This window comes from Algoriphagus sp. Y33 (genome assembly GCF_014838715.1).
GTDB lineage: Bacteria > Bacteroidota > Bacteroidia > Cytophagales > Cyclobacteriaceae > Algoriphagus.
In genome coordinates this window covers 519,042-576,007 of record NZ_CP061947.1, presented here as the reverse complement: position 1 = coordinate 576,007, position 56,966 = coordinate 519,042, and the positions used below count along the sequence as shown (strand labels likewise).

The following is a 56,966-nucleotide window of genomic DNA, read 5'->3' as shown; positions in this document are numbered from 1 at the left end:
GGGGATTGATGTTCCCTCTTTTCCTCGGAAGCTCACAAAATATGTGTTTCCGCTAAATGAAGTGTAGGGCGGTTTACAGATGTTGCGATTTTATTTATTTTGAATCTGTGATTCGCTAAGCTTATTTGATGGCTGCTCCGGAAAGTCGCCATCGGAGAGCCTAGCTAGTGATTTCTCAATAGCCCTCCATCCATTTCAAAGCATTCGACTTACTTTTAAGATCGATTCACATCACACACGTTTTGGTGCTTGACCAAGAAGAAAATTTCTTAGCACTTCACTGTCAGTACACCACAAAAGCTGATGCGAGGTAGAATGTTCAATTAACCACTTCACCCACCATTTAACCAAATGCCTGTTTGTGGCTGGCATTTTACTTAATTATATCAAATCCTATTGTTATTCCGTGCCATAATTGTCCTTGATATAACCACCCTTTATGACCTTCGCCTGTTGCAAAGTCCCATCCGAATGAGTAACCAAAGTTTATAGTATTGTAACCGAGCATTATAAACCCACCTGTCGAAATAATTGCTGCTTTCCGCTTAAAATCTATAATGGGGTTTCTTGTATTGTCTTTAGTTAAATCAGCTGCTCCAGCTCCCAAAAGCCAGCCTGGCGTTAATGAAAACTGTCTTATGTTTTTACCGAATAAGTCTTTTTTAGAACTATACGAATTTATGTTGAATTTCCATCCACCTGCCAAAGCAATATTAAACCCCGTTTCAGCTTGAGAAGGGAATGAATCCAAAAGGGCAGGGGCTGTGAGTTTAGGTCTAATTTTTAGAGGAATGGATATCCCCTGTAATACTGGTTTTGTATCAAAATAAGTCAGCTTTTTTATAGTAGCTTGTATTTCAAGTTCGGGATAATAGTATTTACCTACAAAGTCTTTTTTAGTTCCTGTTGGTGCTCCTGTCAATTTTATTGAACTGACTTTAGTAAGATTATTAGTGTTTACTGAATTTAAAACTATGTAATCTCCCTTTGTTTCTATTTTGCTGGTAAAAGGTGTTTTTACTTTGTTAATGTGAAGGCTATCAGTAAGGATTCCGTCCTTCTCCGTAGTTTGGATAGTTGATATTACGTTGTTTTTGAAAATGTATTTCTGTTCAATACACGAAGCAAAAAGCAGAGAAAATACTAATACAAGAAGAGTTTTGCTTTTCATAATCTATGCTATTAAATGTTCTTCGGTTAATGGTAAGTGATCATCATCAAATGACACAAATGTATTCGAAGCAGTGTCATATGTAATTCGTTTTTGCGACAAAACAGCCGCAATAGCAGAAAAGTCAGTAGGTGATAAATCAATAAAACGATTTTGAGCTTCACCGTCTACACGGAAAATGATTCTTCCATTTCCACCTGGTCTAAAGTTTAGCCAGTAGTAAATTATTTTTTTCATCTTTCTTTTTTTTATTTATCAAAAATTAAATCCCCATCAGTTTTGGTTGTTTTTACAGATTTGTTTCTATCCTTTTGTTCTAAACATTTCAGAACTGCATCGTCTTGATATTTAAAACCTGTGTTGTAAGCGTATTCTGGCCGCATTAATTCTATCAATTCTTTTGAAATGTTATTGTCGCTGGCGTGATGCGGAATTTTGAGAAAAAATAGATTTTCAAGTTCTGTTTCCCAGTCAGGAATTGACTTAAATGATTCTATACCTGCATCACCTGTAAACAAGTATCTTTTATCTTCTTTGTCAATCGCTAATATGATACTAGCCTTATTGGTTGCAGTCAACCTTGTTTGTCCGTCTGTTTTTAGAATGTCGCAGGGCTTCGTCCCTGCTAATTCTAACATTCGATTTTTTCCTTTTTCTATAGGGAAAGTCTCCAAGTCTAAAGACTCTTCAATAATGAATTGTTCGAATGACTTTGTGCTTGGAAAAAGTGAAGAGTAATATTCTTTTGTTGGCCCTAATACAACTATTTCTTGCCAGTCAACCAAAGGTCTTTGTTTGTAAAAAACTTCATTGAGTTTTGAAGGAGGAATCAAGTCAATTAGTTTCTTTAACTGTGGTAATGATTCAATAATTAAATTCGTCTTTTCCTCAATGATTGACTTTTGAGGCTGTTCGTAGCTTTCAAAAAGCTTATTTAATTCCCCCGAACTTTTAAATGCTTCAATGTTGTTGAATGTGTTATGTTTAAATTGTCCGCTCAGTAGAATTGCTTTCTCAATAAAACCTTTGAGTAATTCAGGGGTTCTATGCACCCAAACCTCTTTAATGTCTGAAATGTAGTCTTCGATTAATGGAATTAAGCCACCAATATGGTCGCTATCGTAATGTGTGCAAACAACAATGTCGGGGGCTTTCTTATTATGTATCTTTAAAATGGCTTCCAATTGAGGTTTCACTTTAGCCTTGTAATAATTAGGTTCTCCACCGTCAATTACCATAACCAACTCCTTGTTAGATTTCTTTAACTCAACGATGATAGCATCACCGTCTTTAACATCGAGCATTGTTATTTTTATGTCCATATTTTATTGTTTTTATGTTTGCGTTGCGGTTGCCTTATGCTTGCCACTAACTCATTTATTCATAAACCTTTCGTACACATATCTACCCAAAAAAGGGGGCATATGCATATCTTTGGTATCGTTTATTTTAAGGGTCATCAAATGAACCTTTTACTTTTGGAGACTTTTCTTGCTCACATGGGTATAAATTTCAGTTCCTTTGCTATTATCCCCACGGGGAGTAGTCAATTCAAGTTGAATCAGGGTGGGATTTGTAATTTCACCCGAGTATTCTTTTCAAATTGTAATTGGCTTTCACTACCTCATTCCGACTCCCGATACGCTTCGCTGGACAAGCTTTCTCCTTTAAAAGAAGACGGTCGTTTTGTATTATCCTCCAGATGTCAGTTTCAAAAGGTGTTTGATGGTTCCCGGATTTAAGCCCGGCAAGCTAGAAGAGAAGTTGGCTATAACTATTAATTACTTGTTTGTTTTGGAAATAGACCTTTAACGATAATTAATGGGATGCTGAAATTATCTGATTACATAAATTTTACAAAAGACACACTTCGATCCAATCATCATTTAGAGTTTGGCAGTGAGTGCTTTGAATTAGGCTATTCCTAACCAGTATATGGCGGACTCGTTAGCTCCTTCTATTCATACCAATTTGCAATTGGCTTTCCTAACTCCTCCCATCCCCCTCCTGAAAGAGGAGGCAATTGGCTCTGCTATCATCGGGATATCAGCATCAAAAGGTGTTTGGTGGTTTTCGGGTTTAAGCCCGGATGGGTGATAAAAGTTGGTTGTTCTACCTCACCCCTCCCTCTCCTTTAGGAGAGGGCGATTGATCCTGCTCCAAATGGGCTAAAGAGTAAGAAGTAGGTTGGTTGTTTTCAAAAACTAAAAGGCTTATGCAAGAAAAGGAATAAAATGATACCAGCACATACCCTGTACAGGGTATTTTTTGAGGAAATGGGAGGATATCGAGGGGTATTTGCGGTTCTTGAGGGTGGTCAGCGGAATTATCTGCATCGCTCTGTTCACGCTTAAAGAAAAAAATAGAAAGTGAGTCTTATGATCCTGTTCCAGATCTGTGATGCGGGTGATTGGTTTGGCTCTATTTTCTACTTGTGAAGGAGTGTCATTTACTTTATATCACTCCACTAAAACAGGGCCCCAGGGCATGTCCTTTGCTTTTTTAGGGAACTAACAATCCCAACAGCCAATCAAGCCTGCTATAAAATAAAGGTGACGAAGTACACCAGCATTGCCCAGGCAGGCAGCCCCTTCATCAATCAGGGAAAAAGAACTAAAATTCGCATTGGAACTTTGATTCTGCCAGTTCGTTTATTAGCTTAACATTACAAACATTTGCACTAACATTTAGCCATGTCAACTGTCGAACTAAAATCCAATATCATCAAGTTGGTGGAAGATATCCAAAATGATGAACTCTTAGAATCCTTATTGGAATTTCTTTCCAAACGAAAGGATTCTGCTTCCGGAGATATGTGGAGCGATCTCACCCCGGCACAAAGACAAGAAGTTCTTGATGCTTATCAGGAATCTGAAGAGGAGAAAAATCTAGTAGTAAAAGATCAGCTGTTTCGTTTGCTCTAATGAAGGTAGTAGTATCCAAGACTGCCCTTAAAAACTTCCATCAGATTGTAGATTACCTAATAGAAACCTGGGGAACAAGTGTAGGGGTGCAATTTGAGAAGCGTACTAAAAGTTTTTTAGACCTATTGGCCGATTTCCCTGAAATAGGCATAATTGTGGAATCGGAAAAGAAAATCCGTGCATTCCAACTCACCAAGCAGAACAGAATTTAAATGCAGTGTTTTTTGGTCGATCAGAAAACAAGATTCTCTTTTCTGAACTGGGCCAGCTTCTGATTTTTTAAGGATGCCGCTTTAATTACTGAAATGAAGTTCTCGGCAAGTGCTCTAAACAACAGTTGTGAAAAACGGTTGGAATGCTCTGCCCCTTCGTATTCCACCGGCTCATTGACTCTATAGCCCAACTGGGTAAAGGTCACATAAAACTGCCTCAAGTAATTATCGGAGATCAGTCCGAGATCTTTTGCACGGTACACTAAAGCCTGCATAGAGATTCCGTATTGCTGCTTTATCGCAGTTAATTCCTGGATGGACAATTTGCTCCTTTTTCCGCCGAGTTCTTTTTGCAAGGTATCCTTTGAGATAAGCATGGCAGTGGCAAAAGCATGACAAAACTTTTCTTTTTGCTTTTCCGGCAGGTGATTGACCTTCAAAAGCAAATGAGCCAGTTCATGAAAAGCAGTAAAGCGCTTTCTATCCAACTTATCTTTGAATTTTGCTTTATTCAATACGATCAGCGGAATACGGTTATCATTAACCCAAGTAGAAAAGCCATCAAATTCTTCTGAAGATTCCAGTTCCAGCACCTTAATATGCTGATCTTCCAACAGCTCTATCACATTGGCTACGGCTCCCCTACCCAGCTCCCACTCGTCTCTTAGCTTTTCTCCAGCATGCTCAATATCTTCTTGAGAACTAATAGTTAGCTCCGCGAGGGGATTATGAAAGGCAGTTTCTATCCCCAGGATTTCCTCCAGCTCCAGGTATCGCCGTAGCTCATCTTTGACTATCTCCACTATCCGAACCCGTTCTTTGGCCGGGGAGTCCTGAAGCTTGGGGAACTCTATCTCTCCAAACTCCACCGCAGTAGAAGCATGAAAGTAATCAGGTCTTACCTGCAGTGCTTCCGACAAGATCCCGATCATAGTGCTATCCGGCACCACCTTTCCTTGCTCGTATTTGCTTAGGGATTGTTTGGTGACACGGTTATCGATTTTGTCAGCCAAGCCTTGCAATGAAAGTCCATTCATCAAGCGTGCTGACTTAAGGCGTTGGGCGAAATAGTTCAATCTTCTTTTATTTTCGGAATTCATTTTTATAGAGAACTTGGTTGACAAATTTACTTTTTATAAAGATGTGTGTCAACTGAAGTAAGGTAAGCCCACACATTTAATTTGTTACATTTATTTTTATTAGTTCTGTAACTTTGTAACTTTGTAACATAATTTTTTAAACAAACACGCTATGAATCAGGACAACACCATCGGAAGAAACTTACAAGACCTTCGGAAAAAGCTTGGTTTTACCCAAGAGCAGGTCGCAGAATACCTCCATATCAATCGGGAGGAATTGAGCTATTATGAGACAGGCAGTAGATCAATTCCTTCTACCCTAATGGCACCTTTGGCAAATCTATACGGTGTAGATGAATATGATTTGTATGAAGAAAACCTTGATTTAGCCCAAGTGAATTTAGCGCTGGCCTTTAGAGCTGAAAACATCAACCCTTCAGATCTGGAGCAAATAGCCAAGTTCAAAAAGATAGTCCGAAATTATCTAAGCATGAAATCACTTTTGGAAAATGAATCAGCTAGTTCTTGAAAAATATGCCACCCAGTTCCGAACGAAACTAGGCTACAGCAACAAGGAAAGTATCCATTTAAAAAGCCTATTGCGCAAACTTGGAGTTTTAGCCGTCTTTAGACCCCTAGAGATGGATATTTCGGGAATGGCCATTAAAGTCGGTAAAAACAACCGCTTTATGCTGATCAATACCGCCAGAACGCTGGGACATCAGCATTTTACAATTTGCCATGAGCTGTATCATCTTTATATACAGCAAAACTTTGAATCCCAAATCTGTCATGTGGGCTTATTCAACAAGAGAGATAAAGAAGAATACAACGCCGATATATTCGCCGCCAAATTATTAATCCCGGAAGAGGGTATTTTGGCGATGGTACCCGATTCGGAACTGGCAAAATCAAAGGTCAGCCTTTCCACTGTATTAACTATTGAACAATACTTTTCCTGTTCCAGAAGAGCTCTTTTAAATCGTTTAGTAAAACTCAAGCTCATCGACAAGACTCAAGCGGAGGAATACAAAATAAACGTCCGAGCTAGCGCCATGAAACATGGTATTTCTATAAAACTTTATGAGAAAGATGAATCGAGCGAAGTTATTGGAGATTACGGAAATTTGGCAAGGAAGCTATATGAACAAGACAGTATTTCTGAATCTCATTATTATGGTCTTTTAGAGGACTTAGGGGTGGACTTATCGGAATTAGGAACAAATGGGAACGAGGAAGACTGAAAGAATCATATTGATCGATGCTGATGTTCTTTCTCACTTTATTACGGGAGGCCAGATTCTTTTGCTTCCAAGCATCTATCCTTATCCTATCAAAGTACTGGATAAGGTATATGCAGAAATCTCCCGCATGCCTGGAAAGAAAACCGAGGTAGATAATCTTTTGAAATTTAAACTGATCGAGCAAATCCCATTTCCTGAGGACCAGCCTGAAATCAAAAAGGAATACCTACACATCAAAAAATTGATGTTTAAAGGAGATGGTGAATCCGCTTGTTTAGCAGTAGTCCGTTATTCTGAAAACATCCTAGCCAGTAGCAACCTCAAAGATATCGCCAGCTACTGCAAAATGCATCACATCACCTATCTGACAACCATGGACTTTCTCTGCCAAGCAGTCAAGAAGGGACAACTCACCGAGTCAGACTGTGATGATTTTATACAGCGAGTGCTAAAAGCCGGGAGTCGGCTACCAGTGAAGAAGTGGGGGGAGTATGAGTGTAGGGAGGTTGAAGTATAAATCTTATCTTACACAGCCGTACTTCAGGTAGATTCTTGTAGTATTTATTGATTTAGGATTACCTTAAAATCCAATCCCAGCGCCAAAGACATCTTTGCCAAAATTTCCCAGGAAGGTTTTCGATCGCCCCCACTCGGTGTAGTCACAATGCCCGTGTCACTGGGGGAAGTTTGTAACTTCACCCTAATATCCATACCAATTTGCAATTGGCTGTTCTACCTCATCCTCCACAGCCCCCCTACAGGCTGGCCCAAGCTTAAACCCAGATTATGCATTAATTACAAGAAAATCAGGCTGTTTGGAGACTGAGGCATAGCACCGCTATGGTGAAGTCGAAAACAGCAATGTAATGGCTGATTTTGAAGCAATTAATGGCTGTAATAGAATTGCTAATGCATATTTCGGGTTAAAAACTATAAAAATACCCGACCTTTGCCCATAGCCGAGTTCGGAAACCTTCCTGAATAAATTTATCGGTACGGTAATCTAAACTCCATTCGAGTTTTTGACTGGAAGTGATCAGTTCACCAACGGAGAATACCAAGCGATTTTCGATTTCGAACTCGCCTCCCTGAAGACTAAAGATAGGTTCATTAGATAAAACCAAATAATGCTCACCGGGGTCTAACGTGCTACCCGAAAGCGGAATTTCTGTTGCCAGCCTGTACCGAAGTCTGATTTCTAAGGGATCACCTTTAGTGAACGTTTGATCGGTCCTAAAACGATGTGCCAGTTTCAATCCTCTCAGCCGGTTTACTGCGGCAAATTGCTGAATAATCCGATTGGCATTTGCCTTCTCCTGAATTCTGTGAAATACTCCAAATGCGATACTTTTTGTGGGGTTTAATTTGAAATCATAAAAACCCATCAAGTCCGTCCTATAGTGCGTGAATTGCAATTCATCTTTTTGATCGCCGGAATTGTTATAAAAAATATCCTGATGCTCAATTTTGAAAATTATCTTTTGATCATTCTTAAGTTTCTTAGTTAGTGCAGCTTCGGGGAAGAATCCCGTAAAGAACTGACGGTCCTGAGCAAAAGAAGTGACCAAACTTAGAAGCAACAGTAAACTAGTCAAGTAAAACTTTCTCATCTTAAAACAGCAGGTTTTCACTAGGTGCCAAGACTATTTTGCGTTTAATGATAAGATCGCCTTTGTCAGAAAATAAGCCCTCAAATAGCTGCGAATCACCAGTCTCATCCAGACCTATAAATTCTATTTCGAAGCGGGTCAGGATTCCTTCTGTACTATTCTCATCAAAAAAATCTTCCAGATCATCCGGTTTGCCAGAATATTGGATTTGAATTCGTTTTATATCTGAACTTTTATAATCATCCAAAAGATAATCATCCAAGCCAGTTTGAACTTCCTTTGGAAGCTCATTATAATCTATCTCAATTTCTACGTCTTGAATCAAACCCAAAGAGTCAAATTCTACACTGTAAAATTTACCTTTTAACTTGAATTTGGCTTCATAGGAATAACCTGATTCGAAAATTTCCTGATACCATTTTGGTCTTTTTGTAGTTTCGAAAGCATCATAGAACCAATCTCTTGCCTCTTTAGGAACTACTTTCTCCTCCACACGAAGCTCTCTCTCGATTTTGTCCTGAGCAAAAAGAGCCCCAGAGATCATCCAACAAAAGACCAGAATTGAAGTATGTTTGAGAATAAGGTTTAGCATAGATCTCATTTTTGACCAACCGTAATTCTGTTAAGTACGATTAACTTAAGTAAAAGCTTAAAATTTAATGATTTTTTTTGCCTTCCTCCCCGCCTGAGTGTAGTCAGATCATCCTTGGGATGAAAAGAAGCGCAGATCGAGCGGGATATCTTAAACCCGCATTATGCATTAGCATTTCTACGCCACGGCGTACAAGTTATTGCGACCAATAATTGCTGCAAAATCCGGGTTCAAAAAGGCTGCAAGCATTTTCTCCAAGAGCGACAACAAATATTCAGGTTCATGAAATACTACCGGCCTGGATTTACTGTTGAGAAGATGTGTGAAGTTTTCAGTGTGTCAAGAAGTGCTTATTATGCCTGGCTCCTGGCTAAGCAGGAAACCTTCTAAAAGATCCTTGGAGAATCAGGTTTTGAAAGCTGCTATTCAAGAACTGCATCAACAGGCCAAATCTCGCCTGGGGAGTCCCAAAATGAGGATAGAACTCAAGGATCGGGGAATGCTTGTTTCCAGACCCAAGGTAGCCAGACTGATGAAACAGCCGGGTCTCCTCAGCATTATCAGCAGGAAATTCAAAGTGTCGACCACAGACTCCAATCATTGACATCTTCCTTCGACGAATCTGCTGGACAGGGATTTTAGCACCAGCCGACCTGGAGAAAAATGGGTATCGGACATCACTTATCTAATAACTAAGCAGGGATGGACTTATCTGACCATCATCATGGATCTGTTTGACAGGGAAATTATTGGATGGTCCATAGTACTACCATGGAGGCAGGAAAAACCGTCATAGCCGCATTCAGGATGTCAATCCAAACCAGACCTGTGAATCCATGGGAACTGATCTTCCATTATGACAGGGGAATTCAGAATGCCTGTGAAGAATTCCGAAAGCTGCTCAAGGACTATAAAATCCACCGGAATATGAGCAGAAAAGGGAATTGTTGGGACAATGCGGTGACTGAAAACTTCTTCAAAATCATCAAATCAGAGCTTATTTATCATATTCCTGAATTGACTAGCTGCCAAACACAAATGGAAATCTTTGAATTCATCGAAATCCGGTACAATAGAAAAAAGGAAACACTCCTACCTAAATTTCCTAACGCCAGAACGGTTCGGGAAAAAACAAGCAATCATTACCACATAGAAAAGCAGAAACTCGAAATTCTCTCTGGGATTTTAAAGGAAAATCCCAGAGAGAATTTGAGTAGCCCGCGGCAGGCCACATTAAAACCAATCCATAACCGAGCTTAAATGTTTGTCCGATTTTTTGTAGCAAATCCAGTTATGAATACTTAGCATGTAAGCTATGCAGAGAGTAAACATATACTAGCACGCTCCTCTTTTGCCAGAGGCTTGAATCGTACCATAGCTCGTGTTTTGTAGTTCCGCTTCATATATTGGTAGTTCGATGTTTATAGCATCCAATCCCAATTAATCTCCGATGCTTCTTCGATACCTGATTTGACAAGCATCGGAGAAGCATCGGAACTACTCCGTATCAGTCCTATATCTTTTGAGTATTACACTAATTGATTTCAACTATATAAACCTTGATATCAGAGCATATTATTAGATGTTCAATTAGCAGATAGAAATTCCTCTATATTCTCAACGGCTTCAATAGATGCCGGTGTATCTATATGTGAAAAAATCCATACATGTTTTTGACCTTTAAACTCTTTCAATTTAGCTTTGGTTTGTACAGATTTTATATAGTTATAGAAATTTTTTGAATCATCATTCAGCACCTCATCTGTACCAACTAACAAAAATACAGGAGGAAATTCTTTAAATTTAATCTCACTGGGATCTGCCTGAAGGATATTATTTGAAGCATACATCAATGCATGACTGTATAAAAACTCTCTATTCAATATAGGATCTAACTCTTTTTTCGTAATATATGACTCATTATTAGCTTTTAAATCAATCCAAGGAGAAATTAACACCAATTTTGATGGCACTTCAATTCCTGCCTTCTGTGCGTCATTAACCAGAGATATAGCAAGCCCACCACCTGCACTGTCACCTATGATGGATATTTTAAATTTAGGATATTTATTTTTCAATTCTTTGTAGACAGCTAAGATCTCATTGTTTGCTGTTGGGAAGGGGTGTTCAGGTGATAAAGAATATTCAACGTATACTATTGCTTTATTCATCGATTTGGACAAATTAGTCAACATAGCCTTATAAGCGGTGAAGGTTCCATAAGTATAAACACCACCGTGTAAGTAAACTATGATCTCTTTTTGGCCGATTAGGTTTTCGTTCAGCCAATAGGTTTTTACGCCCGCTATGGTTGCTTCATTAACACTTACTGTGCTATCCGCTGGGTAGGATTTCCCCAAAGTTTCATAAAAGGCTCTAAAGCCATAGATTTTTTGCATTTTACTATCTGTAATTGTCTGTGCATTTCCTACTGTGATCATTGCTTGAAATACAATCAACAATACCATTGTTTTATTTATGTTTTCCATTGTTATTAATTTCTAAATTTTGAAGAGTTTTTATTTAATTTTCATCTAGCGATGGGTAGTCAATGTAACCTTCCCAACCACCACCAAACATAGTAGCCCTGTCTGGTTCATTTAGTTCAGCATCTAATTCAAATCGCTTAGGCAAATCGGGATTGGCTAAGAATAGTGTCCCGAATGAGACCATTCTGGCTATTCCTTTCTCTATTTCTGCTTCAGCTGAAGATTTGTTGTATCCTGTGTTTGCGATAACAGGTTTGTTTATTCTGCTTCCATATATTTCTACCTCATCATGTTTGGGGTAATGTGCAGGTGGAGGAAAATATGGATTCATTTTCATCAGTTCCACAAAGGCGAAATCAATTTTATTCAATTCATCAATCAGATAATTGTAGGTACCCACTGGGTCATCATAAAACATGTCTCCATAAGGATGATAGGCAGAAATTTTAATTCCCACTTTATCACTACCTACTGTAGCGATTAACGCCTGCATGATTTCTAAAATGAACCTTGCCTTATTTTCAAAACTTCCACCATATTCATCTGTTCTTTTGTTGGCACTTTCTGCCAGGAACTGATTGGGCAAATACCCATTTGCTGCATGTAGTTCGACACCATCGAAACCTGCATCCATCGCATTTTTAGCCGCTTTAGCGTAATCATTTACGGTTTGTTTGATTTCTGCAATGGTAATTTCTTGTGGTGTTTCATAATCTTTTAAGCCTTGTGAGGTAAAATGCTTCATTCCTTTAATGGCAACTTCAGAAGGAGCCAAAGGCAATTTCCCGTTTCTGTCAACTGAATGACCCACTCTACCAGTGTGCCACAGTTGAGCGATAATTATACCTCCTTGAGAATGAACTGCATCTGTAACTTTCTTCCAGGCAGCAATTTGCTCCTGGGTATAAATACCAGGGGTAAGTGGGCTTCCTATAGCATTTTTACTAATGTTTATTGCCTCAGTAATTAACAATCCTGCACTCGATCTTTGAGTGTAGTATTGGACGGTCATATCACCTACTACACCGTTTGTATTCGCGCGGCTTCGGGTCATGGCAGACATGGCCATTTTGTTCTTTAATGTTAGGTTTCCGAGCTGTATATTTTCTAATAGCTTCATTTTAATTTGATTTTTTTGTGAATTAGTAATGATGTAAAATTGATTTGATTGGACACCTTAAACTTGTATAAATCACTAAGCTTATTGCATATTAAAAATTGGTAGATACACTTCATTTACAAATTGGTCTGCCGTGGTGGCTGTGGTTGTGGATACGTTCCTTTTTTGATAATTGAATATTCCATCTTTAATAGCCACTGCCATTCCCAATAGGTTATCTACAAAGTCTTCTGACATACCATTGCCTAAGAACACCTGCTTTGCCTGATCAAGGGGAATTTGAACATAAGGTAATTCAGGATTACCGATAGCTTTGCCGATGATGTCGGTAAATTCTTTATAGGTATAATCCCTTGGGCCCATTACGGCATGAACACTTTTGCCTATAAAATCAAGATTTGATAAATGTGCCGCAGCTACTTTAGCTACATCCCGGGTTGCCACCATCGGAATAGCGGTATCTCCATCAGCTGCTGTACCCGCAATTCCCTTAGCTTTTATTAATCCAATAATTCTTAGCCAGTTTTCCATAAAATAGGCAGAGCGAACGTGTATTATGTTCACATCTTCTAATTGATTGAAACGGACTTCCTGCTCTCCTGTACCACCCATCATTCCGTTACCTTCGTGCATGTGTGAACCCAGGCTACTCATGTTGACAATGTATTTGATACCTGATTTCTCGATTGCCTGAATGTAATTACTGGTTACCTGACGCTGGTACGCCCTGGTGTTCATTGCTTTTGCATTGTCGGGTAAAATAAGGAAAGCACTATCTGCATTTTTGAATGCATTGGTAAGTACTTCTACATTGCTTACATCACCTGAAAGTACCTCTGCCCCCCTATTCCTGAACTTTTCCAGCTTTTCGGTATGCCGTGCCAATAAAGTTACTTGATGGCCTTCTTTTAAGAGTATTTCTGCTATTTTGCTGCCTACTGTTCCAGAGGCTCCGAGTACTACTATATTCTTTTTCATTTTTACTCTTTTAGATTTTTTAGTGATTAGTATAAGACAAAGGTGCAGTGATCAAAAAAGTAAAACTTGTATCAAATCACTGTTTTGCATCTTATGATGCCCAGGTGGTTCCAGCTTTTAATTCGCCTGACTCCAGGTCATTTTTTATGATCTGCAATGCATCTCCAAGCATAGCGCTCACCGCTCTCATAAGAACTGATGCTACAAACAGCTTTGCGAGCAAATTTGTCGGGACTGCCCTATAGGTCCATTCAATTTTAGTCATGTTATTTCCCAAATCAGTGAACAGCCATTCCCCTTCCAGCCTTTTAAGCAGCATCGAAAGTACTTTAGAGGTAAACCACTCGTTCTTGTAGGAAAATGAAATGGGGGCGTCAACAGTTAGAAGGGTTTCTTGGGAAGTTGACCCATCTGCAAAGTGCACGGTTCTTTGCAAGCCTGCTTTATTCCATCCCTGCTTTACGCTGGTATCAGTAATTGCAGGAATCAGGGTGTTTCCACGAAAGATGTGCATCAAATTGATTGGAGCTATGTAACCGAACGCCTGATCAATTTTCGCATCGATGGTCACTACCTTGGTTACTTCTGGATTTCTCTTGGCATCCGGTGTTTCTTTATTGAAATTCATGTTATGTTGTTTTATAGTTTGTCAGTAGTTTACTTATCAAAGGTGCGCTGGTTGTAAGTGCTAAACTTGTATCAAATCACTGTTCTCACTTTAAATGAAGCCTGCCTAATGAAGATTTCCGCTGTACATCCCCCCATCAAAATGTTCCGTATTAGTTTGGGTAATGAACAGTACAATATCACATACTTCAACAGCCCGGATTGTTGGGTTTTCTCTTTCAATCAAGACGCTTTCCCCGGTGGTAAGCACGACTGTTTCATTCATGACAATTTCCCCTTCAAAAACATAGAACAGGAAGGCACTATCATCAGATGGTGCTTCGGGTAGGCCGATTTCTTCACCTCTTTCCAGCCGCAGATCCATCAGCCAAGTATTGCTTCTGATCTGAAGAGGGTAATCACTGCCTTTACCGGCTATTTTTCTCCAGCTGTTAGTACTGTATGTTTCCGGCAATTCATAAAATTGGACTTGAGGACTGAGCTCAGCGGTTATCGGACGGATGAAAATTTGCAGCCCTTCCAAAACACCTCCTTCGTCTAACACCCTTTCTTCATGATAATAGCTTGCTCCGGCATTCATCATCATCAATTTTTGATTTGAGATAGTGGCAGTGTAGCCCTCAGAGTCAAGGTGCTTCACATTACCTCTTCTTAAATAGGTGAGAATCTCATCATTCTTATGCGGATGCATCGGGATTAAAGTCCCTGGTGTTATTCTGGCATGATCGATCCGTCCTATCGTAGAAAAACCACTGTCATTTAGCGGGGGCCTGATAAGCCCAGGATACAAAATCTGTATTCCAAAGCCGCCGTGCTTTTTACCATATTTTATGGTATTGTCTATTTTAGTTAACATTTTTCTGATTGTTAATATCTGAAGAGTAGCATAAAGTACTTCTATGGAAGACTTTGTGAAAAATTTTATTTTATCTCTACCACAACTTTCCCGATGTATCCTCCCTGCTCGGTATATTGATATGCTTCCCTGTATTGAGAAAATGGAAATACTTTGTTGACTTCAATCTGCATCCCGTCTTTTACTGCGCCAAGCAAAACATCTATATAGTTAGTAGAAGGGCTAGAGACAATTACAATGTGCTTTTTGGAGGTAAATAAGTTTTTGAAAAATGATACAGGGATTTCAATTGGCTTTGGTGTTGGGTTGAGAAAAATGGCTTTAGACTGCATGATTTGTTTGGCAGCTTTGTAGCCCATTTTTCCTGACAAATCAATTACTATGTCATAGGTAGATGACTGAGAAAGCACATTTTCTTTTGTATAATCTATCACCGCATTTGCCCCCCATTTTTTTGCAAATTCTACCCCCTTGCTATTTGTAACAGCTGTAACGTCAGCTCCTCTTTGTTTTAATAATTGAAGCAAAAACATGCCGAAACCACCGGTAGCACCATTAACTAAAACGCTTGTTTGGGAATTGATCTTTCCCATCTTTTCCAATGCAGTAACGGCGGCTGTGCCAACCACAGGAATAGAGGCGGCCTGAGGAAAGCTGATCATAGAAGGCTTTTTCCAGACCAATGATGCGGGTACGGCAACATATTCAGCTGACACCCCTTCTTTCATCATGTCTTTCACCACCCCAAATACCTCATCCCCTTTCATGAAGCCACTTACAGATCCTCCGATTTCTTCCACTGTTCCCGAGAAATCAGTTCCGGTATGTTTGGGGAATTTTGAACCGGACATCAGGGTCATTTCTCCCTTTCTGATTTTCCAGTCCATTGGATTGATGGAAAACGCTTTGACTTTTACCAGTATCTGACTGGATTGAATAATGGGTTTTGGCTGGTCTATACTTTGCAACACAGCTGTGTTTCCAAACTTTTGATATACTATTGCATTCATGATATTATTTTTAAATGGTTAAAATGATATCACAAAGTTGCGGGTAAGCGTATCGTCAAACTTGTATCAGATCACTGATATGCAGAAGGAGCCTTGACAAGTATTCTGAATAGGAAAATTCAAAATTATGGCTATGCCTGATCAGCTGATGCTTATGGAAGAATGAAAAAGATTATAAAAAAAGCTCCCTAATTGAAGGAGCTTGAGATGCCGTATGAAATAAAATTTCTTATAAAATTGGCTGAAATCTAGTAAACTTCGATCAGATCACTATTCAACTTCAAGGCTTTAGGAGGCATACCGAACATTTCGTACATATACTTATTGAATTGGGGGAGATCATAAAACCCGGTATCATAGGCAATATCGGTAAGGCTTCTGTTCTTATCTGAAAGAGTAAGGTATATTGCCTGACGTAAGCGTGTCCATAATAAATATTTGGATAAGCTACTGCCGGTTTGCTTTTTAAAGAGTGAAGCCAAACGGGATGGCGAAAGAAAAACCAAATCGGCAAATGTCTGCGGAGTAATATCCGATTGAAAATAATTTTCTTTTATGTATTCTACAATTGCCGTAACTCTTTCATCATACGCTATAGAAGGTAATCTGGAGAGCATCGCTTCAACAACCAGATTAACATCCAAACTTTCTTTTGATGTCTGAAAAAATAAATTTGTTTCTGCCGGCGATTGAAAAACATTGTGATCCTCATCCCCTTTAAATCGACTTGCCAGTTTCAGACCGACAGTAGAGTAAGGCTCGATGTTTAAAACGTTTAATGTTCCTCCTTCGGCTACGCAAAAGTGGTTTACATGAGGTTTTATCAAAAAACCGTGGATACACTCATAAAGCGTTCCATTGATTGTCGAATTAAAAGGAGTGTCATTCGACAGAACAATCTGGTAGGCAGAATGATGATGAATTTCTACGGTGAGATTGCGGGCTTTCAGCGCAAGGATAAAGGGATTACTATGCTGTTTTGTCATATTTTATTTCAATTTAGACGACTTTTTCTTTGTATGTGATATTCGTATCAAAAGAAAAGGTATTAGCCTTGTTATTTTAAACCCGGACTATGCATTAGGTTTCGTTATAGCCCGTCCCGATTTATCGGGAAAGGCATTAATTGCAAGAAAATCAGGCTGCTTGGAGACTGAGGCATAGCGCCGCTATGGTGAAGTCGAAAACAGCAATGTAATGGCGGTAATAGAATTGCTAATGCATATTTCGGGTTAAATATAGTGTGGGATGTAGAACACAACTTGCTATACAGCCTTCGCTTCACTCTGCCTTTAAGTGAGACAAGGGCACTTTTTTACCTCCAGAACATCCTATTCGTAGCACTTTCAACATGATCTTGCCCATTAGGACGTATTACTTCTACTCCCGGGCCTGGATTATTCCCGACTTTATACATTTTCCCGTCCGCAGGAATTATATTGAGATCCCACTTTCCCGGATCAAAAGTCCCTGGATAAAAGTTCGCTCCTACCAATAAGTATTTCCCATCGGGTGAAAAAACAGCTTCCCGTTCTTCCCTATCGCTTTCAGTTACCTGGACTAAACCTGTTCCGTCAGCATTCATTAGATAGATATGTTTGTCTATACGTAGAGACATTTTCGTCCCATCAGGATTAGCGTTCAAATTTCCCCAATCTGAATACTCCATTTCTCTAATAGAAATTATATCTGAATACGGCGGCTCACTTTTCAAAATGTATTCTTCCTTATAGGTAAAAAGTATGCTGTTGTCCGACAGCCAAATTGCTTCATCGCCCAACGTCAATTCAGTATCGTTGACCATGGGAAGATGGTGCTTAACATTGCCCTCTGTATCGATAATAACGATGCCATGGTCGAAATCAGGCTGTATTAAAATCAGTGATTTGTCAGGTGAAAGTAATCCACTGATCTGACGGTCCTCTCCATGGGGATTATTATAGACAAACTCCTTTAGGATAGTCAAGCTTTCTGAATCAATAAGCTTGAATGTAACTTTGTCAAATTCTCCTGTCACAATAGAAGTCTCTAACCTTGTCTTACCGTCCCAGCTTACATCCCATCCATTAAGGGAATAAGTGTTACGGTTGAAATAGTCAGTTTTTTCGTTAGACGCGAGGTCAATCCGGTAGGAATGCTCCCCTAAATCATACAATAAATTGCCACTAAATTGACCAAATTGACCAGTAGGCTCGTTATCTGTGGCACAGCCTGTCAATAAACCCATTCCGTACAGGAATAGCAGAATCAGAATCTTATTTACTCTCTCCATACTTCGACTTTATAAATGAATCCGTTGAAAATATCATGTTTATCTACAAAGACTTCGCATAACTTTTTTCTTAAATCAAAAGCTCTCTGAATGGACTGGAAACTAATCGGTTAACAATCAGGCACCATTGAAATATAGATCTTATCCTGATTTACCATTCTTGTGATCAATATGTAGAAAATAGTCTCTTTATTCTGAGAGCGATTGATCCGATTTGAAAACTCACTCAAGTAACGATCAATATGCCTTTTGCTAACCCAGGAATACGTCGTTCGCAACCATGATTTCACTTGATGGATCATTGTATGAAGCGCTTTAAAATTCAAGCCCAATTCACTTGGACGCTGTTTGATGGTGTAATCCTTACTGATCGGCCAGTATCCTTTCCATTCATCTGTAATCACCTGGGCGGCCTTGTCTAGATGGCTTTCAAAAATAGATCGCAGAGATTTAGCCGATAAATCCTTGATTTTTAAGGCATAAAACCGTCTTACTTTTCCTTCCCCGGTAAGCTCGACGGCGCACACTGTCTTCTTTTTCTTGCCTCCATAACTCCTTCCGGTATGTCCGGCTTCCTGGCCTCCCACTACAAACTCATCCACATGAACCTCTCCCTGCATCGGATGATTTTCACCCGATTTCATTGCCTCACGTACTTTATGCATGAAACTCATTGCTGTTTTACGGTTAATCGCATAACGCTTGGCTACATACATGGCAGAGAGCCCTTTTGTACTTGTACTCATCTCAAAACAGATATGAAAGGCCTTTACAAGGCCAAATTTGACTTTATGGAGCAACGTGTCTGCACCGGCACTTTCAGTATCACTGCACTTATTACAAGTGCGTGCGTAATCCTTCCTAATTTGACTACCCTGATGACCACATTTGCGGCAAGTAAATCCATCCTTCCATTTGAGTTCTGCCAAATATTTTTTGCAGTCTAATTCCGTTTGGAAGGTTCTACTAAATTCTATGACTTGTTGCCATTTAAAAATATCCATCCTTTGCGTTTTTGACAGAATAAATATATGAATATAAATGGACACCTCTACAGGGGTTAAAGAGACAATATGTGCAGATCACATGATCATGATAGCTAAATCAGCTCCCTCAAAATGTCTAAAATTTACTTATCAAATCCCTGTTTAATTACTCTAAATGAAGATTTCAACCTCAATCCCGTCTAAAGTTAATTACCCTATTTGCTAATAATCTTCTATCGACTTGGCGAATTCCCATGCTGCGGCAACTCCTACCCTGTTGATGCCGATGGTGGATGAAGGATCTCTTCTTCTTCCTTCGTCCGTCATATTTGTTGTTTTATTATGTTATTCAGTTCATCCGCTTTGTTTAGTGTCATTAAATGTCCACCGTTTTTAACAGTCCGGTCACAGTTTATAAAACCCAAAGGTAAAATTCTGTCACCTGTGCCGTGAATATGAAATATATTCTTTGTCTGTGTTTGGTTTGTCCAACGTGTTACTTTGTCAATTGCCCAATTTAAAAAAGTAGGGTCGGTATCAATAAGAATTTGCTTTAATAGCTGCTTGTCAAATGTTGAGCTGGTTCCGAAAAACCAGTTTGTAACAAAGTTTGAGCTTTTTAAAAGTCCTGTCGGCAAAAGTTTGTGAAGTCCAAGTCGTCCAGCGAAACGATAGTAAAATGGAATTTCACTTTTTGTTTTAGCAGAAGCAATTAAAATTACTTTTTGGGTATCAATTTGTTTAGCCACTTCAACAGCAATAAGACCACCGAATGAAAGTCCAATTAGAGTTGGATTTGTTGCCGAGATTTGGTCAAGAAGTCGTGTTGCGTAATGTTCAATTGTTTCTTCGTCTTGCGGAACAATCCATTTTACAAAAGTTGTCTTGAAGCCAGAAAAGTCAAGTTTTTGAAAAACTCTCTCGTCTGCTCCAAGTCCACTAAATATGCAAATTTCATTTGTCAAAGTTTGTAAACTATTTTTAATGTATCGTTAATTCCCTCTGTTAGTATTTCAACAAGTTCTTCATTCATAAATTCATAGTCGTCCGGAATATTTAAGATTTCTATTTCGGGCAATTGCATATGTCTGTATAATTCCCAAATTTTTGATCGTTGCCCTGTTTCCATTACAAAAACTAAGTCTGCCCAATTCAAATCATTTTCTGATATTCTTCTATCGCTTTTGGGGCTTAGTCCAGCGGAACGAATATTGAAGCGGTTGTCATTTTTAAAAATGTGTTCTGCGGTTCTACTTCGTTTCTTATTTCGTCCACAAACTACTAATATGTTTGGTCTTTCTGTCATTCGATTTCTGTCTCCCTAAAATTGAGCATACTTATTTATTATATCCATTTTATGACTGTTATTCAGATAACGCTAGGTAGCTAACCACCATATAACCCACTTTTAATAGCGGTTATTTTTCTATTGGTCATTGTAAACTCCTTTGCATGAGAGTGAGCCTGTTTGGTACTATCATCAAGATATCAGAATCAAAAGGTGTTTGATAGGTTCCGGATTTAAGCCCGAATGGGTGTTCTACCTCACCCCCCGCCCTCTCCTGAAGAGAGAGGGTGATCGGCTCTGCTCCAGATGGGCGTGAAGTGCAAGAAGTAGGTTGGTCGTTCCCGAATCGCTTCGCTTATCGGGATATTCGATCTCAAAAACTAAAAGACTTATGCAATAAAAGGAATAAAATGATACCATCCCATCACGCAGGCTGGCTACTTCGCTAAATCCTCCGCTACAGGCTGGCCCCTCGCTAGATTCCACGCTGCATTCCGGCACCTCACTAAAACAGTCCCCCAGACTGTTTCCTCACCCTCGGTCCTACTGGATTAATCCTTCACGCTCAGTCCTACCGAAGAGATTTTTAATGCTTGTCCCTCCTGTACGGGGAATTTTTCATGAAAATGGAAAAAAAATGAGGGAGGTTTTAAAATTTCAATGCTCAGGCAATGGCCGAGATCTGGAGAGAACGGAGACTTATTCACTTGATCTTTTAGATCGGTACTAATTGAACCGATATCTTCCCACTACATCACCTTGTTGAAATTCGATTGCGTCAGGAAAAACAACATAACCCTTTTGATGAGCTATACTTTAGTTGGATAACCTATATCTTGGCTAATAGCTAGAGATAAAACAATAAAATCAGGCCACAACTCCAAATTATGACCTGATTTTTTTTGCAATTAGTAAAGAAACAAACGAAAGCAGTTGTAGTTGCGACCTCACCTAGTACTAATCATATTTCTTCTACACCCAGTGGAGAGACTCCCGAGATGCCTTAATCCCGTTTATTCACTCAATTTTTTCAATCCACCTGACCTCATATCTTTCGATGGTACCCAATTCGGTTTTTTCATACAGATAGATTTTGTCGAAAGTCTGATCTTTTGTCAAAACATGGATAACGCCTGTTTTTTCTTCTTTTTCCAACAATTCCTTTTTCTTTTGCCAGGACAATCTTAGAAGTGTACCGATATCGATGATTTCAATATCTTCAAGACAAGCTGGTTCTATTTTACTGATCTCATCTTTGCCTTCTTGATATTGAAAATATTCGTTGTCAATATGGAAGTCAATATTCCCATTCACGTTTTCAATTTTCCTTACCGACTTGAAAGGTTCCTTAATATTGTAGGATAAATGGACAACACTGTTTGATTGAGCATTACAAAAGAACAAAGGCAATAAAAACAGTACTACCAAGCCTTTAATCCTTGCCTTAATTGCAGTTTTTGTTTCCATTTTGCCTATTGTTTTGTACAGTTTGGATTATTCGAGTCGTGTCACTTCCGGAAAGACTGCTCCAGGAAACTGTTCTTTGTAATCCCACCCAACTTAAATCATCGTAGAATTGATCCGTATGTTGTGAGTTATCAAACTCTCTGAGAATGTCTACAATTGTTTCTCTATAATGTGCTGCCATTTGTTCATGTTGCCAGTCTTTATACTGAGAATAATAGTAATAAATTCCCGGAAAATCATTAATTGAAACTGTATAGCCAACAGACCGTAACTTACGATACATTTCAGCATGTATTATCTCATGAGCAAGAGTCCGGGCCAAACCTAAAACGGTACGATCAGAAAGTGTATTCCCATTAATCTTAATTTCAATATGATATTCCCCACTATTGTCCGTTTCCGCATTTGTTGTGCTGGCTAAAGTGTAATCCAAAGAGAACTTCAAATGCGCCACCGGAAACTGCCCATCAAATTTTTGAATTGCATTTTTAAAGGTTGAACTACCGATTTTCAGCTTGCCATAAACGCAATTAGCCTTTCCTGTCAGGTGATTAATGATAAGTAACGGCATGGAACCCGCGGTGCCATATTGTCCCCAGTCGTAATTACTATAACTGCCATAGCCTCCGCCGCCGTCATAAGGGACGTAGTACGTCTCCGACCAATACTGGGTGGTACTATCAAGATATTGAAATTCGCTACCTGTATATTGATACCAGTCAGTTGTCTGGCAATGTATACACAAACATCCTTCATCGAATCTGTAAATACCCCAAAGCTGCTTACTGCCTTTGACCAGCTGGTCGGCCGCAACAAGTGGTATCCCTGCCGTAGTGTAGGTACGTTTCCAGTCCGGTTTCCGTCTGAAAAAATGCCCGATGACACGGGCAAACACGTAGATGTAAGCTTTCCGGGTGATGAACCGTCAAATTACATGGAGTGGCGAAGCAACATCAACTCCAAAGGCCGTGCATTGTTGCTGCTGGTATTGTATTCAGATGTCACCGAGTATGATGCTCCCACCATCATTTATAAAGGGTCACATCTGGATGTGGCAAAATTCCCCTCTAGGCGTAGTCACATTGCTCGTGGCACTGGGTGGGATTTGTAATTCCACCCTAATATCATAACCAATTTTCAATTGGCTTTCTTGACCTCATCCCATCCTCCTTAAGGAGAAGGCGATCATAAGATAGTGTTTTTGAAGCTAGTGCTTCCACTAGATTGAAAGGTTCTCGGGATTTAAGCCCGGAAGGATGATAAAAGTTGGCGAAGTAGTTCTCTACTAAAAGGTTATTACGAGAAAAGTGAAAAAATCGAAGAATCTATCCTATGACCTGCCTATATTTTAAGAAAATGAAAAAAAATGTGAGGGAAGCATGGTGTTTTGTAAAGGAAGTGCAGTGTTTTTTGGTTAAGTAGCAGAATTAGCTGCATCTCACTACGCCCATGTACAGCTCTAAGTAGAAGTGGGGCATAGGGTCTTGTTCCGGATCTAGATGCGGTGAGGGGTATGGGGCCTTTTGCTTAGCTATGAAGTAATACCGCTGGCTTAATCCGACTTATCGGTTCTTTCTATTGGATTTCAGGAGAAAAATCCGAGTGAAATTTTTCCCACTACCACAGCCCACTAAGCAAATATCACACACTCCCTAAATCGGAATCCGAAAAATCAAGAAGTTAAAAGGAGGTTGTGCAACGGTTACCCGTGTTAGTGGTTCGGACTTGATAAATTCTCATTGGTTGTCGTCCTGTTTATTCTATAACCTAAAATTCCAGCATTTATGTCAATTGAACTATGCAAAATAATTGCTATCCAAATGTTATCAGTGATATAGTAAATAGCGGAAAACAACAAACCTAAGATAAATGAACTGATTAGGTTATTTTTCCCACTTCCAATATGTGTTATCGCAAAAATTATGTTTGTCAGCACGAAAGCAATTACCAGATTTGTGTTTTCTTTTAGAAACTCAAAAAGAAATAGACGAAACATCATTTCCTCACAAATTCCTGCACTAATAGAAAGAAACAAAAACCAGTTTAGTTCTTTGTTGCTTTTCGGCAAATAATGATAAACGTCTTTCAGCTTTTCTTTAACTACGTATGCGCTGTTTGCCGAAACTTTTGTTGTCGTATATTGAAAAAGGGCAAAAGCCATAACTAAAATTGTCAGCCCAATGCTTACTAAGGAAAATTTTGGATGAAAATTCAGTGTCGGTTGTTGGTAAACGAAATAATCGATTAAAATCAATAATGTCAAACTCCAAAATATGAGTAGGGTTTGTTTGTAATCGGTCAAGCGATATTTTTCGTCTTGATTTATCTTCGCATTTACTTTTTGATAAGTCATCAGAATAAATGTCGGAAAAATTATCCCGACAAATCCCACTATAATTATTGTCAAATTCAGTGTCATCTTGTCCTTCTGAGTTTTGGTTTAGCCTGACTGCTAATCGGATCAGGCAAGGGAATTTCACCCTCACCTTCCCACAGAACTCCCGTAAAACGGGACAGGCCGTGCATGAGACTCTCACCTCACACAGCCTGTCCCACCACTGCGGGAACTCTTCATGTTTGTAAATCGCTTTGTACTAAAAGTACTTAAGGCTGAACCAATTTCCAATGCCCGAATAAGCTATAGCAAATGAACCAGAAAGATACACTTTAGTTTCCTTTGAAGACTGTTTCATTGTTCGTGCTTGTCGCGAAAAGAAAACCTAGTTGTTAGCGGTAGTTTTACTTCATGGCTTTCTTCATAAGTTTTAACGCCCAATCGTAATGACTGGAAGTAGCAGAAACCAAATAAGCTCCTAATGAAGTTGTTCCTGTCCATTTGTATTTTTTCTTTTGAAAAAGTTCCTCATTGGAATGATTATTAATAATTCCTTGAACATCATTAAAGGATTTATCAAGTGATTTTCTGACTTTTTTCAATTCCGTTGTCCTGTATGTTTCCCAAATCTTTCTGTTTAACTCAGGAGTTGTTTTCCAGGTGTACCCTTTTGCAGGCATCTCAGGTTTATGACCTTTCATTCCAATAGTGTACCACGCTATCGTCATTAAATGCCAATGATATAAGTGAGCGAGAACATCCCTAAAATTTCGGTTCATTGTTCCTTTGGGAAATTCTTTGTTTTTGTCTTCTTCCGTGAAAGAATCAACAAAATCGTTCAGGTCTTTAAAATTCTTTTGACTCAGTGTCAATAAGTCCTTTTTGTCTGTTGGTCTTGGCATAATTCTACTTTAATACAGTAGTAATATCTCTCAAATGTTTTGTAATGATTCAACTATTTCACTTTATCTTGCTGGGGATAGTCCGGCAAAATCGAGGCAGTGGATGAATACATGTAGTTTTTATTTGTATTCAATTAAATGAGGAGCTACCTCAACAGTTATTTCCATTGTGATTTTTGACTTAATCGAATGGGTAATCAAACAAGCGTTTTCCGCCTTTTTTATAATTCGTGTTGCCTTGTCCCTATACTGTTCGCTGTGGATAACCACAGTAGGTTTTAGCAGGATTTCACTCATCATCAAAACTCCTTCCACGGTTTCTAATTTTCCTTTTGCCTTACAGCTAAAGCTTGCAAACTCCAGTGTTGAATTTTCCGCAATGGCTAAAAAGGTAGTCATTAAGCAACCGCTTACCGCAGCTACAAACAGGTGCTCCGGAGACCAAATTCCTTCCATACCTTTTGGGAATTCCGGTGGGGTGGCTACTTCGATGCAGAGCCCGTTTTTCCTGTTCAATTCTGGAGAACAGACAATGCCTTTGCGACTGTTTTCCCAATTGATATCTACATTATAAAAGTGGGGTTCCATGGTTTGTCCCTAATTGCTATGAGGTGGATTATTAACTTGCTCCAAAGAGAGCTTTTTGGTACAGAAAAACCAATCAGTGCAGGTAATGCCCTCTTCTTTGGTCTCCATTCTATCATTGGCAACGCCACAAGAGCCTGCAGTTGGCACGATCACATCATCACCCGGTTGCCAATCGGCAGGTGTTGCAATGTTGTAGGCATCGGCCGTTTGCATAGCGATAAGCGCTCTTTTTAATTCATCAAAATTTCTACCCATTGATAGTGGGTAATAAATAATGGCACGGATCATTCCTTTTGGATCGATATAGAAGACTGCACGGACTGCTTTAGTGGAGCTCTCTCCCGGTTGTATCATTCCATATTTTTTCGCCACCGACATGCTAATATCTTCAATCAATGGAAATTTGACTTCCATGTTTTTCATGCCTTTGAATTCAATTTTGTCTTTAATGGTCCTGAGCCAGGCAATATGGCTGTATAAGCCATCTATGGACAAACCTACCAATTGACAGTTCAACGCTGAAAATCCCGGCTCTAGTTTGGCAAACGTCATAAACTCTGAGGTACAAACAGGCGTAAAATCTGCAGGATGACTGAAAAGAATTACCCATTTACCTTTATAGTCTGCAGGAAAATTGATTTCTCCCTGTGTGGTGATGGCTTTAAATTCAGGAGCCTTATCTCCTATGCGAGGCATGGCCACTGCTACTTCTTGTTCTAAGCTTTCCATTTTTTGTTTTTCTTACCCTTGTAGATTTTATAGTAATGTCACATACAAGGGTACAATGATTTAGATGCATTATCCATGATCTTAATCATATGGACAGAAGACAACAATCAGCAACCATATCGTAATACAATCCAAACTGATAAGATCAACTGTACTTCCGCCGTATTTGACTACTCTTGGCCAACTATGAACTCACGCTCGAAGGTTACAGGTACGGCTTCCGTCACGGAAAGAATATCCATAAGGAAATAACACAAGGTCTTGATAGGTATTCGTTCAGCTTATTACAGGATTGTCATACTCAATTTCGGTGATGTAAAATTTTGCATAACTGAAATCGCCCTTTTCCAATCTCCAAAGAACTTCAAAGGTTGTCCATCCGTTAAAATGTAATTAAAATATCTTTGCACCGGTTCTGGCAAACCGTCTATTTGGCTTTTGTGAAATTGTTGTTGAGATATACTTTTTGATAAATAAAAAAGTTCTTTCACTTGTTTACGAAATTTTATGGATAAGTTTATTTTGCCAATGATTAAGACGACTAATATAAGTCCGAGTATTGAAAATACAATTACCATAATATTCATTTTTTGTAAAGTGTTCTGATCTGGGGCAACAGTGCCACGAAAATGATAGGTATGGCGTATAACATGTAGAAAGTTTGTAGCCAGCTTGTGCCCTGTATGTAAATTGTTTCAACTTGTATCCAAATAATTAGTGCGAAAGCTATGTAAATACTGAATGACCAACCCCAATACATATCTCTAAAGAAGTTGAAATATTCAGCAAATCTGTTTGAAGGCTTTTTAATTAAAGCTACCGCCAAAAGACATGGGGAAATCCCTAAAATCAAAAACAGAATAATGCCAGGTATTAGAAAGTCATTGAAAGGTGATTGGTCTAAAATTGATAAGGGCAAACCACCTAATAATTCTCCTGATGGAGAGATGATGAGCAATGCACCACCACCTAAGGCACCTACGCCTAGAAATAGTAATAAGAAAATAAAAATAGCTCTTGCAGTTGCTGGCTTCATACTTTAAAATTAATTTTGATTTTTCCCTTAAGCTTCAACTTCATCAAGCCACTTTTTTCTTTTCAAATCATCTGATGATTTCACAGGGGCAGAGGCAGAAATTTTAACTGGTTTTATGCCACAAAATTCCAAGACACCAGTTTTCATGGCGTTGTGTCCTGCAATTCTGTTCATTAACCATACCATTTAGACGTGTCCATGGTCACTATTAATCTTGCCGTTTTTCCTCCTCTAGGTGTAGTCAAAACGCTCGTGGAGACAGAGTGAAGTTTGTCTGCCCTACAAGCTGGCCCTTCGCTAGATTAGTCCACCGGACTAATCCTAAACGCTCAGTCCTCCTACAAGCTGGCCCTTCGCTAGATTAGTCCACCGGACTAATCCTAAACGCTCAGTCCTCCTACAAGCTGGCCCAAGGCTAAAACCTTCCTCTGGAAGATTTCTTGATGCCTTGTCCTGCAATGATACTCTTTTCAAGTTTGTATTGGCCAGATATTTCATAATCATTTAAAAACGGCCCTAATACCCTTAAATGCCTCACCGGACCCTCCGGTTTCATGCTTGGCTTTGCAAGTCGCACAGAAGCATAGTTGTTAGAGTCTGGCAGTTTTAGTCCAATCCTAACCACCATTGCTCAAACTCTTGTGAGGTATGATCCAGATAAACTATTTCTCCAATCCTAGGTGTCACCAAAGGAAAATGGTATTTGTTTTCATTGTGCTCTGTTAAGTGAATTAGGGGTTCGTCCCAAGGGTGAAAAGCCAATTTGAACTTAGAGGAATGAACGGGAAATAGTCGTTTTGATTTTAGGTCTTGCGTTGCTTTTAACACTTCTTCGGGCAACATGTGTAATTCTTGCCAGGCTGTGTTGTATTGTCCATTATCAAGTATTGCCAAGTCAAAGCCGCCAAATTTTTCTCCTAATTCTGCAAAGTATGTATCGTAACCACTATCACCACCAAGATACATTTTGAAACCGGGTGTTTCTAAAACATAAGAAAGCCAAAGTGTATTGCTCCTAGTAAATCCACGGCCTGAAAAATGACGGGCAGTAGCTGTATGTAAGGTTATAGTATCATCAATTACTACTTTGTCATTCCAATCTTTTTCAATGATTTTTGAAGTGTCAAATTTCCAATGCTCAAAATGAGAACCAACCCCCAGACCACAGACTATATGCTTGATTTTAGACTTCAATTTCAGTATAGTTTCATAATCCAAATGGTCATAATGATCGTGGGTGATGAGTAAATAATCAATTTCGGGCATATCATCAACCGAATAAATATCGGTTCCTAAAAATGATTTATTTGAATAAGGTATAGGGGAAGCATTCCCGCTAAACACAGGGTCAATTAAAAATCGTATTCCGTTAAGCTGGATAAAATACGATGAATGCCCGAACCACACCAATACATTTTCAGTAATCGGTATAGTTTTTAAATCAGTCTTTATGGAAGGGATAGTATCGGTTGGATTTGTTCGTGAAAACTTTGTAAAAGCGAAGTCATAGGCTACGCTTGTCAGAGAATATCCTTCGGTAACATACGGAGTAAAATGGATATTCTGAAATTTTCCATTCTTAAAGTTCGGGGATTGGCGTATCTGTTCAAGCCGCCTTCCTCCTGAAGATTTTCCAAATTTGGGATGTTGTATGTAACCAACAGTTATTAGTACCAATAGTAAAACTATACTTAAAAACACCGTCATTATTCTTTTTAAAAATTTCTTGATTCTATTCATTTGGGGTAATGTGCCTGAGTACTTCGGGATAAAATTTTATCAAGCACTCTGTCGGGCAAAGTCCAATTTAAAAATCTAACCATAGCGGCATCCCGTCCAATTGTGTAGCGTGCACGTGGTCGCTTCGTTAGAAGGGTGTCTGCTATGATTTGCCCTGCTTTTTCGGCAGGTACTGCATCTTTAATATAACTTTCAGCTAAAGATACCATTGCATGCATCAGTCCACCGTATCTGCTGCGGTGTTCAGGTGTCATTTCATGGGTAATTTTCTCCGCCTTTATACGTACTTGTGCACTCATGGGCGACACCACACCGCCTGGTTCAATCACAATAACTCTTACGCCAAAGGGCTCAAGTTCTCTGTGCAAAGCATCGCTTAATCCTTCTAAGGCAAATTTTGTACTTGCATAAGGTCCATAGCCAGCCATCGCAGCTTTACCGCCAATAGAACTAATGTTGACGATAGTTCCACGGCTTTCAAAAAGTTCGGGCAATAGTGCCTGTATCATGGCGACTTGCCCAAATACGTTTACCTCAAACTGTCTGCGCCATTCAGAAAGATGTAATACTTCCAAGGGAGCATTTATTTCAATTGCAGCGTTATTTACCAATGCACGAAGCGGACGTTTTTCAGGGTCTTCTTTAATGCGTCTGACAAGATTGGCGATGTGTGCTTCATTGGTAATATCTAATATGACGGGTTCTATATTTTTACCACAAACAGCATCGGCATCAATTTCACGCCTTATACCTGCAAGAACATAAAAACCACGGCTTGCAAGTTCTTTTGCAGTGGCATTGCCAATACCTGTAGAGGTGCCTGTGACTACAATAATCCCGTTTTGCAGGGTCTCAGTTTTGTTCCCTGATTGCATCATTTTTTCGAAGGTATATTTTAAGGTGCAAGAATACGTTGTAAGTTTGCAACCTACAAGTATAGAGTACACTCTATGGTATAAATATATTCTCAACAATATAACTGAGCGATGTTAATTAATGAATTGTCAAAGCTAACAGGGGTTTCCATCCATACGCTACGCTACTATGAAAATTATGGATTGATAACAGGCATGTCGGATGATTCTGTCAAATCCAATAATTACAAACAGTATGATGAGCTTGTTGCCGAAAAAGTCGAATGGATAGTCCAGGCTAAAAAAGCTGGGTTCACTTTGTCAGAAATAAAAAAATCACTGAATGATTGGTTTAGCAATAAACTGTCGGCAAGTGAGAAGATTGAAATAGTACAAAATAAAATCCGTGATGTAGATACAAAAATCCGTGAGCTGAAGCAAGTCCGAAATTTCTTAGTCTCCTCATTAAAGGATGTTGAGAATGGGGATTGTTGAGTGGTCTTTTCGTGTTATTCTTTCGGTTAACCTGGCACGAGGCATCAGGACACGGTGGTGGGAGACCTGTATGCGGTGGCGAAGGCGCGCCCAGTGAACTTATAAATTAGCGGGGCCGTCTACACGATTAGCTGTTGTATTGTTGGTTCAGGCTCCTTGCTATCCTGAATCCTAAGTCATCTATTTTAAATTTCACGTGATGACTATCACCTAAATTTTATTCCTCCAGCTCAGCCAGTTTGGCAATTAATTTTAAATCTTCTATTTCTAAACTAGTTGCGCTGTATCCAAGTGTCAGTATTCGAACTAATGCAATTCCTATTTCATCATAAGTCAGGATTTTATTTGGAAAAACAAAAGGATAAATAAGCTTAAGTCCTTTATAAATCAACCTCACATTTTTCTGTGCTTTCATCGGAATAATAAAACCTGGCCGAAAGCTGTAAGCAGCTTTAAAATTAAGCTCATTTAATGCGTTCTCTGTTTTGCCTTTTATCCTTGCCCACATTATTCTTCCCTTTTCCGTACTATCTGCATAAACTCCAGACAAGTAAAAGAAGACCATCTCAGGATTCAAATAGGCAAATCTTTGTTCCCGGCCTTTCTCCAGCGGACAGCCGGGATGACTTTAAGCTGGAACCCGTGGACTTTTCCAGCTGCCCATGCCCGGACCTTTATCCGGGAATAGTCATCCGACCGGCGGATCTGTTCGGGAGTCGGAAGCGGTTCTCCGTAGACTTTTTTTCGTCCTTTTCCGTGCTTGGGTGGCTCGAGAGGCAGATAGAGGCTACAGTCTTTCCGGATTCTGCCGATCAGGATGGTATTGGCGGGGAGTTTTTTTCAGAACCGCTTCGTTGGTATAGCTCCCGTCCACGCTGACCACCAGCTCCTTGTCGGTAAAGCCGTCCTGATCGAGATTTTCACGCAGGAGCCTGATCCGTTGGGCACCGATGACGCTGAGCTTGGCTTTTTTTTGGGTTTCACGGAACAGTTGCCAATCCTGTTCTCCTGCTGCTTTACCGGGCTTTTTCACACTGGGGCAATGATGTAGGTCAACGGGGATAGCCCGGGCCTGTACCGGACCCATCTTTGAAAAACAGGATAATGAAAGCTGTATGAACCGCTGCCCAAAAACCAGATTGGTCCGGAAAGGTGGGCCAAGTGCATCCCTGAGCCACCTGGCACCGAACACGTTTCTTCCTTTTTTTCGTAACAGGGTGTCATCCATGTGGGCAAAAACATACCGCTGTGCCGGATCAGCCAATGCAACAACTTTCCTTCGGATGACACCGAAAATCCCGGCAACATCCATCCTGTCCCCTTTAAAAAGGCGATAGGCGGCCGACCAATCCTTAAACTGATCACCGCTTGCGGTCAGCCACCCGGTAATGGTGGAACGCCCCATACAGGAAAGCACTCCGTTGACCAGCCTTGCGGCTCTTTGCCAGGTGCGAAACTGCTTGAAGCAGGATTGGCATTCCGAGAAAATGCCCTGAATTAATCAAGGCACCTAAAGGAAGTATCGGATATGTGATTATTCATGAACTATGCCATTTGGTCCACCATAATCACACCGCAGCATTTTTGAACTTCAACAAACCATCTATGTCTTTTGGCCAACAGGTCAAAACGCTGGCTCAGCTTGTTTCGATCAGCTGAATAATACATGATATTGCTTAAAATAGGTTCAGAAAAATCACTGAGCTTGTTGCATTTTTTGATCAAAAAAGAATAATCCATTGTTCGGTAATTTTAATTCTTACAAACCTAATAAGGATAACCAGTGTATCAAAAGTGCCTTATGATGCCGGTAACCAGATAAATCTCTCGACTGGCTAAATGACATCTATTAAAAACGGGATGATTCCCTTTAGCATCCAAGGTCAAGTTGAGCAATCTAAGCTGGTAAATGTGGCTATTTGCCAATATTTTCTCTATACTTCGCTTTTATTCATACCAATAAACGCCAGTCCAGTGAAAGAATACCAAAATCCGAAAGACCGAAAATACACAAAGCAATTACTTGATGCTGCCCCTAAGGAATCAGCAGCTTTTATGAATCTAAAGCATACGGCAGAGCGAGGCGATGGAGTAATTCCCGTCAAATACCGGGAATTGATGTCTATAGCCGTGGCACTGACTACCCAATGTGCCTATTGTATGGAATCGCATATCCAAAACGCTAAAAAAGCAGGCGCCACCAAAGAGGAAATTGCCGAAACCGTGTTCATTACATCCGCTATCCGTGCAGGCGGGGCTGTGGGAAATGGACTGCTTGCAATGAGGATGTTTGATGAAGTTTAAGCCAAAACAATAAAGGGTTTGCAAATAATTCCTTACCCAGAATCCACATTACCAAAGTTCAATTTTGTTACTTAGGAGCTAATGAAATCGGGCTTGATAGGCTGCTAAAGTACTTGTCTTTGCTTCAATTTCTCATTCAAGCTTTTGATAAAATCTCTCCTTTCCATCAGATCATAGAGTTTGGTCTCAAAGGTTTTGGTTTGCCCCAGCTTTGGAAAAGTCAGTTTACCTTTTGCCAGGGAATTGGCAACCACAAGGTTGAAGTAATTGTATAGCAACATACATCTTTGCAAAAAATCAGTCTGAACTACCTGAAAGCCGATTTTCTTTACCGTTCTCTTATTCAGGATATAGCTGGTGCCCCGGATGGTAAGGTTCTCAGAGTTCACACGTTGAAGATGATCAATCAGGTTGACCAATCCTTCAAGGTATTGCTCCATAATCAAATTACTTCGCTGCCTTCCATTAAGGCTCCTGTCTAGCACAAAAACATAATCAAACAGGGTACCCCCATGGACGGTGATTAACCCCTTCTTTTGCTTTTCTGCCAGAAATAAAGGAGAATAATAAATCAAATCCCCGCTCTTTTTTAGCGCAGGCACATCAAAAAAGGGAGCTACAAGCGATAGGATAAGTGGAATGCCTATAATCAAGGGAAGAAAAAAGCCGGATTTCCAGCAACCAAGAAAAACCAACAGGAGAACCAGTAAAGCAGTTAATCCTATTCTTACCTGAATCCACACCTGTTCATTTTTAGACTTCAGGTAAAAACCATGCTTCAGCTCCACTATCGAAAAGTTTACAAGGGGGAATAAATCAATAACAGCGCAAAACTAAGCAAGGAGGTTTAAAAAGCACGCATCTACCTACTTATTCTATTCGCCCCTCTTACAACATTCCAACTCACAAAGCAGACCAGAAGGTGCTAGTCAGCGGTAAAATTTTAGCTTTCAGTAACTAAAAGGCTTGTGCAAGAAAAGAAATAAAGCGGCTGATGATTTATTCTCTAAAGCTGTTTCTACTGCAAGACAACCCATCGAGTCGTTCTTTAATTGGCACATTGCCAAAATCCACATCCAGAGAGCCGGTAAAGTACACTCTACTAAAGGATTGCCTGTTCATGTTTTCAGCAAAATTGCCGCAGCTTTTATAACCTTATATTTTAACCCTTGATTCGCATTATTAATGTATTGGTTTATCATTAATGTATTGGTTTATCAGATGCGTTTTTTACCATCAGTACTTTGAGTGAAATGTAAAGGGTGAGGAAACCAACTATAAGCCAAAATAAATCTACGTAAGCTACATAAGGGATAGTCCTCCAGGTGCTCCACATCCAATCACCTGTAACAATTCCATTTGCAACAGGCACCAGCATAGCGAGTACCCCTCCAATTACAAGATAGTTGCGGTTGAGCTTGGAGTAACTCTTCCAGAACAAACCAACAACAATCAAAACAAGCCAGCTCAAAAAGAAAACCGTATTGACTAACCCTACCCTGTCTGCCATTTCTATTGGAACAAGCTTGTTGGCCAAAAAGATAACTGCGAATGCGGGAAACATACTTAAACAAATGGCCAAATACACTAGGGTTACCCGATGATGAAAAAGCCGTTGTTTATAAGAATATCTTTTGTTGTCCCTGGCAGTACGCCAGATCATTACTCCACTGATGATCATAAAGCAGGTAATCAAGGAAAGGACAAAATAAATAACCTTCATGGTCATGCCTCCAAAGTCTCCAAAGTGCAGCTTGCCCAAAACAGAAATGATAGCCTGGCTGTACGATTTTTCGTTGGGCAGGACGCTGTACTCTGGCAAAAGTTTGCCATCGCGCATGTACATGACGAACTTACCGTTGGACATCAACCCTCCAAAATCATCAAAATGAAAAGTAATCACAGCATCTTCTTTACCATAATTCCGCATATCTGCATAGCGGATCTGATGGTTAGGGTAGGCTTCTTTCACGTGTTTGGCAAGTTCCCTGATTGATAAGTTCTGGGATTCTGGTGCATTTTCATCCACTACGATGGAGTCCTCTGGAGACACTTTGTTGTACACTTTGCTTACATCACCATTATAAAGTAAAAATACGGTGGGTATCAAGATGAGCGTGAGCAGGCCAAAAAACGCTCCGGTAATGGCATAGATCAGTTGAAAGGGCAATCCCAAAACCCCAAGTACCGTATGTGCATTTGTCCAAATGTTCCTCCACTTACCTTCGGTAAAAAAGGCAAAGAATTTGGTAAACAAGTTTCTCCAATGGATTAACAGGCCATTGACAATCGCAAAGAAAAAGAACAGGGAAACCAATCCTGACAGATAAAGACCTACAACAGGTATCTGCCCGAAATAGTGAAGGTAATAAATCGTATCTCCTACGGTTGTATGGGGATGCGACAAGTCTTGAACCCTATAGGTATCCGGAGCGATGTACGCAGAAATACGGTGAAAAGAATTGTCATCAGTTTTCTGATAGGCATAGACTGTAAACAGTGGATTTTTTTCATCGGGAAAGATCAAAGAGGCATTGTCGTGCCAATCAATAGTATAGACGCTGTCCAATTTAGCCAGTGCCTTATCATAATCATAATCTGAATTGATAGCTTGGCGTGCCTCAGGATTTTCCCACTGAGTGATCTCATGTCTGAATAGGGAAAATGCTCCCGCAAAGAATATCACAAAAAGTGCAAAACTGATCACAATTCCAGCCACTGTATGTGTATGGAACAGCATATTGTAAGTCTTATCTCCCAGTCCTTTGAGTTTCATTTTTGATGCTTTAGAAGAAAATAATCAATCCCGAAAAAAATGAAATTGCCAAAAGCAAAAGCCAGGCGTGCCAGGCCTTTTTGATAAAATAGACCATCACCATTAATCCTACCCAAACCACAAAACCTGTATAGGAACCTGACAGGACAATGGGAGTTTCATTCGGCATAGCCACTTTTGCCAGGGCCACATGTAGCGACATAGCAGCTATATAGGCACCGAATATGGCTGCCATAAGCTTGCTAAACCGCTTCCAGGGTCCGGATAAATACTCTTTTTTTGCCGGCATGTTAAATAAAATCAACAATGAGGAACAAAATACCGATAGCCGCCCATACATAATTCCATTTTGGGCTGAGCTTGAGGGTGATTACAAGTGCTGACATAAGGGTACCGATGGCAAACAGTAAATAAACAATGGCCGAAAAAGCCTCATATTCCAAGTATAAAAACCACCAAGCTACCAATACCATAAGAGAGGCAACACTTTTAAGCTGGTTTTTGCCCGATTTTATTTTATGCTTCATGCGACTAATAGGGAAATATTTGGAAGCCATGTAGAATAAGTAACTGGCAATCAGAAGGAGTAAGAGGACCATTATTTTTTAAAGGTAAAAATTACTGCGTAGGTCAGCATTAATAGCATCATTATCATCTGTGGTTTCAAAGGTTAGCTCACAATGGCCGAAGCGACTTACTACGACCATTGTGAGCTAGGACTTTTATAATTTATAATAGATGAAATTGACAAGCTTTTACCAAAGCTTGTTGAAATGTTCGATACCACCACCTACGTGTTTAGTAACTTCAGTGTAATCATCGATAGCATTTTGTTGCAATAGATAACTTGTTTGATTCCCATCTGAATCAATGGCGCTTGCATTTATGAAAGGTTTTCCATCAATAATTCCGAATGCTCTGGCACTGGTATAACCACTAAAAGCATCGAAAGGCTTAACCTCATTGGTTTCTAAATCAACTAAAGCAGCTTTGAAGTTTCCTGTATATAAAATAGTATATCTATCATCAAAGCTACCCCAAGTATAATCATCGCCGACATAGGTAAACACTATTTTGTTGTCGTAAATAAAAGAAGTACCAAAATACAATGTCATTTCCAATACATCATCAAGATTATATTCATAACCCGCATCGAAGGAACCATCATTATTTACTTTCAGTAATGAGTGTGGGTTCGGTAAAGTTTCCGGGTTATTAAAGAAAGCAGGTACTAAAGAATTCCCCCAGACCGGAACAGCGTATCTGGTGCCTGTAACCGGATCAGTATAATGAGCATTATCTGAACCAATTAATCTGTTATCTATATTATAAGTTACAGTTGATGTAGTAGGATCAAATATAGCTGTTCTTGCCCCGGCGACTCCCGCAGGGTAATCACAACAAATGCCTAATTCACCAGTTTCAATTGGAATAAGAATCCTTCCATCATCCGTAACTTCTTTGTTGAATTCAAATAATAAATTATCAAAACCCAAATCAGGGAAGGCATCTACGTTATGAACTTTTGTAATTTCCATGGTAGAAGGATTCCATTCGACTACCACACCTTCAGCTAGGTTAGTTGTATATGCCTGTGTTTCAGAAATGAAAGCCGGTGCAGCAATATTTCCTGATACTCCGGTACCGGCAAAACTCACAATACCTATAGCTGATAACTCAAAAGAAGATTTATTTACTTCCCATTTGGTGATTGTAGCGGCATCTCCATTCCATGTATAAGGGTTTTCACCATAAGAGTATATTCGGCTATTTAAACCTAACTCAACCGCTTCACTTGTATTTGTCGCAGAAGGGAGGTTCTCATGAGCCTCTAGGTAGTAAACTCTACCTTGTGGGGTTTCCACACGGTATCCAATAACCCAGGCACTTTCTACCTCTTCTGCATCGGGATTAGTATCACCTTCATCGTCATTACATGAGGTGATGGATATTGAGATCATTCCGACCAGGAGCATGGTTATCCATGCCCATCTTTTCGATATTTCCATTGTATTAATTTTAGTCATTTTTTAAAATTTAAAATTGCTTGTATTGTCAGTCATTGTCTCCTGTTAAAATTGAATGGTTGATTTGATGTAAAAAGCTCTGCCCGGGCGTTGCACTCCGTAGAAGTCGAAGACCTTTGCATCCGTTAGGTTCTGTACCTCTAGTGTTAAAGCAGTTTGTGCTTTTTTAATGTTTATTTTTTGTGTAACACCCGCAGCATGTGTTAGCTGGCCAGGGGTTTCGGGCTTGTATTGTTTTAAGCCTGCGCTTTCCCAGCCAATAAAATAAGGAGGTACATAGCGTGTATTCCAGAAGATGGAAAGCCTGTCGTTTTTTTTAATAACGTCCTCCAACAGGTATTCCGCCCCGCCATTGGCAAAGAAGTAAGGTGTATTCGGAATACGGTCACCCTTAAAGCTGGCAAAAGGGCCTTCATCCGAGGTATTGAAGTACGACTGGTAGGTGCTGTTGGTATGGAGGGTTAGTCCTTTGATTAGATCCTTTACCCTGCCGCCCAGTTCTACTCCTTGTGAGTTGGCACTCCATACGTTGTCGTAAACACCAACCCCTTCTGCATTAGTTACCAGGAAAATAAGGTCATTGACCCTGCGAAGGAAGAAATTGCCTTGTACCTGCCATTCGGTTTTGGTACTTGCTTTATTCTCAAAACTCCACTGCAGGTTTACATTGTGGCTGCTTTCGGGTTTCAACTCCGGGTTTTTTCCAGTTAGCTGCCCGTCTCCAAAAATTTCGTTCTGCCTGGGTAGGCGATAAGCATATTCGTAGCTCAACTTGGTAGCAAAACGGGAGGCCCAAGCATAACGAAATCCACTTCCGGCTCCATAGTTGTTCACTGATCGCTCAGATACCTGTAACCCTTCAACACTTGGATCCACTGATTCAATACGGATGCTTTGACGGTAGTTTTTGGCAAAGGTCGTGATTTGGAGTTTTTCATTCATCAATTCACCGCTGTACTCCAGACCACTCACCAAGTCAAAGAGATAGCCATCATCCAGTGCCGGATCAAATTCGCCTTCTGTCAACAAGTCGTCTCCGGTGCGGTAAGCGTACGTAGGTGCTATGGCTAGTTGAAGGGCATGTTTTTCTGAAAATTTATAGCCCATCTGCTGACGAACAAAGTAATTTTGACTTTTGGTAATCAGGTGTTCATCTTGTCCAAACTCTCCCGGTTGGTTTTTTACACGTACCACTTCTCCATGCCAGTTGTACAGGTTGCTACTGGTGTCGATGGATACAAACTCGTTGTAGTTATAGCCCGCTTTCAGGTCTAGCTCCCATTTTTCAGTCGGGTTTGTATTGTAGTGCAGGTTTAAACCTTGAGAAAAGCCGGTAAAGACTACCTCACCAAAAGGGTTGGCCGCCACGGCTTTGTCGATACCCAACTGGGGGAGGTCGATTAAACCGGGGGACTGGGAGTTTTGCACTTCTTTATTGTAGTTCCCATAGTAGCCTTCCAAACTCAACTCATTTGCCCATTTTTTGTCCCGAATGCCTACTCTGAAGTTTGTACCAAAAGCCTTGTACCCATCATGAAACCTTTTTACAGTTTCCTGCTGTAGTTGTCCTTGTTCGTTGGGGATGGCCACATCTATCTTATAGTTGTTGTCGGTATAGTCATAAAATCCTCCCGCCACTACGAAAAGTCCGGTTTTGTCATCGGCATAATTGATACTTGCAGTGGCCCGATGGGTGTTGAACGAACCTATTTGATAGGAGGCCGATCCAGCCCACCCCCCAAAAACGTCAGGTGATGCGAGGTTTACCGCTCCTCCCAGCGCGTCCGCACCAAACTGGATGGGCACCACTCCCTTATACACTTCTACCCGCTGGATAGCATTGACCGGGACGTTGGCAATCCCAAAAGCATAGGGAGTGAAATCCAGCGGAATACCATCGTAGAAAAAACGGACCTTATCACTGGATAAACCATTGAGGGCAAATCGGGTATTGGAGCCAAGTCCTCCGGCACGCTGAACACTTACCCCTTCGGATTTGGCCATCACCTCGCCCAAGTCGGCCGATTGGAGCTTAACTTCCCGTGTTTCGATGACCTGTACTGATTTTGCGGAGAGTTCGAGTACCCGTCCTTCTGATTTGGCAGTCACTATTACTTCGTCCATCTCGGATGTGTTTTCTTTCAGGGTAATGGATCGGGTCTGCTTGTCGCCTGTCTGGAATGTGAGTGTAAATACTTGCTTTTCGAACCTTAAGCCTGAAACCTCAATGGTGTAAGTAGCAGCCTTGATGCCTGTAATAGAAAATTGACCATGTCTATCGGTAATAGCCCCTTGCCGGCTTTCTTTCAACACCACAGCGATACCGGGAATAGGTTCGCCTTGTGAATCCATTACCTTTCCAATCAACGATGAAGGGGATTGGGCTAAAGCCTCAAATGTGGCCAGCGTACCGGCAAGACAGGTGTAGCACGTCATTATGATGATGAGTAATTTCTTCACCTAGTTATCCAGTCTTAAGATAGAGAAGTCGCCTGCCAAGGTTGGGAATACGTTATCATCGTTGTAGAGAGTGTGGCTGCTTATCAGATTGGGTTTTTCCATTGTGCCTAGCAAATAATAAGTTTGGCGAGGCTCCAGTATGAATGGAGTGTCGCCAACTTGTACGCTCTTTTGTGCCATCGCACTATTGTACAACCTCAGCGTTCCATCAAACTGTAGCTTGAATACTTCACCCGGCAGGTTGCCTTTAGTGCCATTCCCCCCGGAAATGTAAAGGTGATCTTTGGGAGATTTATCAACTATCATATTGGCATTGGCTGTACTAGCTGAAAAGCGGCCCCCAAAGAATGTAGCGAAAATAATGAAGGCTGCCGCAGCATATCTAGCCAGCTTCTTATATAGTGGCATGATAGGGGTATTCTCACCCGAACCAAACAATGACCCATAGAGTCTTTCACGGATGATTTGAGGAGAATTTCCCATTTCCTCCGGTGACAACACTGCATCGTCTTCAAGTGATGAGATCCAGATTTCTACCTCTTGGGCTTCCTGTCGGGTGCATAGACCAGCAACATGTTTTCTTAATAAGGCCGAGGTGATTTTCATAACTTAGTACGTCTGTTCATTTATACAATCGTACTAAGGCACTCTAACCCTGAGTCAGTATAGAAAAAAAATGATTTTTTTTAGAAAAAGCTGATCAGGAGTACCGCCGGCGTGGCATAAGGCATTAGGTTTTTACGTAGATGTGCCAGGGCTTTGGTCATGTGGGATTCCACTGTTTTCTCGGAAATGAGTAATTTGGAAGCTATTTCTCTGTTGGTAAACCCTTCTTCACGGCTGAGCTGATACACTTGCCGGCAGGCGCAGGGCAGTTGATCCACGAGTATCGATACTTTGTCTTGTAGCTCTGCAAAATGGAGTTGATCATCGGTACAATTACCATAGCCACAAACGTCTTCCAATTCACAGTTGAGCGGCAGTGTCTCTTGTGCAACCTTACGGTAGTAGTCGATGGTTTTCAATTTGATGGAGCGAACCAAATACTTTTCAATAGACCCATTCTCATTCGTGATCAGTTCTCTTCTTTCCCAAGCTGATCGAAATACATCATGGACGATCTCTTCCGCATCTTCACGGTTTCGTATCCGGCTGTAGCAGATTGTAAACAGCTTGTTCACATTTCGCTCATATAGCTTCTTAAATCCCGCTTCCGTTCGGAAGTCAGCAGATGAGTTGTTCGAATGTATTTTGTCAAGAAGACCCAAAATTGTAGCGTATTTTTTAATAAGTTGTAATCAAAGTCATATCACTTTATCAGATGTTTATCCAGCATTAGCTATTGACCACTAATGGTCGTATTTAAAAGCCCATCATTATATGAATAAGGAGAGGCTCTAAAAGCATGACCAAAAAACTTTCTAAACGGAGAGCTTAGAAATACCAACCCCATAGCTCCCGCTCCCGTGACTTCCAATGTTTGATACCGTTCCCAGAGTGGTTTGAATATGCCCTGGGTCCTTTTATTAGATTCTTCGCAGTCACCTGTAGCTTTGTAGCAGATGGTGTACATGTGATCCCAATAGCGATTGAAAATCACTTCATATGCTTCCGCACTTCCTCCGTTCAATTGCCTGATCAGACGGACATCTCTATGTAGGTTAATTAAAGTCAAATCCTATTAAATTGAGTTAGCGCACAAACATATACTTATTTAGATCAAATCTAAACAAAAGCAATTATAAAACTTAATCCCCAAATTTCAAACCCTTACTGCGTACAGCCCACCGGCCATTTCAGTCCCGTTACGCTGCCGGTTGATAGCGCCGTTATTCAACGTCGGGACACTTGCAATGAAATAGGCTGTATTTGGCCAGGCACCTACCATCGGCATGGCAGAATATGGTGCATCGGTTTCTATACCGCCCACTGGTATAACTGGATCTGGGGATAGGTGAAGGCTCATCACTACAGAAGGAGGCATAATCGCTGCAAAAAGCACAGCAGGAAAGTTGATCCTTTTGATAAGGAATCAAGACTATTTTTTAATCATTGAACTCTATTGATTCTTCAGTATTACGATACTGTCCACATTTATCAACCAAAAATTTCAGTTGATTAAGAACAAGTTTTCATCCCTCATAAGGAGCTGTCATCCGATTAGGATAAATATCTGAATCAAAAGAATAGCAAAAACGTCTGTCTATAACAGTAACAGTCTCGGTTGGTTTACTCCAAACCTCTTGTCTGCAAAAAATCATTCTCTAAGCATTCACTCTTATCAAAAGATTGAAGTTGATCGTGGATATGAAAACAGCCTTTTGAAGGGTTGTCTTAAGCTAATTCGTCAACAAGGTTATAATCTGAACCTGCGCCAGTACCTTGGCTACTTTTCATCTTCTATCTGTTTCCGCATTTCAAATTCCAATTCGAAGATCAATTCCGTAATGGTGAAATACTTGGGCAATTCTCCGAAAATCTGAATAATTTTAATGGTAGATTTTAGCGACGGGAACACCTATATAAACCGACGTCTAACACTCTTCATTAACTTACAATATGAAGTACCTATGACTACGTCTTTCTTAAACAACTGTCTCTAGGCGGTGTATAAAGACAGTTGTTGTTTAAGTTTGGCTTGCCTGTAAGAAGCCGGTTTCCACAGATTCTAAGCTTCCATGGGAGTCAGGATAATAGAAGACGTACATTTCGTTGGTCCCTTCTGCGCCTAACTGATCTTCGGCTTTGGACAAACAGGAAGTCAATCGATATTGCATACTGCTTCATTTCAACAAACGCATGTAAAACTGGGCAGAAATTTGCGGTAAGCTGATGGATTTGTAGAAACGGGTGGATGTGAAAATCAGTAGGATTTTTTCTGAAAACCCAACCCCATTTCCAGATGCAAGGATAGATAAAGGAAGACAAATTGAAACGCTCTCCCGCGCACTACGGCAATTTATTGAACTGCAATAGGAAAAGAACGCAACAGTGATCCTGCATATGCTACGGGATATGGGTGCGAAACTGAAGGCAGTGAGATAGATGTGTTTAGCTCAGACCCACAGAATCCAGGATCAATTCCATAGGAATTTCGCCGTCACGAATGCTTCCAGGAAGCGGTGTATTGCTTCCCTAAAAAATCGAGACAGGTAGTGCTACGCACGCAACGGAGGCCTCGTTGTTGTGTGGAGTTTTTCTTTCTTCCGTCATAGTTTCTGTCTTAAAATATTGTTTAGTTCGTCAGACTTGTTTAGAATCCACCGTTTTTAATTGTCTAATTACATTTTACAAAACTCAAAGGCAAAATTTTGTCGCTTGTTCCGTGTATATGGGAAATGTTTTTGGTCTGTGTTTGGTTTGTCCACCGAGCAACTTTGTTAATAGCCCACTTCAAAAAAGTCGGATCTGTATCGATAAGAATTTGCTTTAAAAGTTCTTTTGTCAAAGTTTGTAAACTATTTTTAACGTATCGTTAATTCCGTCTGATAGTATCTCAACAAGTTCTTCGTTCATAAATTCATAGTCGTCTGGAATGTTAAGAACTTCAATAGTTGGCAAATCTAAATGTCTGTAAAGTCCCCAAATTTTTGCTCGTTGCCCTGTTTCCATTACAAAAAGCAAGTCCGCCCAATTCAGATCATTTTCAGAAATTTTCCTATCGCTTTTGGGACTTAGTCCAGCAGAACGAATATTGAAACGGTCATCATTTTTAAAAATGTGTTCCGCAGTCCTGCTCCGCTTTTTATTTCGTCCGCATACTACTAATATGTTTGGTCTTTCTGTCATTTCGTTACTGTCGCCCTAAAATTGATACGTTTTGACTTTTGGTATAGTGGCGATCTCTGAGCACTTCACTGTCAATATACCACAAAAGTTGATGCAAGGTAGAATGTTCAATTAACAACTGAAACTGCTTTTTTTGCCAAGTGCCTGTTAGGCGGTTCGTTGTTTATTCTCGTTCGTGTCGGTCAGCATTATTTTTCAGCTTTTTTGTCAAGGAATTTTTCAATCATTGGAATTACAAGGTCGCTTTCTTTAAAGTCAGGTGTTACCGTTGTAATTTCTCCAATATATTCTCCGTGTCCGCCTGGAATTATTGCTAATTCAGAGTTTGCAATTTGTCTGTGAAGTTCAATAGCGTGTTCAGGTGTAATGACGTCTTTGTCGCCAATAACAATTAATGTTGGTGCTTTAATGGATTTTATTGGTTCGTCTGGAATGTCTTTGAAATTTACCATTCTCTTTGCATCCCTGTCGTGCATTACTTGCAAACCATTCGTGTCTGCCGCAACTTTTTTGTAACCTTCTTTCAGTTGCTCAGGCATATTTTCCAATTTGGCATTTTCCATAAAACCCCAAAACCAATCAGGAACTCCGTTTCGTTTGGCAAGTGCTGAACCTAAAATCAGTTTGTCAACTAATTCGGGATGTCGAATAGCGACTTGTAAAGTAGTTGTCCCACCATTGCTAAAACCGAAAAAGCTCGCCTTGTCAATTTTCAAGTTTTTAAGAAGTGTAGCAACATCATCTGCGTCCTGTTCAAATGTAAGGTCAGCGTTACGGTCATTTGTCCGTCCGTGAGCTTGAAGTTCAACAGCAATTACCTGTCTGTTTTTAGCAAGTAGTGGAATGATTTTTTCAAAATTTGTCTGAATGGTTGAACCACCACCGTGAATTAAAACAATTGGTTTTCCCTGTCCGTGAATTTCATAATACATTTTCAGTCCATTCACTTCGGAATAGCCATTTTGAAAAGTCAAACTGTCGCTTGTTGTTGGCACCATACTATTTTCTGTGTTTTCTGTTTTGTTGTTGCACGAAGTCAATGTGAAAATTGTCAACGCTAAATAAATAATTGTCTGTTTCGTTTTACGTTGGTTGATAGTAAAATACAGTTGCACCAGAATTTAGGGATTTTGTTTTAATGAGTTTAAAAACAATCCTATCCTTTATTTGGTCAAACAATGGCAGACCCTTTCCCTCAATGATAGGGTGAATGCAAATTTGAAATTCGTCAATAAGATTATTATTTAATAGTTGAATAATCAAACTCCGACTTCCCACCAAAATGTCCTTTCCTGATTGTTGTTTGATGATCTGCTTGGTCATAGAAGCATCTCCTCTGGTGGGAATCCAGCTACTGAGGCAGACCGCTTCCACTCCGGACAGCTGGCCGACCTGCTGCTTTATGCCTGCTTCCCTGTCTTCAGTAGCAAATGAAGATATGCTGAGAACACCGGAAGGGTCGTATCCTAAATCTTTATTGCCTATAAATTGCATTCGGGACCAGACGGTCACCGTGCCGATCAGAACCAAAAGAGCAAAGATAAACTGCGTAGTGATCAGTGCTCTTCGAATCGTGGACAAAGTGGTGGAACTGCTCTTTCCAAACCTGAATTTGAGAATTATAGCAGCCTAGATTCAACTTATTAACAGGTTTGATTTTATAAGTAAAGAGCCCTAGAGCTCCCAATCATCCGCAAAGGAATAATACCCTTCAGCTGTCAAAATCAGATGATCCAGGACAGGAATATCCAGAATCTTTCCGGCTTCCTTCATACGCTTGGTCAATCGCTTGTCCTCTATGGGAAGCAGCAGATTACCTGAAGGATGGTTATGTGCCAAAATGACGGAACTTGCATTGGCTTTGATCGCAGCCGAAAAAACCAGCTTGATATCCACCAGAGTGCCTGCCGTACCCCCGTCTGGGTGTAGTCACATCGCTCGTGGCACTGGGTGGGATTTGTAATTCCACCCTGATATCTTTACCAATTTGCAATTGGCAGTTCCACCTCACCCCTCCCTCTCCTGAAAAGAGAAGGCGATCGTTTGTATTATCATCAAGATATCAGAATCCATAGGTGTTTGATGAGTTCCGAATTTAGGTCAGGAAAGATGTGATAAAAGTTGGTGTAGTTCCCAGCTCCAGTCAGTCTTGGTACTTGAGTGCTTGAGGTGCTAAAGAACAGTAACAATTCAATCTATTTTCGGATTCTTTTATCCATTTTCTTTTGATCAACACACCATTGTACATCCGGTTGAGTGAAAGAAGATTTCTAAGCATACTCACCTATACTTCTTTTGAAATAACATCTTACCTCATCAAAAAACCAAGTCATGGCATTCTAGTGACTGATTCATCGCAAAACTTCTCACCAATTTGCACTGCTTATGCAAATGGCTTTATCCAGAAATATTTCCATATAGATAACAGTTTTATCTTTTTGGGGAAAGAACTACGGGAAAAGTGATTTTAGCCATCTCAATGAAATGCCTTACTCCCAGATCATGGATGGTTAGGGACTTCCTGCAGTTTCACATTTACTGACATCCATTAAATCCGTAGTAGAACAGAGATTTTTTGTCACAACCTAATCAATTAGTCTATATTTGCTTTTTTCTACTAAATTATTAATCATGAGAAAATCGTTTACAAATCAATTGTTCAAATCATTTATGAGGATCAAGTACTGCAATATATTAGTGCTGTCTTCATTGATATTGATTCTTTCCTGTCAGAATTACTGACAAAATGAAGTATTTTATTCTAGTAGCTTGTCTATTGATTTCAATACTTGTTCAAGCACAGGATCTGAAGATGAACGTATTGAGCATTCAGGCTCAGTCAATAGGTGGGGACGTGTCCTATGGAGGCTATTTCAAAGGAAATGGATATGGATTCAACTATAGCCGATATGTGGGTAAAAAGCTCTTTGCTGACATAGGATATGGCTACTATCAGTACAATGGCAGTGGAGATTCTACTGTTTTTGTGAATAGGAAAACGGAGGAAGCATTGTGGAATATGCGTCACATACGCTTCGGTATGGGATACGACATTTTAAAAAGTAACAGACTCACCTTAAAAGGAAAAGTCGGAGCTTTATTACTCACTAACAATCTGGTTGATGAAATTTGGGATTCCGGTGGGGAAATCACACTTAGGTCAACAAAAAGGATAACAGATAAGACCATCGAGCTTGGATTATTGGGGGATTATTCTTTGGGAGATGGCTGGAGTGCGGTGGCCGAATTGTCACGGGGTATGGGGCTACAAAGATACAAAACCTCTTCGGTTAAGTTGGGAGTAGCTTATTCCTTCTGACAGTTTCAAAGGATACAAGGAGTAGCAAAAAGGCTACGGTAGATTTACCGTAGCCTTTTTTAGTACAAGACACGGATAATACAGCACCATCGGTTATATTAGCTCGGCTTTCGCTCCATTTTTCTTCGCCGGGGCAGCGATAAAAAGTCGATGCTGAGTCGAAGTACAAGAACCTTTGGTTATACATACTTCGCATGTAAGCCATACAGAGAGTAAGCATATACACTAGCGCGCTCCTCTCTAGCCACTGGCAGGCATCCCGCCATAGCACCGGCTCTGTAGCCCTCCTCACTTATTGGCAGTTCGTTACTTAAATGTTCCAATCCTAACTAAACTACGATGCTTCTTCGATAGCTGATCAGACATGAATCGTAGAAGCATCGGAGGAGCATCGTAGATACTCCGTATCAACCTAATAGCAAAGCTTATAGATCTCCTAAGCAACTCCCAACCTGCTCCCGTGAATCTTCCTTATGCCTACGGAGAATCAAGGGAGCTGCAAGGGAGAAACAAGGGAGCATCAAGGGAGAAACACTTACACAATCTTGTTTCGGGAGAATCTCGCAGCGTTTATAATCATTCAAGTGTGTCGTTTTCGATATGCCCGTCTGCGGAAGGTGGGCTCGACTTCATAAAACGGGGGTGATTTTTTATTAGGGCAGTTAACAAGGGTAGTTAAGCTAACTCAAAAATAGCGAAATGTTGGAATATGGACAGAATCCGGGATAGTTAACAGCCACATTCTTAACTAGAAATCTCACTTGATAATTAATTTGGCGGTAAGTAAGCAGTGTTTGCTTTTTGAAACTTCATACAATGAAGCAGACTGCTATTCTTATCGACATAAAAATTGTTTTAATACAAGCCATACTTTTGTTTTTTTATGGCAAAAAGTTGTAATTATTCAAAGCTTGTCACTCGATGATCTTCTCGAAACTGAAGAAAAAGGAGATGAAGCGTCCACGTGAAATAATGAGATTTTGGAGGTGAAATAATTAGAGCAATCTGAATAATGCAATTTCCACCTAAGGAAAATGGAAAGTAAACCATCATAATTATACAGTATATGATGGTTTATTCATTTCGCAACTACTTTAAGCTTATTATTTTTTCTGATTATATGCAATAATGCACTGCGAATTTACATAGGTAAACCGGCTATATGCATCGCAAACCTAATCAGTAACAACTTATCAAGGCGTTTTCCTACTCAAAAAATGAATAACCAATGCCAAAACTCAGCGTAAAGTCCTCCAGATTTTCAAAGTCCCCAGTTTTAATCCCTCCCCTCAAGTGAATCCGCTTCACATTGACAATCAGTCCCGCTTCTGCCATGGGCTTTATGGCCTCACTATCCGTCAGCGACACCCAATCTGTCTGGTAAAGAACGCCATCAGTATCATACATAGACATTTTCTGCCATTCGCGGATATAGCTAATGCCTCCGCCGAGATAAATCCAGACAGGATAGCTTATCTTTTTGGTCATGCCAAAAATCACATCCATGGACCCTGACCTTATATTCCCCTCAGGCCGTACATCCCCATAATCCATCGGACCAGAAAAGGACCCGTCTTCATTCATGGTATAGTCGGCAGAGGAAAGCAGTACATCGGTATCCATACGAAAGGTCATGTAAAGACCCAATTTTCTGTTCTTCACCCCCCCAAAACTTATCCCTACATTGGTGACTGTATCGTATACAAAGGCCAGATAATTCAGATCAGGTCTATGATATCTCTTTAGCCTTCTCTCTACAGAGCGGATTTCTGCCTTGTAAGAATGCTCATGATTCAGCTGCCCGGCCCGACTATAATAGGTGATAGCATTGCTGAGCGGAGTATAGCGTTTTTCCCTGCTGTTTGTTTTAGCCACACGCTCATAAGTAGCGATCAGTAGTCCATCGGCATACTCCACATCGTTTTGGTCAAAGGCATATTCATTTTTCAATTTACCCAGATAATATTCCATCCTGTCCATATCTCCTTTGATGGCGTATTCCTCTCCGAACGTGATCATGGAATTTCTCAAGATCTGTTCGGCTTCTCCCCTATGGCTTTTGATTGTACCTCCACTGAGATATTCCTCAAGAGAATCAATGGTATTGAGTTCCCTTGCCAGCCTCCATGCCTCTTCATCGGCTGCCTTTGCCAACCCACTTCTCGCCTCGGTGTCCGAGGGTCTAATTTCCAGCGCTTGATTAAACCGGCTCATTGCCAGAGCAAAGTTACCGGAAGCCAGGCTTTCATTTCCCGATTCAAGTGCAGCGTGGAATTTTTGCACCTGTTGCATTTCCGGTGTCTGGCTGACTGCATTCCGTAAAGGGATAGACGAAGGGTCTTTCTGGATTATGGGGTCATCCAGGATTGCCATTGCCGCCTCATACTCACCGGTGACGATATAGATGTCCAAGGCATTCAGGGCATACTCTACCTGGGATTTGTCCATTTTCCAAAGTTCCTCCCATTGGGCTGCCGACTTTTCAGCCTGCCCCTGCTCTTGCCATTGGGCAGCCTCGGAAACCAGGGCGGTTCGTTCTATAAGCTCTTCCAACTCGCTGATTTTTTCATCCAACTGATCGTCCGACATTCCTTTTGCCTTTTCCAGCCAGTCAGCTGCCTTTTCCAGCTCCCCGATTTTCATAAAGCCGTAAGCCGTGTAATAATAGCCATCCCCACGAAAGGGCTCTTCTATTACCAAGTCGGGCCCAAGAACCAGTACATCGTCCCACTGTTCTTTTTCAATCAATGCCGCCATCCTGCTTTCCAACTGTGTAAATTCGGAAGTTTGCGCTGAAACTATTCCTGAGCAGATCATTATCAAAAGCGTAAAAATTATTCTCATATCAATCGATTAGGCCATTATACATTAGATCATATCGGGACTTTCTGGTAGAACGCTGCAATGCTGCCAAATCGGAATCGGAAAGATTGCCCTTCAATGCAGCATAAAACTGATGATAATCTGCACTTTCTTCCGAGCATCCATAGATGCCCACCGAACCATAGCGCGAGGCATCCATGGTATCTACACAATCGTAAGAATTGTTCCAATTCAGTACAATGGCACCATAGGTATCGCTGCCGTAGCAACTGCATCCTGCTTTTTGGCACTCTTTCATCAGCTTTATCCGTTCCTGATCCACCTGGGAAGCCCAAGCCATAAAATCCTGTCTGGCCAGTTCAGTCTTTTCGGCAAGAAGCTCCGCCTTAAGCCTTAACACCCCGATTCTCGCCTCTTTTCCCTGATGAAGAATCGTTCGTTTGGAAGAAAAAGCATCTTCTATTGCCACTACCGCTTCATCCTGGTATTGGGAAAGGTTGGCAGTATAATCCCAGATCTTGTCAGAAAAAACTGTATTTTCTTCTTTAATGGTGTTTTCCTGTTGTTGAAACTCGTCCCGAAATTGAAGCAGTTGTTCTTCTCCCTCCCTTATTTGGGTTCCCAATTGCTTTTGCTTTGCTATAAGTAGAGGATACTGGCCCTCCTCCAGCTTTGATGTATCGCGAAGCAAGAGCTCCAGCTTGAACAAATCGGATTTCCAAGTGCCCAGTTCCTTCTGAAGGCTGGATGCCCGTTTCTGCTGTGCTTGTACAAGCATTTGCAGTTTGTCTTTATTCTCATCGATCCTATCCTGAAGCTTGGACTTCTCCCCATCAATTTTAAAGGAGATCTTCTCCCTTGCTTCATTGACGGTCTTCTCTTCCTCTGCATCCAGTTCCTTCAGTTTGACATTGTACACATCTATCCGGTCTTCCAGGTTGTGCTTTTCGGCAAGCAAGCGCATCAGCTCCCGAATGGGACCGCTCTGTCGGGACTTCCCGGTTTTGACCACATTTTCCTTATAATCACTACTATGGGCAACAATTTCCCTTTTCAACCGCTCAATATCATCCAGTGCCTGTTCTATTGCGCTGCCTGCATCAGCTATTTTACCTTCCTGCGGCTTACCGGCATTCCTGATCCTTTCATGGTATTCTTCCAAGATGCCATCCCTATATTCCTCATATTTCTTCCAAGCTACACTGGACGGCACCCTGTGCCAGTGATCGGCAGTGCATATAGGGGGCGGGCCTCCTGCACTGCATGTTCCTGGATTGTTCTCTTCCCAGCCAGACCGGGCAGATTCACGTCTGTTTTTCCAGGACTCACTGTTTTCTATCTCATCCAGCTTGTCGGCAAGTCGCTGCCGAGCAGATTCTATCATAACTTCCTTTTCCAGTTCCTGCTTGGCTATTTCCTTTTTAAGGTCTTCTATTTTCCCCTGTAAACTGATAATCCGGTTTGCCTTACTTTCAATGCTGGACAAGTCTGAACCCCCGCCTGTCTGGCCCGATGCAGCGGCAGCCATAGAAAGCCAAAACACGATTGTAACTCCTATCCTGGATTTAAGTCTGACTCTATTCATAATCATTGCTTATTAAAATGTATGTCGAGTGGATCAAATTGGTTGTTTTACATCCATAGAAGATTACTATTTTGTGCATGAACTCCCCTTTAAAAGATGGATACTGATCGTACGGCAGAGTAATGCAGGATCGCCTGTCAAGAATCCAAAGGATTCCGCACACTTGCGGATATAGTCTTCATCTTTCTGAAAATGGGTTAAATGGATGTTGCCGTCATCGCAGAGGTTCATTCCCAAGAACATATCCGGCGTAGAAGAAAAAAGAAAACAGCCAGGGGTGTCATGGTTAGCATGAAATAAGAAAAGGTCGAATATTTCCCCAAAATCCATTAACTCAAAGCTATACCCAATGGAATCTCCATTGATTGCTCCGAATGACTTAAACCTTTCTCTTTTGGAGGGTGATTCAAATGGGAAGTCTGACAGCAGATCCTGTTTTAGCCAATGAACAAGAAGTAGTTGGCCTGCGCCCAACTTTTCTAGGAACAAGGCCAGTCGGGAAGGAAATTCCATTTCATAAGCTGCTCGGGTAGAGGTTGCCCATCCAAAGGCTGAGAACCCCAAAGGCTCCTGTTGAGGACTATTGAAGGGATAGCGGTGGTCAAAGCGTGGAAAGTCCAAATCAGCCTCTGTCAAATCTTGCGAATAATAAGCCTGTAAAGAAGCAACATAGCAGTCAATTGCAGGAGATTTCTTAAATACGGTAAATCTATCGATGGGCGTCAACATAATAAATAAAATAAATACTGTCAGTAGAATCGAATAGTTGATCACAGGAATGACAAACTTCTTTCCCATCCGTAGATCGGTTAGGGGAAAATAACTGACTACGCAAAGATTATAGAAATAGGCTTTTCAAAAAATCCCCTCAAGAGGGGATTTTTTGAAAACCACTTACATAAAAAACCAAGATAAGTTATGATTGACCATCCTCAGGTGGAAGAATTAACATCTTTAAGTCTATTGTACTACTATTCAGATTATTATAAATAGAAGACAATAAATATCTGATCGGGATAAAGAAAGATCCAAGGTACTCATCCCTACTCCAATAAGGTGTTTCACAGCAATCGCATGGTATCAAAGCCAAAATTATTTTTTATTCCTAGGTAGATCAAAAAACAAGACCGCACCTTTAAGTAGACATGGATAAGCTGATTTTAGACAACGCCCAAAAAATCTGGACAGAAATAGCCCAATATAAAACCCCAGGTGATCTCAAACTAGAGATAGAACTTTACAAAAAGTTAATCAATATTTTCAATGTAGGGGAATATTACTATATGGTATTCAACCCACCTGAAATGGTGATTGAATATACAAGTCCTTCCATTCAGGAAGTCTTGGGTTATATGCCTGATGAATTCACTCTTAATCATTTGATGGAAATTATCCATCCAGATGACCTGCCCTTTTTCTTGGATTTTGAAGCAACTGTAACAGATTTCTGGTCGAAACTTCCACCGGAAAAGGTTATGAAATATAAAAGCCGATATGATTATAGGATCAGAAAAAAGAATGGGGAGTACCTGCGCATCCTACAGCAGATTATTACAATTCAAAGTGATGAAGACGGGGCCGTTTTGCGGACTTTTGTAGTACATACAGACATTTCCCATCTTAAGAAAGACAACAAGATGGTACTGTCCTTCATTGGGATTGACGGGGAGCCTTCCTATGTGGACATTAAACCAATCCGTCAACTTCAGCCTCAGCGAGAACTGTTCACCAAACGGGAGAAACAGGTGTTGGGTCTGATGTTTGAGAACAAAACTTCCCAGGACATTGCAAGGCTATTGAATGTAAGCAAGAGTACCATCGCCAGCCACCGGAAAAATATTTTAAAAAAAACCAATACACATAATGTGCTTGATCTGCTCAGGCTCGGGCTGGAAAAAGGCTGGATATAAGTGATAGAGAGTTAGGCATCTGCCCTAGTAAATTAAATACATCAGACCGATCTACCGCTAGATTTGGTTTTTCATGGGTAATCAGTCTATAAATATCCACTACTGTACAAGATCGATAGCGTAGCAAAATTCGAAAGCTACTCCCCGATAGCTAATCCGGGGATGTTCAGAAAAGTGAAAATCTATTTCTAAAAAGGTAGTGGCAAGTGGTTTTGAAGCATTTCGAAAGAAATGGGCCCTTTACTCCGAGCGGAGTGATTTGACAGGATTGAGTTGGGCTGCCCAAATCACCCTTACACTAACTGTCGCCATCGCTACCATAGCAGCGATCAGACCCGCAACAAGAAACATCCACCATTGGAGTGAAATCTTATATGCAAAATCATTCAGCCAGCTATTCATGCCAAACCAGGCTATGGGAGATGCTATCGTCAGCACCACTGCCACCAATTTGAGGTAATCCGCCGCAAATAGGTAAAGGATACTGGACACAGAGGTAGAACTGCTCTTTCCAAACCTGAATTTGAGAATTATAGCAGCCTAGATTCAACTTATTAACAGGTTTGATTTAATAAGTGAAGAGCCCTAAAGCTCCCAATCGTCCGCAAAGGAACAATACCCTTCGACTGTCATTATCAGATGGTCCAATACCGGGATATCCAGGATCTTTCCTGCTTCCTTAGCCCGTTTGGTCTTCAACCGCTTGTCCTGTTCTGAAGGCATCAGATTTCCGGAAGGATGGTTATGGGCCAGTGTCACAGAGCTTGCATTGGCTTTTATTGCTGCAGCAAAAACCAGCTTTACATCCACCACAGTCCCTGCTGCTCCGCCTGAACTGATGCTTACGATCCCGAGCACCCTATTGGCTCTGGAAAGCAGCATTCCCTTAAAATCTTCAACAAATTCGATTCTGTCATCTTCCCAGGCTTGGAAAAACACGTCATAGACCTGCCTTGAACTCGCCACCTTTGGGCGTAAGGACGTTTTAATCCTGGCACTATAGCTAAGCTTGATCTCAGCCACTTCAAATAAATCAATTTTTCCTTCTAAAGCATCCATAATTTCATGTGTTCATAATTGTTTTTCATTGTCCACATGGAATCTCGCATGGTGGATAATCATATCTTCTTTGTCGCTCGCATCATCCTCGATTTCTTTTCGTTTTGGTGAACAATGAATTAGGACACCCGCTCAGGTCTTGGGAGAGATAAGACCATGAGGAAAAGGAATAAATAGCGCAGCGGAGTAAGCGGCTTTATGCCGGAAGCTCATGGGCGCACCGAACCCAGAGCTACCTTTGTGAGGAATTCAGAGGTAAAAAAATCATCTACGGTAAAAATTCTTCCTCCACCATTCAAAATGGTTAAGCCGTCAATAATTAGTCATGAAGTTAGAAGTGTACAGCCTTACCACTGCTTGCTGTGGCGGGCAGTTTCTTAACAGTCGATCCTAGGGGATTTTTCCAGAAAATGACAGGAATCTGGAAATATCCCCAGATTTTAGGCTGAATAGCCGGGAAATTGCCGGGATTTGGGGACGGACGGTGGTGGAATTGGGTAGGTATAGGATTATAGTTTTTGTTGTGCTTGGTTACTGTCGTTGTTCTCCACCTCGGCAAATCAGCTTCATCAGTACTCACCTGCAGGAATCGATGTTTCTATTTTTCCTTAGGCGCAGTACATCTGATTTCCCACTAGATGCAGTGCAAGGTGGTTACAGATGTAGTAATTTTATTTATTTGGAATCTGTGATTCGCTATGTTTAATTGATAGATGCTCTCCCCAAACTTCGGGACTATCGGACGGGCTTGGCTATTGAATTCTCACTAGTCCTCCATCTATTTAAAAGCATTCGACCTACTTTTGAGGTAGATTCAAGTCACACACCGGTTTGCGCCTACCCGATGATGGCGATTTCGAAGACACATTGTCAAGCGAGCACAAACTTTGATAGAAGCATAAAGTTTGACTTAACCACTGAATCGCAACTTTTGGGTAGGTGCTGTTGGCGCTTCGTTGTTCTTTTCTCAGTCAGAAAATACTATTGTTGGTATAGAGTAAAATTTAATCGGGTTGATAGATGTCAAATTGGTTTCCATACAAATCTTTAAATCCTACACCTTTGCCTTCTGGCACTTCCGCTGGTTCTCCATTAAAAACGATTCCTTTCGCTTTCATTCTGTTAAAATCGTCAATTATATTATCAGATTCAAACATTACGAGAACTTGCCCACCTGCTTGTTTTCCTACTTGCTTTTTTTGTTCGGGCGTTTCGGCTTTGAGTACTTCGAATACAGTTGCATTGTCTTTTTTAGGTGCTACTGTCAGGTAACGCCATTCAGCAGAGAAAACCATATCACTAACCGCACTAAAACCTAACTTGTTCACATAAAAGTTTTTAGCTTCTTCTAAGTCATTCACCAAAATGGTGATTTTAATAACTTTTGTTAGCATAATTATTTCAATTAGTTAATTTAAAAATTAAGTTATTGAGTTGGTTGTTTATTCTAATAATTTCAAGTATTTGCTTCTATTTTCAAAAATTATCCAAAGTAAAATTGCCCAAATTATCAACGCAATAACCAACCCTTCTGGAGCTACAAAAAAATGTGTGAGTAAAACGCCAATCATTACTGGGAAAACTACTAAAGCACCCAACGCTCTTGTTTTTGGGAAAAGAATTAATATACCGCCTAAAAGCTCTGCAAACCCTACTAATGGCATTAACCATTCTATTTCCATAAATGCTAAATTGTCGGCTTGTAATGCCGCTGGCAAATCTTCTGGTACAGGCATATAATGCAGAAATTTGTCTAGCCCGCCATTGATGAGTAAAAGTCCAAAAATTATGGACAGTACGTTTAAGACTTTCTTTTTCATATTTATTTAAATTCTTAATTTAGAATATTCGCCATAATTATTAGCCAAATTAGATAGCATATGACAAGTATTCTATTAAAATATCCATTTATGCCAATAACTCCTTTTGGTAACTCGCTTGGTGGCTCAATACCTGATCCCATTGGCAAGCCAGTTTTTTTGTATCCTGTCATTAAGAGTATCATACTTGCAGCCATTAGCAATACACTAACCCAAAGGCTATGGGTCGACCATTCTAAAGGTATTTTATGAATTTGCCATTTTTCAAACGAAAGTAGATGATAGCAAATAAGCAATGCACCAATGGGAAGCGTGGGAATGCCAAGTATAAATGCCCGTCCGTGGTGTTTATGTTTTATGTCGAACAAGCCGCCCATAAACACTCCTATGCCTCAAATAAAAACCAATACAACACCAATTTTTGCCCAAATACTACTTACTTCTGTCCAAAGAGGAATAGTGAGTAGCATGAATGCCAGGCCCCAGCAAA

Annotated in this window: 67 protein-coding genes and 1 pseudogene (1 of these 68 only partly in view); 15 read left to right on the top strand and 53 right to left on the bottom strand. The window is 40.5% G+C overall.

Going from position 1 to position 56,966, the window contains the following annotated elements; translation table 11 throughout:
- Positions 1–373 precede the first annotated feature (373 nt).
- The 3 genes from ID165_RS02415 to ID165_RS02405 are packed head-to-tail and all read right to left on the bottom strand — an operon-like array spanning position 374 to position 2,493.
- Positions 374–1,171, bottom strand: coding sequence for a hypothetical protein (locus ID165_RS02415; RefSeq protein ID WP_192348809.1), 798 nt, complete (start codon positions 1,169–1,171; stop codon positions 374–376).
- Between the two features lie 3 nt (positions 1,172–1,174).
- Positions 1,175–1,408, bottom strand: coding sequence for a hypothetical protein (locus ID165_RS02410; RefSeq protein WP_192348808.1), 234 nt, complete (start codon positions 1,406–1,408; stop codon positions 1,175–1,177).
- Between the two features lie 11 nt (positions 1,409–1,419).
- Entirely contained in the window at positions 1,420–2,493 is a 1,074-nt protein-coding gene (locus ID165_RS02405; protein ID WP_192348807.1) for an MBL fold metallo-hydrolase, read from the bottom strand.
- A gap of 613 nt (positions 2,494–3,106) precedes the next feature.
- Between ID165_RS02405 and ID165_RS02400 the strand changes: the two genes are divergently transcribed.
- From ID165_RS02400 to ID165_RS02390, 3 genes are all read left to right on the top strand, one after another.
- The gene (locus tag ID165_RS02400; protein ID WP_192348806.1) at positions 3,107–3,268 is read left to right on the top strand and encodes a hypothetical protein; all 162 of its coding nucleotides are present in this window, start codon (positions 3,107–3,109) and stop codon (positions 3,266–3,268) included.
- Between the two features lie 596 nt (positions 3,269–3,864).
- Positions 3,865–4,095 carry a hypothetical protein gene (locus ID165_RS02395; RefSeq protein ID WP_192348805.1) on the top strand — a complete coding sequence of 77 codons (231 nt, stop codon included), beginning with the start codon at positions 3,865–3,867 and terminating at the stop codon, positions 4,093–4,095.
- A complete protein-coding gene (locus ID165_RS02390) occupies positions 4,095–4,307 on the top strand; it encodes a type II toxin-antitoxin system RelE/ParE family toxin (RefSeq protein ID WP_192348804.1) in 213 nt (70 codons plus the stop codon). The genes ID165_RS02395 and ID165_RS02390 overlap by 1 nt, the downstream gene beginning before the upstream one ends.
- A 20-nt stretch (positions 4,308–4,327) precedes the next feature.
- Here ID165_RS02390 and ID165_RS02385 read toward each other — a convergent pair whose 3' ends face one another.
- Complete coding sequence (locus ID165_RS02385) at positions 4,328–5,407, bottom strand: helix-turn-helix domain-containing protein (protein WP_192348803.1); 1,080 nt, start codon at positions 5,405–5,407, stop codon at positions 4,328–4,330.
- A 151-nt stretch (positions 5,408–5,558) separates the two neighbouring features.
- Here ID165_RS02385 and ID165_RS02380 point away from each other — a divergent pair, with 151 nt between their 5' ends.
- From ID165_RS02380 to ID165_RS02370, 3 genes are read left to right on the top strand one after another with little or no spacing between them, the layout of a single operon-like run.
- Entirely contained in the window at positions 5,559–5,915 is a 357-nt protein-coding gene (locus tag ID165_RS02380; protein ID WP_192348802.1) for a helix-turn-helix domain-containing protein, read from the top strand.
- The gene (locus tag ID165_RS02375) at positions 5,896–6,630 is read left to right on the top strand and encodes an ImmA/IrrE family metallo-endopeptidase (RefSeq protein WP_192348801.1); all 735 of its coding nucleotides are present in this window, start codon (positions 5,896–5,898) and stop codon (positions 6,628–6,630) included. Before ID165_RS02380 ends, ID165_RS02375 begins: the two co-directional genes overlap by 20 nt.
- A complete protein-coding gene (locus ID165_RS02370; RefSeq protein WP_192348800.1) occupies positions 6,611–7,147 on the top strand; it encodes a hypothetical protein in 537 nt (178 codons plus the stop codon). The genes ID165_RS02375 and ID165_RS02370 overlap by 20 nt, the downstream gene beginning before the upstream one ends.
- A gap of 406 nt (positions 7,148–7,553) precedes the next feature.
- Here ID165_RS02370 and ID165_RS02365 read toward each other — a convergent pair whose 3' ends face one another.
- Both ID165_RS02365 and ID165_RS02360 read right to left on the bottom strand, forming a co-directional pair.
- Positions 7,554–8,240: a DUF2490 domain-containing protein gene (locus ID165_RS02365; protein ID WP_192348799.1), complete on the bottom strand. Its 687-nt coding sequence runs from the start codon at positions 8,238–8,240 to the stop codon at positions 7,554–7,556.
- Position 8,241: 1 nt separating this feature from the next.
- Positions 8,242–8,832, bottom strand: a complete 591-nt coding sequence (locus ID165_RS02360; protein WP_192348798.1) for a hypothetical protein — start codon at positions 8,830–8,832, stop codon at positions 8,242–8,244.
- 355 nt (positions 8,833–9,187) lie between these two features.
- Between ID165_RS02360 and ID165_RS27025 the strand changes: the two genes are divergently transcribed.
- From ID165_RS27025 to ID165_RS02350, 3 genes are read left to right on the top strand one after another with little or no spacing between them, the layout of a single operon-like run.
- Entirely contained in the window at positions 9,188–9,436 is a 249-nt protein-coding gene (locus ID165_RS27025; protein WP_192348797.1) for an IS3 family transposase, read from the top strand.
- 18 nt (positions 9,437–9,454) lie between these two features.
- Entirely contained in the window at positions 9,455–9,628 is a 174-nt protein-coding gene (locus ID165_RS27020) for a DDE-type integrase/transposase/recombinase (protein WP_370539772.1), read from the top strand.
- Positions 9,586–10,092, top strand: a complete 507-nt coding sequence (locus ID165_RS02350; protein ID WP_192348796.1) for an IS3 family transposase — start codon at positions 9,586–9,588, stop codon at positions 10,090–10,092. The genes ID165_RS27020 and ID165_RS02350 overlap by 43 nt, the downstream gene beginning before the upstream one ends.
- Positions 10,093–10,418: 326 nt before the next feature.
- On the opposite strand, the gene ID165_RS02345 is transcribed toward ID165_RS02350, so the two are convergent.
- The 13 genes from ID165_RS02345 to ID165_RS02285 all read right to left on the bottom strand — a co-directional run bounded on the left by ID165_RS02345 (position 10,419) and on the right by ID165_RS02285 (position 22,820).
- Positions 10,419–11,321: an alpha/beta hydrolase fold domain-containing protein gene (locus tag ID165_RS02345; RefSeq protein WP_192348795.1), complete on the bottom strand. Its 903-nt coding sequence runs from the start codon at positions 11,319–11,321 to the stop codon at positions 10,419–10,421.
- Between the two features lie 34 nt (positions 11,322–11,355).
- Positions 11,356–12,441 (bottom strand): alkene reductase, encoded by a 1,086-nt coding sequence (locus ID165_RS02340; RefSeq protein WP_192348794.1) that lies wholly within the window; start codon positions 12,439–12,441, stop codon positions 11,356–11,358.
- 81 nt (positions 12,442–12,522) lie between these two features.
- Entirely contained in the window at positions 12,523–13,419 is an 897-nt protein-coding gene (locus ID165_RS02335; RefSeq protein WP_192348793.1) for an NAD(P)H-binding protein, read from the bottom strand.
- Between the two features lie 91 nt (positions 13,420–13,510).
- Positions 13,511–14,047: an SRPBCC family protein gene (locus ID165_RS02330; RefSeq protein WP_192348792.1), complete on the bottom strand. Its 537-nt coding sequence runs from the start codon at positions 14,045–14,047 to the stop codon at positions 13,511–13,513.
- Positions 14,048–14,152: 105 nt separating this feature from the next.
- Positions 14,153–14,902, bottom strand: coding sequence for a pirin family protein (locus ID165_RS02325; RefSeq protein WP_192348791.1), 750 nt, complete (start codon positions 14,900–14,902; stop codon positions 14,153–14,155).
- 65 nt (positions 14,903–14,967) lie between these two features.
- The gene (locus ID165_RS02320; RefSeq protein WP_192348790.1) at positions 14,968–15,912 is read right to left on the bottom strand and encodes an NAD(P)-dependent alcohol dehydrogenase; all 945 of its coding nucleotides are present in this window, start codon (positions 15,910–15,912) and stop codon (positions 14,968–14,970) included.
- Between the two features lie 248 nt (positions 15,913–16,160).
- Positions 16,161–16,898: an AraC family transcriptional regulator gene (locus ID165_RS02315; protein ID WP_192348789.1), complete on the bottom strand. Its 738-nt coding sequence runs from the start codon at positions 16,896–16,898 to the stop codon at positions 16,161–16,163.
- Between the two features lie 329 nt (positions 16,899–17,227).
- The gene (locus tag ID165_RS02310) at positions 17,228–18,184 is read right to left on the bottom strand and encodes a hypothetical protein (protein ID WP_192348788.1); all 957 of its coding nucleotides are present in this window, start codon (positions 18,182–18,184) and stop codon (positions 17,228–17,230) included.
- A 110-nt stretch (positions 18,185–18,294) separates the two neighbouring features.
- Entirely contained in the window at positions 18,295–19,188 is an 894-nt protein-coding gene (locus tag ID165_RS02305; protein WP_192348787.1) for an IS1595 family transposase, read from the bottom strand.
- Positions 19,189–19,493: 305 nt separating this feature from the next.
- Entirely contained in the window at positions 19,494–20,135 is a 642-nt protein-coding gene (locus ID165_RS02300) for an alpha/beta fold hydrolase (RefSeq protein ID WP_192348786.1), read from the bottom strand.
- Positions 20,132–20,476 (bottom strand): protein-tyrosine-phosphatase, encoded by a 345-nt coding sequence (locus ID165_RS02295; protein WP_192348785.1) that lies wholly within the window; start codon positions 20,474–20,476, stop codon positions 20,132–20,134. Before ID165_RS02295 ends, ID165_RS02300 begins: the two co-directional genes overlap by 4 nt.
- 999 nt (positions 20,477–21,475) lie before the next feature.
- Complete coding sequence (locus ID165_RS02290; protein WP_192348784.1) at positions 21,476–21,925, bottom strand: hypothetical protein; 450 nt, start codon at positions 21,923–21,925, stop codon at positions 21,476–21,478.
- Positions 21,903–22,820 carry a hypothetical protein gene (locus tag ID165_RS02285; protein WP_192348783.1) on the bottom strand — a complete coding sequence of 306 codons (918 nt, stop codon included), beginning with the start codon at positions 22,818–22,820 and terminating at the stop codon, positions 21,903–21,905. Before ID165_RS02285 ends, ID165_RS02290 begins: the two co-directional genes overlap by 23 nt.
- A 39-nt stretch (positions 22,821–22,859) precedes the next feature.
- On the opposite strand from ID165_RS02285, the gene ID165_RS02280 reads away from it, so the two are divergent.
- Entirely contained in the window at positions 22,860–23,036 is a 177-nt protein-coding gene (locus ID165_RS02280) for a hypothetical protein (protein WP_225586954.1), read from the top strand.
- Positions 23,037–23,636: 600 nt separating this feature from the next.
- Here the strand turns inward: ID165_RS02280 and ID165_RS02275 are convergent.
- The 8 genes from ID165_RS02275 to ID165_RS02240 all read right to left on the bottom strand — a co-directional run bounded on the left by ID165_RS02275 (position 23,637) and on the right by ID165_RS02240 (position 30,133).
- Positions 23,637–24,344: a CPBP family intramembrane glutamic endopeptidase gene (locus tag ID165_RS02275; protein ID WP_192348781.1), complete on the bottom strand. Its 708-nt coding sequence runs from the start codon at positions 24,342–24,344 to the stop codon at positions 23,637–23,639.
- 320 nt (positions 24,345–24,664) lie between these two features.
- On the bottom strand, positions 24,665–25,162 hold the full coding sequence (locus tag ID165_RS02270; RefSeq protein ID WP_192348780.1) for a ClbS/DfsB family four-helix bundle protein: 498 nt from the start codon (positions 25,160–25,162) through the stop codon (positions 24,665–24,667).
- Positions 25,163–25,282: 120 nt separating this feature from the next.
- Positions 25,283–25,750: an OsmC family protein gene (locus ID165_RS02265; RefSeq protein ID WP_192348779.1), complete on the bottom strand. Its 468-nt coding sequence runs from the start codon at positions 25,748–25,750 to the stop codon at positions 25,283–25,285.
- A 9-nt stretch (positions 25,751–25,759) separates the two neighbouring features.
- Positions 25,760–26,479: a peroxiredoxin gene (locus ID165_RS02260; protein WP_192348778.1), complete on the bottom strand. Its 720-nt coding sequence runs from the start codon at positions 26,477–26,479 to the stop codon at positions 25,760–25,762.
- 583 nt (positions 26,480–27,062) lie between these two features.
- Positions 27,063–27,515, bottom strand: a complete 453-nt coding sequence (locus ID165_RS02255) for a hypothetical protein (protein WP_192348777.1) — start codon at positions 27,513–27,515, stop codon at positions 27,063–27,065.
- Between the two features lie 27 nt (positions 27,516–27,542).
- Positions 27,543–27,689 carry a hypothetical protein gene (locus ID165_RS02250; RefSeq protein WP_192348776.1) on the bottom strand — a complete coding sequence of 49 codons (147 nt, stop codon included), beginning with the start codon at positions 27,687–27,689 and terminating at the stop codon, positions 27,543–27,545.
- A 432-nt stretch (positions 27,690–28,121) separates the two neighbouring features.
- Positions 28,122–29,255, bottom strand: a complete 1,134-nt coding sequence (locus ID165_RS02245; RefSeq protein WP_225586953.1) for an MBL fold metallo-hydrolase — start codon at positions 29,253–29,255, stop codon at positions 28,122–28,124.
- Entirely contained in the window at positions 29,252–30,133 is an 882-nt protein-coding gene (locus ID165_RS02240; RefSeq protein WP_225586952.1) for an SDR family NAD(P)-dependent oxidoreductase, read from the bottom strand. The genes ID165_RS02245 and ID165_RS02240 overlap by 4 nt, the downstream gene beginning before the upstream one ends.
- A 123-nt stretch (positions 30,134–30,256) precedes the next feature.
- Between ID165_RS02240 and ID165_RS02235 the strand changes: the two genes are divergently transcribed.
- Entirely contained in the window at positions 30,257–30,604 is a 348-nt protein-coding gene (locus ID165_RS02235) for a MerR family DNA-binding protein (protein WP_255505128.1), read from the top strand.
- A 217-nt stretch (positions 30,605–30,821) separates the two neighbouring features.
- Here the strand turns inward: ID165_RS02235 and ID165_RS02230 are convergent, their stop codons facing one another.
- Together ID165_RS02230 and ID165_RS02225 are read right to left on the bottom strand one after the other, a co-directional pair.
- Positions 30,822–31,181 carry a hypothetical protein gene (locus tag ID165_RS02230; protein ID WP_192348774.1) on the bottom strand — a complete coding sequence of 120 codons (360 nt, stop codon included), beginning with the start codon at positions 31,179–31,181 and terminating at the stop codon, positions 30,822–30,824.
- A gap of 210 nt (positions 31,182–31,391) precedes the next feature.
- Positions 31,392–32,021: a transposase gene (locus ID165_RS02225; protein ID WP_255505127.1), complete on the bottom strand. Its 630-nt coding sequence runs from the start codon at positions 32,019–32,021 to the stop codon at positions 31,392–31,394.
- 113 nt (positions 32,022–32,134) lie between these two features.
- On the opposite strand from ID165_RS02225, the gene ID165_RS27015 reads away from it, so the two are divergent.
- Both ID165_RS27015 and ID165_RS02210 read left to right on the top strand, forming a co-directional pair.
- The gene (locus ID165_RS27015) at positions 32,135–32,263 is read left to right on the top strand and encodes a YgjP-like metallopeptidase domain-containing protein (RefSeq protein WP_370539728.1); all 129 of its coding nucleotides are present in this window, start codon (positions 32,135–32,137) and stop codon (positions 32,261–32,263) included.
- Between the two features lie 180 nt (positions 32,264–32,443).
- Complete coding sequence (locus ID165_RS02210; RefSeq protein ID WP_225586951.1) at positions 32,444–32,908, top strand: carboxymuconolactone decarboxylase family protein; 465 nt, start codon at positions 32,444–32,446, stop codon at positions 32,906–32,908.
- Between the two features lie 104 nt (positions 32,909–33,012).
- On the opposite strand, the gene ID165_RS02205 is transcribed toward ID165_RS02210, so the two are convergent.
- The 16 genes and pseudogenes from ID165_RS02205 to ID165_RS27010 form a co-directional block, all read right to left on the bottom strand.
- Positions 33,013–33,696 carry a hypothetical protein gene (locus ID165_RS02205; RefSeq protein ID WP_225586950.1) on the bottom strand — a complete coding sequence of 228 codons (684 nt, stop codon included), beginning with the start codon at positions 33,694–33,696 and terminating at the stop codon, positions 33,013–33,015.
- 413 nt (positions 33,697–34,109) lie between these two features.
- Complete coding sequence (locus tag ID165_RS02200) at positions 34,110–35,684, bottom strand: PepSY domain-containing protein (protein WP_192348772.1); 1,575 nt, start codon at positions 35,682–35,684, stop codon at positions 34,110–34,112.
- A gap of 10 nt (positions 35,685–35,694) precedes the next feature.
- On the bottom strand, positions 35,695–35,919 hold the full coding sequence (locus tag ID165_RS02195) for a hypothetical protein (protein WP_192348771.1): 225 nt from the start codon (positions 35,917–35,919) through the stop codon (positions 35,695–35,697).
- Between the two features lie 55 nt (positions 35,920–35,974).
- On the bottom strand, positions 35,975–36,211 hold the full coding sequence (locus ID165_RS02190; protein WP_192348770.1) for a hypothetical protein: 237 nt from the start codon (positions 36,209–36,211) through the stop codon (positions 35,975–35,977).
- 228 nt (positions 36,212–36,439) lie between these two features.
- Complete coding sequence (locus tag ID165_RS02185; protein WP_192348769.1) at positions 36,440–37,711, bottom strand: hypothetical protein; 1,272 nt, start codon at positions 37,709–37,711, stop codon at positions 36,440–36,442.
- Between the two features lie 45 nt (positions 37,712–37,756).
- Positions 37,757–40,171 (bottom strand): TonB-dependent receptor, encoded by a 2,415-nt coding sequence (locus tag ID165_RS02180; RefSeq protein WP_192348768.1) that lies wholly within the window; start codon positions 40,169–40,171, stop codon positions 37,757–37,759.
- A complete protein-coding gene (locus tag ID165_RS02175; RefSeq protein WP_192348767.1) occupies positions 40,172–40,777 on the bottom strand; it encodes a hypothetical protein in 606 nt (201 codons plus the stop codon).
- A gap of 80 nt (positions 40,778–40,857) precedes the next feature.
- Entirely contained in the window at positions 40,858–41,439 is a 582-nt protein-coding gene (locus ID165_RS02170) for an RNA polymerase sigma-70 factor (protein ID WP_192348766.1), read from the bottom strand.
- Between the two features lie 71 nt (positions 41,440–41,510).
- Positions 41,511–41,846: a hypothetical protein gene (locus ID165_RS02165; protein ID WP_192348765.1), complete on the bottom strand. Its 336-nt coding sequence runs from the start codon at positions 41,844–41,846 to the stop codon at positions 41,511–41,513.
- A gap of 87 nt (positions 41,847–41,933) precedes the next feature.
- Positions 41,934–42,173, bottom strand: a complete 240-nt coding sequence (locus ID165_RS02160) for a hypothetical protein (RefSeq protein WP_192348764.1) — start codon at positions 42,171–42,173, stop codon at positions 41,934–41,936.
- A 625-nt stretch (positions 42,174–42,798) separates the two neighbouring features.
- Complete coding sequence (locus tag ID165_RS02155; protein ID WP_192348763.1) at positions 42,799–42,948, bottom strand: hypothetical protein; 150 nt, start codon at positions 42,946–42,948, stop codon at positions 42,799–42,801.
- 667 nt (positions 42,949–43,615) lie between these two features.
- Positions 43,616–43,960, bottom strand: coding sequence for a low molecular weight protein tyrosine phosphatase family protein (locus ID165_RS02150; protein WP_192348762.1), 345 nt, complete (start codon positions 43,958–43,960; stop codon positions 43,616–43,618).
- A 188-nt stretch (positions 43,961–44,148) separates the two neighbouring features.
- Positions 44,149–44,958 carry an alpha/beta fold hydrolase gene (locus tag ID165_RS02145; RefSeq protein ID WP_192348761.1) on the bottom strand — a complete coding sequence of 270 codons (810 nt, stop codon included), beginning with the start codon at positions 44,956–44,958 and terminating at the stop codon, positions 44,149–44,151.
- An 85-nt stretch (positions 44,959–45,043) separates the two neighbouring features.
- Complete coding sequence (locus tag ID165_RS26515) at positions 45,044–45,541, bottom strand: dihydrofolate reductase family protein (protein WP_225586949.1); 498 nt, start codon at positions 45,539–45,541, stop codon at positions 45,044–45,046.
- Between the two features lie 93 nt (positions 45,542–45,634).
- A pseudogene (locus ID165_RS02135) lies at positions 45,635–45,865 on the bottom strand (JAB domain-containing protein); the annotation flags it as partial.
- 238 nt (positions 45,866–46,103) lie between these two features.
- Positions 46,104–46,238 carry a hypothetical protein gene (locus ID165_RS27010; protein ID WP_192348760.1) on the bottom strand — a complete coding sequence of 45 codons (135 nt, stop codon included), beginning with the start codon at positions 46,236–46,238 and terminating at the stop codon, positions 46,104–46,106.
- A 468-nt stretch (positions 46,239–46,706) separates the two neighbouring features.
- Here ID165_RS27010 and ID165_RS02125 point away from each other — a divergent pair, with 468 nt between their 5' ends.
- Entirely contained in the window at positions 46,707–47,279 is a 573-nt protein-coding gene (locus ID165_RS02125) for an outer membrane beta-barrel protein (RefSeq protein WP_192348759.1), read from the top strand.
- Between the two features lie 1,206 nt (positions 47,280–48,485).
- Here ID165_RS02125 and ID165_RS02120 read toward each other — a convergent pair.
- The 3 genes from ID165_RS02120 to ID165_RS02110 all read right to left on the bottom strand — a co-directional run bounded on the left by ID165_RS02120 (position 48,486) and on the right by ID165_RS02110 (position 52,485).
- Positions 48,486–50,123 (bottom strand): lipopolysaccharide assembly protein LapB, encoded by a 1,638-nt coding sequence (locus tag ID165_RS02120; protein ID WP_192348758.1) that lies wholly within the window; start codon positions 50,121–50,123, stop codon positions 48,486–48,488.
- A 1-nt stretch (position 50,124) separates the two neighbouring features.
- Positions 50,125–51,687: a hypothetical protein gene (locus tag ID165_RS02115; RefSeq protein WP_192348757.1), complete on the bottom strand. Its 1,563-nt coding sequence runs from the start codon at positions 51,685–51,687 to the stop codon at positions 50,125–50,127.
- A 66-nt stretch (positions 51,688–51,753) separates the two neighbouring features.
- Entirely contained in the window at positions 51,754–52,485 is a 732-nt protein-coding gene (locus ID165_RS02110) for a hypothetical protein (protein ID WP_192348756.1), read from the bottom strand.
- 347 nt (positions 52,486–52,832) lie between these two features.
- Here ID165_RS02110 and ID165_RS02105 point away from each other — a divergent pair, with 347 nt between their 5' ends.
- A complete protein-coding gene (locus ID165_RS02105; protein ID WP_192348755.1) occupies positions 52,833–53,597 on the top strand; it encodes a LuxR C-terminal-related transcriptional regulator in 765 nt (254 codons plus the stop codon).
- A 240-nt stretch (positions 53,598–53,837) separates the two neighbouring features.
- Here ID165_RS02105 and ID165_RS02100 read toward each other — a convergent pair whose 3' ends face one another.
- The 5 genes from ID165_RS02100 to ID165_RS27005 all read right to left on the bottom strand — a co-directional run.
- Entirely contained in the window at positions 53,838–54,089 is a 252-nt protein-coding gene (locus ID165_RS02100) for an ABC transporter permease (RefSeq protein ID WP_192348754.1), read from the bottom strand.
- A gap of 93 nt (positions 54,090–54,182) precedes the next feature.
- A complete protein-coding gene (locus ID165_RS02095; RefSeq protein ID WP_192348753.1) occupies positions 54,183–54,656 on the bottom strand; it encodes a JAB domain-containing protein in 474 nt (157 codons plus the stop codon).
- Between the two features lie 1,004 nt (positions 54,657–55,660).
- Complete coding sequence (locus tag ID165_RS02090; RefSeq protein WP_192348752.1) at positions 55,661–56,050, bottom strand: VOC family protein; 390 nt, start codon at positions 56,048–56,050, stop codon at positions 55,661–55,663.
- 48 nt (positions 56,051–56,098) lie between these two features.
- Positions 56,099–56,476: a DoxX family membrane protein gene (locus tag ID165_RS02085; RefSeq protein ID WP_192348751.1), complete on the bottom strand. Its 378-nt coding sequence runs from the start codon at positions 56,474–56,476 to the stop codon at positions 56,099–56,101.
- Positions 56,477–56,868: 392 nt separating this feature from the next.
- A protein-coding gene (locus ID165_RS27005) for a DUF998 domain-containing protein (RefSeq protein ID WP_192348750.1) crosses the window boundary here: on the bottom strand, positions 56,869–56,966 show its end. Its footprint extends 151 nt past the window's final position; only the last 98 of its 249 coding nucleotides appear in the window; its start codon lies off the right edge, out of view; the stop codon is at positions 56,869–56,871.

Coding starts and splice junctions, on each gene's coding strand:
- ID165_RS02315 (WP_192348789.1), bottom strand. CDS start 16,898: ATGACAAAACAGCATAGTAATCCCTTTATCCTTGCGCTGAAAGCCCGC.
- ID165_RS02175 (WP_192348767.1), bottom strand. CDS start 40,777: ATGAAAATCACCTCGGCCTTATTAAGAAAACATGTTGCTGGTCTATGC.
- ID165_RS02275 (WP_192348781.1), bottom strand. CDS start 24,344: ATGACACTGAATTTGACAATAATTATAGTGGGATTTGTCGGGATAATT.
- ID165_RS02200 (WP_192348772.1), bottom strand. CDS start 35,684: ATGAAACTCAAAGGACTGGGAGATAAGACTTACAATATGCTGTTCCAT.
- ID165_RS02375 (WP_192348801.1), top strand. CDS start 5,896: ATGAATCAGCTAGTTCTTGAAAAATATGCCACCCAGTTCCGAACGAAA.
- ID165_RS02240 (WP_225586952.1), bottom strand. CDS start 30,133: ATGATGCAATCAGGGAACAAAACTGAGACCCTGCAAAACGGGATTATT.
- ID165_RS02150 (WP_192348762.1), bottom strand. CDS start 43,960: ATGACAGAAAGACCAAACATATTAGTAGTATGCGGACGAAATAAAAAG.
- ID165_RS02380 (WP_192348802.1), top strand. CDS start 5,559: ATGAATCAGGACAACACCATCGGAAGAAACTTACAAGACCTTCGGAAA.
- ID165_RS02350 (WP_192348796.1), top strand. CDS start 9,586: ATGGTCCATAGTACTACCATGGAGGCAGGAAAAACCGTCATAGCCGCA.
- ID165_RS02250 (WP_192348776.1), bottom strand. CDS start 27,689: ATGAACAGAATTGCAGGACACAACGCCATGAAAACTGGTGTCTTGGAA.
- ID165_RS02365 (WP_192348799.1), bottom strand. CDS start 8,240: ATGAGAAAGTTTTACTTGACTAGTTTACTGTTGCTTCTAAGTTTGGTC.
- ID165_RS02265 (WP_192348779.1), bottom strand. CDS start 25,750: ATGGAACCCCACTTTTATAATGTAGATATCAATTGGGAAAACAGTCGC.
- ID165_RS02335 (WP_192348793.1), bottom strand. CDS start 13,419: ATGAAAAAGAATATAGTAGTACTCGGAGCCTCTGGAACAGTAGGCAGC.
- ID165_RS02390 (WP_192348804.1), top strand. CDS start 4,095: ATGAAGGTAGTAGTATCCAAGACTGCCCTTAAAAACTTCCATCAGATT.
- ID165_RS02210 (WP_225586951.1), top strand. CDS start 32,444: ATGACATCTATTAAAAACGGGATGATTCCCTTTAGCATCCAAGGTCAA.
- ID165_RS02305 (WP_192348787.1), bottom strand. CDS start 19,188: ATGGATATTTTTAAATGGCAACAAGTCATAGAATTTAGTAGAACCTTC.
- ID165_RS02310 (WP_192348788.1), bottom strand. CDS start 18,184: ATGGAGAGAGTAAATAAGATTCTGATTCTGCTATTCCTGTACGGAATG.
- ID165_RS02185 (WP_192348769.1), bottom strand. CDS start 37,711: ATGACTAAAATTAATACAATGGAAATATCGAAAAGATGGGCATGGATA.
- ID165_RS02370 (WP_192348800.1), top strand. CDS start 6,611: ATGGGAACGAGGAAGACTGAAAGAATCATATTGATCGATGCTGATGTT.
- ID165_RS02360 (WP_192348798.1), bottom strand. CDS start 8,832: ATGCTAAACCTTATTCTCAAACATACTTCAATTCTGGTCTTTTGTTGG.
- ID165_RS02195 (WP_192348771.1), bottom strand. CDS start 35,919: ATGGCAGCCATATTCGGTGCCTATATAGCTGCTATGTCGCTACATGTG.
- ID165_RS27025 (WP_192348797.1), top strand. CDS start 9,188: ATGCCTGGCTCCTGGCTAAGCAGGAAACCTTCTAAAAGATCCTTGGAG.
- ID165_RS02155 (WP_192348763.1), bottom strand. CDS start 42,948: ATGCAATATCGATTGACTTCCTGTTTGTCCAAAGCCGAAGATCAGTTA.
- ID165_RS02330 (WP_192348792.1), bottom strand. CDS start 14,047: ATGAATTTCAATAAAGAAACACCGGATGCCAAGAGAAATCCAGAAGTA.
- ID165_RS02115 (WP_192348757.1), bottom strand. CDS start 51,687: ATGAATAGAGTCAGACTTAAATCCAGGATAGGAGTTACAATCGTGTTT.
- ID165_RS02245 (WP_225586953.1), bottom strand. CDS start 29,255: ATGAATAGAATCAAGAAATTTTTAAAAAGAATAATGACGGTGTTTTTA.
- ID165_RS02340 (WP_192348794.1), bottom strand. CDS start 12,441: ATGAAGCTATTAGAAAATATACAGCTCGGAAACCTAACATTAAAGAAC.
- ID165_RS02270 (WP_192348780.1), bottom strand. CDS start 25,162: ATGCCAAGACCAACAGACAAAAAGGACTTATTGACACTGAGTCAAAAG.
- ID165_RS02120 (WP_192348758.1), bottom strand. CDS start 50,123: ATGAGAATAATTTTTACGCTTTTGATAATGATCTGCTCAGGAATAGTT.
- ID165_RS02385 (WP_192348803.1), bottom strand. CDS start 5,407: ATGAATTCCGAAAATAAAAGAAGATTGAACTATTTCGCCCAACGCCTT.
- ID165_RS02110 (WP_192348756.1), bottom strand. CDS start 52,485: ATGGGAAAGAAGTTTGTCATTCCTGTGATCAACTATTCGATTCTACTG.
- ID165_RS02190 (WP_192348770.1), bottom strand. CDS start 36,211: ATGAAGCATAAAATAAAATCGGGCAAAAACCAGCTTAAAAGTGTTGCC.
- ID165_RS02280 (WP_225586954.1), top strand. CDS start 22,860: ATGGAGTGGCGAAGCAACATCAACTCCAAAGGCCGTGCATTGTTGCTG.
- ID165_RS02415 (WP_192348809.1), bottom strand. CDS start 1,171: ATGAAAAGCAAAACTCTTCTTGTATTAGTATTTTCTCTGCTTTTTGCT.
- ID165_RS02260 (WP_192348778.1), bottom strand. CDS start 26,479: ATGGAAAGCTTAGAACAAGAAGTAGCAGTGGCCATGCCTCGCATAGGA.
- ID165_RS02125 (WP_192348759.1), top strand. CDS start 46,707: ATGAAGTATTTTATTCTAGTAGCTTGTCTATTGATTTCAATACTTGTT.
- ID165_RS27010 (WP_192348760.1), bottom strand. CDS start 46,238: ATGCTTAGAAATCTTCTTTCACTCAACCGGATGTACAATGGTGTGTTG.
- ID165_RS02105 (WP_192348755.1), top strand. CDS start 52,833: ATGGATAAGCTGATTTTAGACAACGCCCAAAAAATCTGGACAGAAATA.
- ID165_RS02095 (WP_192348753.1), bottom strand. CDS start 54,656: ATGGATGCTTTAGAAGGAAAAATTGATTTATTTGAAGTGGCTGAGATC.
- ID165_RS02090 (WP_192348752.1), bottom strand. CDS start 56,050: ATGCTAACAAAAGTTATTAAAATCACCATTTTGGTGAATGACTTAGAA.
- ID165_RS02400 (WP_192348806.1), top strand. CDS start 3,107: ATGGCGGACTCGTTAGCTCCTTCTATTCATACCAATTTGCAATTGGCT.
- ID165_RS02405 (WP_192348807.1), bottom strand. CDS start 2,493: ATGGACATAAAAATAACAATGCTCGATGTTAAAGACGGTGATGCTATC.
- ID165_RS02320 (WP_192348790.1), bottom strand. CDS start 15,912: ATGAATGCAATAGTATATCAAAAGTTTGGAAACACAGCTGTGTTGCAA.
- ID165_RS02255 (WP_192348777.1), bottom strand. CDS start 27,515: ATGAAGCCAGCAACTGCAAGAGCTATTTTTATTTTCTTATTACTATTT.
- ID165_RS02325 (WP_192348791.1), bottom strand. CDS start 14,902: ATGTTAACTAAAATAGACAATACCATAAAATATGGTAAAAAGCACGGC.
- ID165_RS02085 (WP_192348751.1), bottom strand. CDS start 56,476: ATGAAAAAGAAAGTCTTAAACGTACTGTCCATAATTTTTGGACTTTTA.
- ID165_RS02290 (WP_192348784.1), bottom strand. CDS start 21,925: ATGGAAACAAAAACTGCAATTAAGGCAAGGATTAAAGGCTTGGTAGTA.
- ID165_RS02410 (WP_192348808.1), bottom strand. CDS start 1,408: ATGAAAAAAATAATTTACTACTGGCTAAACTTTAGACCAGGTGGAAAT.
- ID165_RS02395 (WP_192348805.1), top strand. CDS start 3,865: ATGTCAACTGTCGAACTAAAATCCAATATCATCAAGTTGGTGGAAGAT.
- ID165_RS02145 (WP_192348761.1), bottom strand. CDS start 44,958: ATGGTGCCAACAACAAGCGACAGTTTGACTTTTCAAAATGGCTATTCC.
- ID165_RS02295 (WP_192348785.1), bottom strand. CDS start 20,476: ATGACAGAAAGACCAAACATATTAGTAGTTTGTGGACGAAATAAGAAA.
- ID165_RS02345 (WP_192348795.1), bottom strand. CDS start 11,321: ATGGAAAACATAAATAAAACAATGGTATTGTTGATTGTATTTCAAGCA.